Annotated in this window: 53 protein-coding genes, 1 pseudogene and 1 riboswitch (2 of these 55 cut by a window edge); of the genes and pseudogenes, 38 read left to right on the top strand and 16 right to left on the bottom strand. The window is 36.3% G+C overall.

Annotated elements, in window-relative coordinates; genetic code table 11:
- On the top strand, window positions 1-1,214 hold the 3' portion of the coding sequence (gene murA, locus AC2A1G_RS05280) for a UDP-N-acetylglucosamine 1-carboxyvinyltransferase (RefSeq protein ID WP_484045889.1). It extends 94 nt beyond the left edge of the window; only the last 1,214 of its 1,308 coding nucleotides appear in the window; its start codon lies beyond the left edge, outside the window; its stop codon occupies window positions 1,212-1,214.
- A gap of 127 nt (window positions 1,215-1,341) precedes the next feature.
- On the top strand, window positions 1,342-2,145 hold the full coding sequence (gene proC, locus AC2A1G_RS05275; protein ID WP_484045888.1) for a pyrroline-5-carboxylate reductase: 804 nt from the start codon (window positions 1,342-1,344) through the stop codon (window positions 2,143-2,145).
- On the opposite strand, the gene AC2A1G_RS05270 is transcribed toward proC, so the two are convergent.
- The gene (locus AC2A1G_RS05270) at window positions 2,126-2,548 is read right to left on the bottom strand and encodes a VanZ family protein (protein ID WP_484045887.1); all 423 of its coding nucleotides are present in this window, start codon (window positions 2,546-2,548) and stop codon (window positions 2,126-2,128) included. The genes proC and AC2A1G_RS05270 overlap by 20 nt on opposite strands.
- Before the next feature lie 55 nt (window positions 2,549-2,603).
- Between AC2A1G_RS05270 and lnt the strand changes: the two genes are divergently transcribed.
- From lnt to AC2A1G_RS05240, 6 genes are all read left to right on the top strand, one after another.
- A complete protein-coding gene (lnt, locus tag AC2A1G_RS05265; protein ID WP_484045886.1) occupies window positions 2,604-4,244 on the top strand; it encodes an apolipoprotein N-acyltransferase in 1,641 nt (546 codons plus the stop codon).
- A 122-nt stretch (window positions 4,245-4,366) separates the two neighbouring features.
- Window positions 4,367-4,609 carry a 50S ribosomal protein L28 gene (gene rpmB, locus AC2A1G_RS05260; RefSeq protein WP_034760742.1) on the top strand — a complete coding sequence of 81 codons (243 nt, stop codon included), beginning with the start codon at window positions 4,367-4,369 and terminating at the stop codon, window positions 4,607-4,609.
- A gap of 3 nt (window positions 4,610-4,612) precedes the next feature.
- Complete coding sequence (gene rpmG, locus AC2A1G_RS05255) at window positions 4,613-4,795, top strand: 50S ribosomal protein L33 (protein ID WP_027373683.1); 183 nt, start codon at window positions 4,613-4,615, stop codon at window positions 4,793-4,795.
- Between the two features lie 19 nt (window positions 4,796-4,814).
- Window positions 4,815-4,967, top strand: coding sequence for a DUF4295 domain-containing protein (locus tag AC2A1G_RS05250; RefSeq protein ID WP_002976755.1), 153 nt, complete (start codon window positions 4,815-4,817; stop codon window positions 4,965-4,967).
- Between the two features lie 162 nt (window positions 4,968-5,129).
- A complete protein-coding gene (gene ftsY / locus AC2A1G_RS05245; protein WP_484045885.1) occupies window positions 5,130-6,083 on the top strand; it encodes a signal recognition particle-docking protein FtsY in 954 nt (317 codons plus the stop codon).
- A gap of 51 nt (window positions 6,084-6,134) precedes the next feature.
- Window positions 6,135-6,395, top strand: coding sequence for a GlsB/YeaQ/YmgE family stress response membrane protein (locus AC2A1G_RS05240; protein WP_484045884.1), 261 nt, complete (start codon window positions 6,135-6,137; stop codon window positions 6,393-6,395).
- Window positions 6,396-6,460: 65 nt separating this feature from the next.
- Here AC2A1G_RS05240 and sppA read toward each other — a convergent pair whose 3' ends face one another.
- Window positions 6,461-8,215, bottom strand: a complete 1,755-nt coding sequence (gene sppA, locus AC2A1G_RS05235) for a signal peptide peptidase SppA (RefSeq protein WP_484045883.1) — start codon at window positions 8,213-8,215, stop codon at window positions 6,461-6,463.
- A 20-nt stretch (window positions 8,216-8,235) separates the two neighbouring features.
- Between sppA and folK the strand changes: the two genes are divergently transcribed.
- From folK to fmt, 5 genes are all read left to right on the top strand, one after another.
- Complete coding sequence (gene folK / locus AC2A1G_RS05230) at window positions 8,236-8,664, top strand: 2-amino-4-hydroxy-6-hydroxymethyldihydropteridine diphosphokinase (RefSeq protein ID WP_484045882.1); 429 nt, start codon at window positions 8,236-8,238, stop codon at window positions 8,662-8,664.
- Window positions 8,665-8,674: 10 nt separating this feature from the next.
- Window positions 8,675-9,772, top strand: a complete 1,098-nt coding sequence (locus tag AC2A1G_RS05225; RefSeq protein WP_484045881.1) for an OmpA family protein — start codon at window positions 8,675-8,677, stop codon at window positions 9,770-9,772.
- 67 nt (window positions 9,773-9,839) lie between these two features.
- Entirely contained in the window at window positions 9,840-11,300 is a 1,461-nt protein-coding gene (locus AC2A1G_RS05220) for an OmpA family protein (RefSeq protein WP_484045880.1), read from the top strand.
- Window positions 11,301-11,376: 76 nt separating this feature from the next.
- Window positions 11,377-13,278, top strand: coding sequence for a RecQ family ATP-dependent DNA helicase (locus tag AC2A1G_RS05215; protein ID WP_484045879.1), 1,902 nt, complete (start codon window positions 11,377-11,379; stop codon window positions 13,276-13,278).
- A gap of 130 nt (window positions 13,279-13,408) precedes the next feature.
- Window positions 13,409-14,356, top strand: coding sequence for a methionyl-tRNA formyltransferase (fmt, locus tag AC2A1G_RS05210; protein ID WP_484045878.1), 948 nt, complete (start codon window positions 13,409-13,411; stop codon window positions 14,354-14,356).
- Between the two features lie 120 nt (window positions 14,357-14,476).
- On the opposite strand, the gene ribB is transcribed toward fmt, so the two are convergent.
- Both ribB and AC2A1G_RS05200 read right to left on the bottom strand, forming a co-directional pair.
- Window positions 14,477-15,598 (bottom strand): 3,4-dihydroxy-2-butanone-4-phosphate synthase, encoded by a 1,122-nt coding sequence (gene ribB, locus AC2A1G_RS05205; protein ID WP_484045877.1) that lies wholly within the window; start codon window positions 15,596-15,598, stop codon window positions 14,477-14,479.
- Window positions 15,599-15,941: 343 nt separating this feature from the next.
- Entirely contained in the window at window positions 15,942-16,943 is a 1,002-nt protein-coding gene (locus AC2A1G_RS05200) for an LLM class flavin-dependent oxidoreductase (protein WP_484045876.1), read from the bottom strand.
- A 338-nt stretch (window positions 16,944-17,281) separates the two neighbouring features.
- Here AC2A1G_RS05200 and AC2A1G_RS05195 point away from each other — a divergent pair, with 338 nt between their 5' ends.
- The 8 genes from AC2A1G_RS05195 (at window position 17,282) to AC2A1G_RS05160 (ending at window position 26,955) form a co-directional block, all read left to right on the top strand.
- Window positions 17,282-17,833, top strand: a complete 552-nt coding sequence (locus tag AC2A1G_RS05195) for a YMGG-like glycine zipper-containing protein (protein WP_484045875.1) — start codon at window positions 17,282-17,284, stop codon at window positions 17,831-17,833.
- Between the two features lie 70 nt (window positions 17,834-17,903).
- Entirely contained in the window at window positions 17,904-19,547 is a 1,644-nt protein-coding gene (locus AC2A1G_RS05190) for an LIC_10190 family membrane protein (protein WP_484045874.1), read from the top strand.
- 43 nt (window positions 19,548-19,590) lie between these two features.
- Window positions 19,591-20,661, top strand: coding sequence for a chorismate synthase (gene aroC / locus AC2A1G_RS05185; RefSeq protein ID WP_484045873.1), 1,071 nt, complete (start codon window positions 19,591-19,593; stop codon window positions 20,659-20,661).
- A gap of 12 nt (window positions 20,662-20,673) precedes the next feature.
- Window positions 20,674-21,237, top strand: a complete 564-nt coding sequence (locus AC2A1G_RS05180; RefSeq protein ID WP_484045872.1) for a thioredoxin family protein — start codon at window positions 20,674-20,676, stop codon at window positions 21,235-21,237.
- 124 nt (window positions 21,238-21,361) lie between these two features.
- Window positions 21,362-21,901 carry a TlpA family protein disulfide reductase gene (locus tag AC2A1G_RS05175; RefSeq protein WP_484045871.1) on the top strand — a complete coding sequence of 180 codons (540 nt, stop codon included), beginning with the start codon at window positions 21,362-21,364 and terminating at the stop codon, window positions 21,899-21,901.
- A gap of 144 nt (window positions 21,902-22,045) precedes the next feature.
- On the top strand, window positions 22,046-22,387 hold the full coding sequence (locus tag AC2A1G_RS05170; RefSeq protein WP_262149038.1) for a YkvA family protein: 342 nt from the start codon (window positions 22,046-22,048) through the stop codon (window positions 22,385-22,387).
- Between the two features lie 131 nt (window positions 22,388-22,518).
- Entirely contained in the window at window positions 22,519-23,877 is a 1,359-nt protein-coding gene (pyrF, locus tag AC2A1G_RS05165; RefSeq protein ID WP_484045870.1) for an orotidine-5'-phosphate decarboxylase, read from the top strand.
- Window positions 23,878-24,135: 258 nt separating this feature from the next.
- On the top strand, window positions 24,136-26,955 hold the full coding sequence (locus tag AC2A1G_RS05160; protein ID WP_484045869.1) for an aminopeptidase: 2,820 nt from the start codon (window positions 24,136-24,138) through the stop codon (window positions 26,953-26,955).
- A gap of 322 nt (window positions 26,956-27,277) precedes the next feature.
- On the opposite strand, the gene AC2A1G_RS05155 is transcribed toward AC2A1G_RS05160, so the two are convergent.
- Window positions 27,278-28,030 carry a T9SS type A sorting domain-containing protein gene (locus AC2A1G_RS05155; RefSeq protein ID WP_484045868.1) on the bottom strand — a complete coding sequence of 251 codons (753 nt, stop codon included), beginning with the start codon at window positions 28,028-28,030 and terminating at the stop codon, window positions 27,278-27,280.
- A 214-nt stretch (window positions 28,031-28,244) separates the two neighbouring features.
- Window positions 28,245-29,102, bottom strand: a complete 858-nt coding sequence (locus tag AC2A1G_RS05150) for a lamin tail domain-containing protein (RefSeq protein WP_484045867.1) — start codon at window positions 29,100-29,102, stop codon at window positions 28,245-28,247.
- 197 nt (window positions 29,103-29,299) lie between these two features.
- On the opposite strand from AC2A1G_RS05150, the gene AC2A1G_RS05145 reads away from it, so the two are divergent.
- The 6 genes from AC2A1G_RS05145 to dusB all read left to right on the top strand — a co-directional run bounded on the left by AC2A1G_RS05145 (window position 29,300) and on the right by dusB (window position 36,991).
- Complete coding sequence (locus tag AC2A1G_RS05145; RefSeq protein WP_484045866.1) at window positions 29,300-32,521, top strand: hypothetical protein; 3,222 nt, start codon at window positions 29,300-29,302, stop codon at window positions 32,519-32,521.
- 587 nt (window positions 32,522-33,108) lie between these two features.
- A riboswitch (TPP riboswitch) is annotated at window positions 33,109-33,197 on the top strand.
- A 69-nt stretch (window positions 33,198-33,266) separates the two neighbouring features.
- Window positions 33,267-33,989 (top strand): class I SAM-dependent methyltransferase, encoded by a 723-nt coding sequence (locus AC2A1G_RS05140; RefSeq protein ID WP_484045865.1) that lies wholly within the window; start codon window positions 33,267-33,269, stop codon window positions 33,987-33,989.
- Complete coding sequence (locus AC2A1G_RS05135) at window positions 33,986-35,035, top strand: AIR synthase family protein (protein ID WP_484045864.1); 1,050 nt, start codon at window positions 33,986-33,988, stop codon at window positions 35,033-35,035. The genes AC2A1G_RS05140 and AC2A1G_RS05135 overlap by 4 nt, the downstream gene beginning before the upstream one ends.
- The gene (locus AC2A1G_RS05130) at window positions 35,035-35,664 is read left to right on the top strand and encodes a thiamine phosphate synthase (protein WP_484045863.1); all 630 of its coding nucleotides are present in this window, start codon (window positions 35,035-35,037) and stop codon (window positions 35,662-35,664) included. The genes AC2A1G_RS05135 and AC2A1G_RS05130 overlap by 1 nt, the downstream gene beginning before the upstream one ends.
- 4 nt (window positions 35,665-35,668) lie before the next feature.
- Window positions 35,669-35,935 (top strand): Trm112 family protein, encoded by a 267-nt coding sequence (locus AC2A1G_RS05125; RefSeq protein WP_484045862.1) that lies wholly within the window; start codon window positions 35,669-35,671, stop codon window positions 35,933-35,935.
- A gap of 60 nt (window positions 35,936-35,995) precedes the next feature.
- Window positions 35,996-36,991 (top strand): tRNA dihydrouridine synthase DusB, encoded by a 996-nt coding sequence (dusB, locus tag AC2A1G_RS05120; RefSeq protein ID WP_484045861.1) that lies wholly within the window; start codon window positions 35,996-35,998, stop codon window positions 36,989-36,991.
- 215 nt (window positions 36,992-37,206) lie between these two features.
- Here dusB and AC2A1G_RS05115 read toward each other — a convergent pair whose 3' ends face one another.
- Together AC2A1G_RS05115 and AC2A1G_RS05110 are read right to left on the bottom strand one after the other, a co-directional pair.
- Window positions 37,207-37,521: a hypothetical protein gene (locus tag AC2A1G_RS05115; protein WP_484045860.1), complete on the bottom strand. Its 315-nt coding sequence runs from the start codon at window positions 37,519-37,521 to the stop codon at window positions 37,207-37,209.
- A gap of 71 nt (window positions 37,522-37,592) precedes the next feature.
- Window positions 37,593-38,480 carry a mechanosensitive ion channel family protein gene (locus AC2A1G_RS05110; protein WP_484045859.1) on the bottom strand — a complete coding sequence of 296 codons (888 nt, stop codon included), beginning with the start codon at window positions 38,478-38,480 and terminating at the stop codon, window positions 37,593-37,595.
- Between the two features lie 98 nt (window positions 38,481-38,578).
- On the opposite strand from AC2A1G_RS05110, the gene AC2A1G_RS05105 reads away from it, so the two are divergent.
- Entirely contained in the window at window positions 38,579-39,214 is a 636-nt protein-coding gene (locus tag AC2A1G_RS05105; protein WP_484045858.1) for a peroxiredoxin, read from the top strand.
- Window positions 39,215-39,310: 96 nt separating this feature from the next.
- Here the strand turns inward: AC2A1G_RS05105 and AC2A1G_RS05100 are convergent, their stop codons facing one another.
- The 3 genes from AC2A1G_RS05100 to AC2A1G_RS05090 form a co-directional block, all read right to left on the bottom strand.
- The gene (locus AC2A1G_RS05100) at window positions 39,311-39,904 is read right to left on the bottom strand and encodes a hypothetical protein (RefSeq protein ID WP_484045857.1); all 594 of its coding nucleotides are present in this window, start codon (window positions 39,902-39,904) and stop codon (window positions 39,311-39,313) included.
- A gap of 77 nt (window positions 39,905-39,981) precedes the next feature.
- Entirely contained in the window at window positions 39,982-40,497 is a 516-nt protein-coding gene (locus AC2A1G_RS05095) for a hypothetical protein (RefSeq protein WP_484045856.1), read from the bottom strand.
- 90 nt (window positions 40,498-40,587) lie between these two features.
- Entirely contained in the window at window positions 40,588-42,951 is a 2,364-nt protein-coding gene (locus AC2A1G_RS05090; RefSeq protein WP_484045855.1) for a TonB-dependent siderophore receptor, read from the bottom strand.
- A 177-nt stretch (window positions 42,952-43,128) separates the two neighbouring features.
- Between AC2A1G_RS05090 and AC2A1G_RS05085 the strand changes: the two genes are divergently transcribed.
- Window positions 43,129-44,190 (top strand): Gfo/Idh/MocA family oxidoreductase, encoded by a 1,062-nt coding sequence (locus tag AC2A1G_RS05085; RefSeq protein WP_484045854.1) that lies wholly within the window; start codon window positions 43,129-43,131, stop codon window positions 44,188-44,190.
- Window positions 44,191-44,208: 18 nt separating this feature from the next.
- Window positions 44,209-44,367: a hypothetical protein gene (locus AC2A1G_RS05080; protein ID WP_157844476.1), complete on the top strand. Its 159-nt coding sequence runs from the start codon at window positions 44,209-44,211 to the stop codon at window positions 44,365-44,367.
- Between the two features lie 71 nt (window positions 44,368-44,438).
- Here the strand turns inward: AC2A1G_RS05080 and AC2A1G_RS05075 are convergent, their stop codons facing one another.
- Window positions 44,439-46,358: an ABC-F family ATP-binding cassette domain-containing protein gene (locus tag AC2A1G_RS05075; RefSeq protein ID WP_484045853.1), complete on the bottom strand. Its 1,920-nt coding sequence runs from the start codon at window positions 46,356-46,358 to the stop codon at window positions 44,439-44,441.
- A gap of 129 nt (window positions 46,359-46,487) precedes the next feature.
- Between AC2A1G_RS05075 and AC2A1G_RS05070 the strand changes: the two genes are divergently transcribed.
- The 3 genes from AC2A1G_RS05070 (at window position 46,488) to AC2A1G_RS05060 (ending at window position 49,951) form a co-directional block, all read left to right on the top strand.
- Window positions 46,488-47,006 carry a DUF1761 domain-containing protein gene (locus AC2A1G_RS05070; RefSeq protein WP_484045852.1) on the top strand — a complete coding sequence of 173 codons (519 nt, stop codon included), beginning with the start codon at window positions 46,488-46,490 and terminating at the stop codon, window positions 47,004-47,006.
- A 40-nt stretch (window positions 47,007-47,046) separates the two neighbouring features.
- A complete protein-coding gene (locus AC2A1G_RS05065; protein ID WP_484045851.1) occupies window positions 47,047-48,177 on the top strand; it encodes an 8-amino-7-oxononanoate synthase in 1,131 nt (376 codons plus the stop codon).
- Window positions 48,178-48,304: 127 nt separating this feature from the next.
- Complete coding sequence (locus tag AC2A1G_RS05060) at window positions 48,305-49,951, top strand: alpha/beta fold hydrolase (RefSeq protein ID WP_484045850.1); 1,647 nt, start codon at window positions 48,305-48,307, stop codon at window positions 49,949-49,951.
- A gap of 1 nt (window position 49,952) precedes the next feature.
- On the opposite strand, the gene AC2A1G_RS05055 is transcribed toward AC2A1G_RS05060, so the two are convergent.
- The 3 genes and pseudogenes from AC2A1G_RS05055 to AC2A1G_RS05045 form a co-directional block, all read right to left on the bottom strand.
- The gene (locus AC2A1G_RS05055) at window positions 49,953-50,816 is read right to left on the bottom strand and encodes a glycoside hydrolase family 25 protein (protein ID WP_484045849.1); all 864 of its coding nucleotides are present in this window, start codon (window positions 50,814-50,816) and stop codon (window positions 49,953-49,955) included.
- A gap of 78 nt (window positions 50,817-50,894) precedes the next feature.
- Window positions 50,895-51,103: pseudogene (locus tag AC2A1G_RS05050) on the bottom strand (IS1 family transposase); the annotation flags it as partial.
- Window positions 51,104-51,267: 164 nt separating this feature from the next.
- Entirely contained in the window at window positions 51,268-51,555 is a 288-nt protein-coding gene (locus tag AC2A1G_RS05045; protein WP_484045848.1) for a hypothetical protein, read from the bottom strand.
- A gap of 343 nt (window positions 51,556-51,898) precedes the next feature.
- Between AC2A1G_RS05045 and AC2A1G_RS05040 the strand changes: the two genes are divergently transcribed.
- The 5 genes from AC2A1G_RS05040 to deoC all read left to right on the top strand — a co-directional run bounded on the left by AC2A1G_RS05040 (window position 51,899) and on the right by deoC (window position 56,244).
- Complete coding sequence (locus AC2A1G_RS05040) at window positions 51,899-53,161, top strand: NAD(P)/FAD-dependent oxidoreductase (protein ID WP_484045847.1); 1,263 nt, start codon at window positions 51,899-51,901, stop codon at window positions 53,159-53,161.
- Window positions 53,158-53,829: a tRNA (guanosine(37)-N1)-methyltransferase TrmD gene (trmD, locus tag AC2A1G_RS05035; protein WP_484045846.1), complete on the top strand. Its 672-nt coding sequence runs from the start codon at window positions 53,158-53,160 to the stop codon at window positions 53,827-53,829. The genes AC2A1G_RS05040 and trmD overlap by 4 nt, the downstream gene beginning before the upstream one ends.
- A 220-nt stretch (window positions 53,830-54,049) precedes the next feature.
- On the top strand, window positions 54,050-54,991 hold the full coding sequence (locus AC2A1G_RS05030; protein ID WP_484045845.1) for an endonuclease/exonuclease/phosphatase family protein: 942 nt from the start codon (window positions 54,050-54,052) through the stop codon (window positions 54,989-54,991).
- Between the two features lie 35 nt (window positions 54,992-55,026).
- Window positions 55,027-55,497 carry an Lrp/AsnC ligand binding domain-containing protein gene (locus AC2A1G_RS05025; RefSeq protein WP_484045844.1) on the top strand — a complete coding sequence of 157 codons (471 nt, stop codon included), beginning with the start codon at window positions 55,027-55,029 and terminating at the stop codon, window positions 55,495-55,497.
- A 3-nt stretch (window positions 55,498-55,500) separates the two neighbouring features.
- Window positions 55,501-56,244 (top strand): deoxyribose-phosphate aldolase, encoded by a 744-nt coding sequence (gene deoC, locus AC2A1G_RS05020; protein ID WP_484045843.1) that lies wholly within the window; start codon window positions 55,501-55,503, stop codon window positions 56,242-56,244.
- Window positions 56,245-56,314: 70 nt separating this feature from the next.
- On the opposite strand, the gene AC2A1G_RS05015 is transcribed toward deoC, so the two are convergent.
- Window positions 56,315-57,671, bottom strand: the 3' portion of a protein-coding gene (locus AC2A1G_RS05015; protein WP_484045842.1) for a reprolysin-like metallopeptidase. Its footprint extends 848 nt past the window's final position; 1,357 of the gene's 2,205 nt are visible here — the last part of the coding sequence; its start codon lies beyond the right edge, outside the window — the gene reads right to left on this strand; its stop codon occupies window positions 56,315-56,317.

Raw genomic sequence — 57,671 nt, 5'->3', positions numbered from 1 at the left:
CAGTTTTATTAACAGATGAAGAGGTAAGAATAAACAACATTCCCGACATTCATGATGTAAACAGACTGATTGAAATCTTAGGCGATTTTGGTGTAAAAATAACTAAAAACGCTCACGGAGATTATACTTTCAAGGCAGATAATGTCAATTTTGATTACATAAAATCAAACGAATTTAAAAAAGACGGTGCCAAACTAAGAGGTTCTATTATGTTGTTGGGGCCGATGCTTGCCCGTTACGGAGAAGCGTATATGCCAACTCCGGGTGGAGATAAAATCGGAAGAAGAAGATTAGACACACACTTTCAGGGCTTAGTTGAATTGGGTGCAGAATTTCATTATGATGAGGAAGAATATTTCTATTCATTAAAAGCAAAAGAACTGAATGGAAAATTCATTCTTTTGGAAGAAGCTTCCGTTACAGGAACTGCCAATATTGTGATGGCGGCGGTTTTAGCTAAAGGCAAAACAAGAATTTACAACGCAGCCTGCGAGCCTTACCTTCAGCAACTTTGCAAAATGCTGAACAGAATGGGTGCCAACATCTCGGGAATCGGTTCGAATTTACTGACGATTGAAGGGGTAACTCAATTGAACGGAACCGAGCACACGATGCTTCCGGATATGGTGGAAATCGGTTCGTGGATTGGCCTTGCAGCCATGACGAAATCTGAAATTACTATCAAAAACGTCAACTGGAATCAGTTGGGCGTAATTCCAAATACGTTCAGAAAACTCGGAATTCAGTTGGAGCAGAGTGGCGATGACATTTACATTCCGTCTCAGGAACATTATAAAATTCAGAAATTTATTGACGGATCTATCCTTACCGTTTCAGATGCGCCATGGCCGGGCTTTACTCCGGATTTGCTTTCCATCATTTTGGTGGTGGCAACTCAGGCAAAAGGAAGTCTTTTGGTTCATCAGAAAATGTTTGAATCGAGACTCTTTTTCGTGGATAAACTGATCGATATGGGAGCTCAGATCATCTTATGTGATCCACACAGAGCAACGGTTATCGGTTTAAATCAGGAATCTCCGCTTCGTGGAACTACGATGGTTTCTCCCGACATCAGAGCCGGAAACGCACTGTTGATTGCAGCATTATCTGCGGAAGGAAAATCGATCATTCACAACATCGAGCAAATCGACAGAGGTTACGAAAACATCGACGGCAGACTGAAGGCCATTGGTGCTGACATTGAAAGAATTTAATGGAGTTAGAAGGGGAAGATGGAAGTTTAAAAACAAAATTTCACATTACTCATTGCCAATTACTCATTAATTATAAAAAACGCTTAGCCTGTCTGGGCGTTTTTTCATTTAAACAAAACACACAACTATGAAAATCGCTATCATCGGAGCCGGAAATATGGGCTTGTCTTTTTCAAAATCATTTCTGAAGTATGAACTGATCAAACCTGAAAACCTTCATTTGATTACCAGAAATGAAAATAAAATCACTAAAATAAAAGAAGAATTTCCAAAATCTGAAATTTCAATTTTTGAAAATGTATCTGAATTGGATGCAGATTTAATTATTATTGCCGTAAAACCACAGGATTTCAGGCACGCAGCGGAAAATTTTAAATTTAAATTAAAAGAAAACCAAATGGTACTGTCGATTATGGCAGGAATTAAAATTGAGAAAATTCAAACTCTGCTCAATCATAAAATGGTCGTAAGAGCGATGCCCAACTCACCTACCCTTTTGGGAATGGGAATCACGGGTTATACTGCTGCAGATGGCATTTCGTTCAGTCAATTGATTAATATTGAAAGGTTACTCAATTCTACCGGAAGATCTGTTTATCTGGAAAACGAAGAACTCTTGGATGGCGTTACAGCCCTTTCAGGAAGCGGTCCGGCCTACTTTTATTACATTGTTGACGCCATGATCAAAGCAGGAACTGAGATGGGAATTGATGAAGATTTAGCTAAACTTTTCGTGAAACAAACCATGCTCGGAGCATATCATTTAATTAATAATTCCGATAAAAACCTTGAAGAGCTCATTAAAGATGTTGCATCAAAAGGAGGCACTACTGAAGCTGCACTGAAAACATTCGACGAAAAAGATTTAAAAGGAAGTCTGAAAGAAGGAATTCTGAACGCTGAAAAACGCGCTAAAGAACTAAACGGCTAAATTTCTTTTCGATAAGCCTTCGAATCTGATATCCAATAAAAACACCGAGACTGTTTAAAAGAATATCATCAATCTCGAAAATTCCGAGGCGGGTAAAATACTGCATTCCCTCGACGATCACGATGGATGAGATAAAGGTGTACATTAAACTTTTCAAATCGTTCAGTTTCGAAAATACCCAACCTAAAAAACCGAAAGGAATAAACATCAAAACATTCCCCAAAACAATTCTCACAATATCCCACCACCGAATGGTATTTTCAATAAATTTCACCGTCGAAAAAACAGGTTCGATTCTGATGATGTTTTCATCAAACTGAAATCTCCCCATGCCCAAAAACATAAGATAAAGCAGAAATAAAGTGTAAGGGAAAATCGTAATTTGGTAAAACTTCTTTAACATCGATAGCAAAGATATTCATTTCAAAAAGACTAAATTTGCGTATTAAAGATTTTTAATGAAACATTTACTTCTCACGCTTATTGCGGCGATGCTGCTCTCGGTTTCATGGCCTACTTACGGCGTTCCTTTTTTCATATTTATTGCGCTTGTTCCGCTTTTGGTAATGGAACATGATATTTCAAAATTTTCAAAATACAGCAGAAAAAGCTGGGTGGTTTTCGGGCTTTCCTATCTCTGTTTTGTCATTTGGAATGCAGTAACTACAGGCTGGCTTTACGGCTCAAAAAATCCCGACGGAAGTCACTCGATGATGGCTGTTTTATTTCCGGTTTTGATCAATTCTTTATTGTATTCACTCATTTTCCAATGCTATCACTGGTACAAAAATGCACAGGGAACGTACTGGGGACTGGCTTTTTTCGTAAGCATCTGGATGTGTTTTGAGAAATTCCATCTGAATTGGGAACTCACATGGCCATGGCTGAATCTTGGAAATTCATTCTCAGAATACCCAAAATTAATTCAGTGGTACGATACAATTGGAGCCACCGGAGGAAGTTTCTGGATTTTAATTATCAACGTTTTCATTTTCTACACCATCAGAATCTGGCAGGCAGCTAGAAAAAGAAAGAGTTTAATCATTAATTCTTCTGTAATTGCTTTACTGATCGGTATTCCCATAATTATTTCCATTGCGAAATACAATAATTTTAATGAAAAACCAATCGGTGAAGTGAATGTTTTGATGCTTCAGCCTGAATTGGATCCTTACAACGAAAAATATCAGAAAGACAGCATTACAATTCAGAATGAACTTTTAAGTCTTGCTGAGGAACATTCAACCACAAAAATCGATTATTATATTGCACCGGAAACGGCAATTCCAGGAAGAGGTTCTATTTCTGAAACCGCTTTTGAAAAGAGCGAACTTTTAAATAATGTAAAATCATTTTTAACGAAACACCCGCAATCAGTTTTTGCATCAGGAATTTCTTCTCACAAATATTATCTTCACTCAGAAAATCTTCCGAAAGAAGCCTACCAGACAAGTTCAGGAGTCTGGGTTGAAAGCTATAATTCAGCCGTGCAAATTATTCCCAATCAGAAAGTAGAGGTCTATCATAAAGGAAAACTCGTTCCAGGGGTTGAAATTTTCCCGTATATAACTTATCTGAAACCCATTTTAGGCGATGCTATGATTAATCTTGGAGGAACAGTTGCTTCCCTCGGAATTGATAAAGAACGTGTAGCTTTTTCAAATCCTTACAACAAAGGAAAAATGGCTCCTATCATTTGCTACGAAAGTATTTACGGAGAATTTGTAACAGATTATGTAAAGAAAGGTGCCAACTTCTTCGCTATTATGACCAACGATTCGTGGTGGGGCGTAACGGAAGGTCACAGACAGCTTCTTTCTTACGCAAGAATGCGTTCCATCGAAACCAGAAGAGAAATTGCGAGAGCTGCCAATAGTGGAATTTCGGCACACATCAATGCTTTAGGAGAAATTGAGGAAGACACTTTGTACGGCGACAAAACGGCTTTGTTTGCTAAAATTAAATTGTATGAAGGTGAAACATTTTACACCAGAACCGGAGATTTTATTTCAAGAATCTGCCTTTTTGCATTTGGATTTTTATTGTTTTATTTAATTTTCAATTGGATTAAAACGAAAATCGATTCTAAAAAGGCTTAGGCTAAGATTTAAAGAAAGTTGCGTGAAAAAATTAATAAATAATTTTACAAAATATTTGTCTGTCTAAAAATTTATTCGTTATTTTGCAACCTCAAATATTATACAAATAAGAACATCGAGATATGTCAAGAATTTGCCAGATAACAGGAAAGCGTGCAATGGTTGGTAACAACGTTTCCCACGCTAATAACAAAACGAAGCGTCGTTTTGAAATTAACTTATTGGAAAAGAAATTTTACCTTCCAGAGCAAGACAAGCACGTTACGCTGAAAGTTTCAGCTCATGGATTGAGAATCATTAACAAGATTGGAATTGAAGAGGCTATCGAAAGAGGCATCAGAGAAGGATTGATTAAAAAGAACTAAATCATGGCAAAAAAAGGAAACAGAGTTCAAGTAATTCTTGAATGCACAGAGCACAAAGAAAGCGGTATGCCAGGAATGTCAAGATACATTTCTACAAAAAACAAAAAGAACACTACAGAAAGATTGGAATTGAAAAAATACAATCCGGTTCTTAAGAGATCTACCCTTCACAAAGAAATCAAGTAATTTATAAATATAATTTACCATGGCAAAGAAAGTAGTAGCAACCCTACAAAGCGGACAGTCTAAAAAAATGACTAAAGTGGTGAAAATGGTGAAGTCTTCTAAATCAGGAGCTTACGTTTTCGAAGAGAAAGTAATGAACGCAGACGAAGTAGACGGTTATTTGAAAAAATAATTACTTCGTTCTATCGAAATACAAAAACTATCCGGTTTTCGGGTAGTTTTTTTGTTATATTTGCGTGTTGTTGCCGGATGTACGATGCGGAATGATGTATGCTTTCCTTCTTTAAACATCCAACATCCTGCACCCAACATCCCGCATTAAAAATTCATAAAAATGAGTTGGTTTAAAAATATTTTTAAAAAAGAAGAAAAAGAAACTTTAGACAAAGGTTTGGAAAAATCCAATCAAGGTTTCTTTGAAAAAATGACGAAAGCCGTCGTAGGTAAAAGCAAAGTAGATGATGAAGTTCTTGATGATCTTGAAGAAATACTTATTGCATCCGATGTCGGGGCTTCCACGACCATCAAAATCATACAGAGAATTGAAGAACGTGTTGCACGAGACAAATATGTTGGCGTAAACGAACTGGATAAAATCTTACGTGAAGAAATCTCAGGTCTTCTTTTGGAAAACCCTCACGCCACCACCGGAAATGTAGACAGTTCAAAAAAACCTTACGTCATCATGGTTGTTGGTGTAAACGGTGTAGGAAAAACCACTACAATTGGAAAACTCGCACACCAGTTTAAATCTGAAGGTAAAAAAGTAGTTCTTGGAGCAGCTGATACGTTCAGAGCCGCTGCGGTTGATCAACTGGTCATCTGGAGCGAAAGAGTGGGCGTACCGATCGTAAAACAGGAAATGGGATCTGATCCTGCATCCGTTGCTTTCGATACTGTACAAAGTGCGGTTGCACAGGATGCCGACGTTGTAATCATCGATACTGCGGGAAGACTTCACAACAAAATTAATCTGATGAATGAGCTTTCCAAAATCAAAAGAGTGATGCAGAAGGTAATTCCTGATGCTCCACATGAGATTTTATTGGTTTTGGATGGTTCTACCGGGCAGAATGCTTTTGAACAGGCAAAACAGTTTACTGCGGCCACAGAAGTCAACGCTTTGGCAGTTACCAAATTAGACGGAACTGCAAAAGGTGGCGTTGTCATCGGTATTTCAGATCAGTTTCAGATTCCGGTAAAATATATTGGTGTCGGCGAAAAGATGCACGACCTTCAGCTTTTTAATGGTACAGAGTTTGTAGATTCATTTTTCAGGAAGAGATAATTGTTATCTTTTTTAAACAAACACTATTAATAACTTTAAAAAAATTATTCTATGGGATTCATTACCTGGATTATCTTCGGGCTTTTAGCCGGAGCAATCGCTAAACTAATCATGCCTGGCAAACAGGGTGGCGGATGGCTAATTACCATTATTTTAGGTATCGTTGGTGCTTTCGTTGGAGGGCTTATAGGTGTTTACGTATTACACTGGGGTGACATCGGAACTTTTTGGGATTTCAGAAGCTGGGCATTGGCTATTGGTGGTGCCATTTTGGTTATCTGGATCTATGAAATGGTAACTAAAAAGAGATAACAACAATTTAAAATCCGGCAGCTGAAATTCAGCTGCCGGATTTTTTATGAAACAATATAATTTAATTAGTCCATCTTTACCTGAAAAGGCATTTCCATTTTCACTTCAGATTTAAGCTTTTTATCTGTTAACTGCATCAAAATCTCATAGTTTGATTTTCCAATCTTATTTTTCAGAACTCTTGCAGAGATATCGTCTTCATTCATACCTTCGAAGATTTGCTCGAAAGCAGTCTTCTCTTCAGGATAAGATTTCACTTTATAATCTTTAAGATTAGCTTTTCCAGCTGCAAATTTCACGGCATCATTTAAAGATCCCAATTCATCCACAAGTCCAATTTCTTTAGCTCTTGTTCCGCTCCAGACTCTTCCACCTCCAACGGCATCAATCTGCTCAAAAGATTTTTTTCTGTTTTGAGTTACGAAATGCACGAATCTTTTATAAGTACCCTCAACACTTTTGGTAATCATCGCCACACCGTGCGGACTTAAACCATTTAATGATGAATAATACGCAGAATTGGCATTGGTAGCAACAACATCTGAGCGCACCCCGTTTTTATTGGCTAATTCTTTAAAATAAGGAAGAACTCCAAAAACACCGATTGAACCTGTTAAAGTATTCGGTTGGGAATAAATTTTGTCTGCTGCCATTGCAATGTAATAGCCACCCGAAGCCGCATAATCACCGAACGAAACAATAAGTGGTTTTTTCTTTTTCAACTGCTGCAACTCAAATAAAATTTCATCAGAAGCATTAGCGCTTCCTCCGGGAGAATTTATTCTTAAAACAACCGCTTTTACTTTTTTATCTTCCTGAAGATCTTTGATGTATTTTAAATATTTCTCAGAATAAATCTCATTGTACTCATCACCACTGTTAATAGATCCTGATGCGTAAAGCACCGCTACCCTGTCACCTGATTTTTCATCATCTTTAAATGAATCTACATATTTACCGAGAGAAATTTTTGAAAGCTTATCTTTTTCTTTAAGGTTTAATTTTGACCTTAACATCTGATCATATTCTGTTTTCTGAATAAGTTTATCAGCCAGTTTAAATTTCACACTTTCTTCAGGAATCATTCCGTAAAGGCTGTCAACAACAGTTTTGAACTGTGGAAGTTCGATCTTTCTTGAAACTGCAATTTTTGAAGAAGTGCTGTTCCAGATATCATTTAACAGGGTACTGAGTTGCTCTTTATTTTCAGGCGAAATTTCATTAGAAATAAATGGTTCAACAGCAGATTTAAATTTACCGTGACGGATTACTTCAATTCCGATACCGTACTTTTCTGCAAATTCTTTAAAGAAAGTAACTTCGGTGGACAAACCTTTCAATTCAATACCACCAGACGGATTTAGAAAATACTGATCTGCGACCGAACCTAAATAGTATGAAGACTGCGAAACATTATTTCCATAGGAATAAACAAATTTTCCGCTCTTTTTAAAATCTGCAATTGCTGCCCGAAGATCATCAATCTGTGTGATACCAGCACTTAAATCATCAGCTTCAATGCTGATTCCCTTAATATTTTTATCATCCTTCGCTTTTTTAATTGCTTCTACAGCATCGTAAATAAGAATCTCTTTATTTTTACTGCTGAAAGCAAAAACGTCTTTCTGTACTTCTGTCGGACTGTCTATAATTTTAGTTTTAAGATTGATTGTAAGTAAAGAATTTTTCTTTACCTCCACAGACGAACTGTCACTGGCAGAGCCAACGGCAATCATTACAATAAAAAAGACAAAAAATAAGCAACATAAAATAGCTACAGCCACTATATTTGCCAGAACATTTTTAAAGAAACTCTTCATAAATAATAACTTTTCCAAATATGTCGTATCATAATGCCATTTTGTTACTGGGAAGTAACATTGGAGATCAAAAAAAAAATCTAGAATTTGCTTTTGAAAGAATTACAGATAAAAACATCCTAATATTATCTAAAAGTAAATTTTTGTATTCTGAACCCGTGGAATTTGTCAGTTCCAATAATTTTTGTAATATTGCACTACGTATTGAAACAGATTTATCACCAATTCAGCTTCTTAACGGTTTAAAAGAAATCGAAAAAAGCATGGGAAGGTCGGTAGATTCGGGCAATACCCGAAACTATTCAGACAGGTTGATAGATATTGATATTGTAAGTTATGATAATTTAGTTTTCATTTGTAACAGATTAGAGATCCCTCACCACAAACATCTTTACGAAAGAGAATTTTCCAGATTATTATTAGATAGTTTATTTTTAAACAGAACATAAAACATATTGTATGAAATTAGGTTTATTATTGTTGGCTGCACTTCCTATAGCTACTTACGCACAGGACAGTATTGCAATTAGTCATTCACACGAATATCCTAACACCTTTTCTTCGGGCTCTGCCAACGTGCAGACTTTTACCAATGCTAATCGTAAGTTTAACGATTGGTCTGTTTCAATTGGTGGAGGTCCTGCATTCATGACTTTTGCAGATGTAACGTCATTCTACGGAGATAAAGTAAATTGGGGATGGAATGCTTATGCAAGTATTGATAAGCAAATTAATCACACCTTTGGAATTGATTTACAGTACCAAATGGGAGAAACAAAGCAACAGGCAGAATTGGCGACAAATCCAGCTGCCGGTCTCGCTAATGCATGGACGAAGTACAAACAAATCTCATTATTAGGAGATATTAACTTTTCAAATCTATTGAGAAGAGTTGATAACAAATCACCTTACAGATGGGCACTTCATGGATATTTAGGAGGAGGTATCATGGCTTTCAAAACAGAGCTTATTGATAACGATGCTTCAAGATGGAGCACCAATCCGCCAAGAATTCCAATCAGGAACGACCAGAAACTTGAAATTTCATCATTCTTCTGGCAGGCAGCGGTAGGTTTGAAATATAATGTATCAAAACTTGTAGATCTTGAAGCAAGAGTAATCTATATCAACAGTATGGATGAAGAATTTGATGGTGGTGGAGAAGGTAGATCTTTAGATACACCAACAGGGGACAGAATCAACTACAACCTTATTAATGACAGTTATTCAGACGGAGCGATGAGTTTCACTTTAGGTCTTTCATTTAAATTAGGTAAGCACAATACACATCTTGCATGGCATGATCCTTTACAGGAGGTTTATGGCCGTATGTATGATCTTGAAAACACATCAACAGAATTAGTTGTGTGTGAAAAAGGAGATATGGATAATGATGGTGTATGTGACGACTGGGACAGACAGCTTGATACTCCTGCCGGTGCAAGAGTTGATGGTGCTGGTGTAGCATTAGATATGGATCTTGACGGAGTCATTGATCTTTATGATAAATGTGTAACTGTAGCAGGACCACAAGAAAACAACGGTTGTCCTAAATAAAAACATCATTTAGTTAATTTAACAACTGAAATGATCAAATCAAGTAATAACAAATAAAAAATACACTATGAAATTAAGTTTAGCAATTGTTGCATTTGCTTTAGCGATCCCGACACTAAACTTTGCACAGGACTCTACAGCTGTAAGTTCTGCACAGCAATATCCAAATACATTTTCGTCCGGTTCTGCAAATGTTTCAAAATTTACTCAGGAATCTAAAAGATTCAATGATTGGTCTATTTCTGCAGGAGTAGGTGTTCCCTTAGTACAGTCTGCTGACCTTACCTCTATTAAGAATGGTAACGGTAAAAACCTTTTTGGTTACTCAATGTATGTGAGTGTAAATAAAGCAATTACACACGCATTCGGTATAAATTTACAGTACGACAGAGGTGAAACCAGACAAGGTTGGTTCAACACAAAAGATGCTGCTCCTTCTGATGCGTCTGTATACCAAAGAGTAGGTGCAAGAACTCAATACAACATGATCTCAATTTTGGGAGATGTTAATATCTCAAATCTTCTTAGAAGAGTTGATAACAAATCTCCTTACAGATGGGCATTACATGGCTATGCTGGTGTAGGAACTTTTGGTTACAAGGCTTTTCAAAAAGATGAAAAAGGTCAGAGATTAGCTACTGAAGTTAAACCTTTCAATCTTACCAATCTATTTGCGCAAGCGGGTGCTGGTTTGAAATACAAAATAAACAGAAGACTGGATCTTGAAGGAAGATTAATGTATGTATACACAGGAGATGATGAGTTCGATGGTGGAGGTGCACAATACAGTGACATCAACAAGAGAGAAGATCAAATCTCTGATAATTTCTTCAATGCAACACTTGGTTTAACTCTAAAACTTGGTAAGCATGAATCTCACTTAATGTGGCATGACCCATTGCAGGAAATCTATTGGAAGCTTGATGTTTTGGCTGAGAAAAACCAAGAAGTTGAAGTTTGTAAAAAAGGTGACTTAGACAATGATGGTGTTTGTGACGATTGGGACAGAGAATTGAACACTCCTGCTGGTGCAAGAGTTGACGGTGCAGGTGTTGCTTTAGATACAGACCTTGACGGTGTAATCGACCTTTATGATCAGTGTGTAACTGTTCCTGGTCCTGTTGAAAACAACGGTTGTCCTACAACACCAGCTGTAGTTCCAGGTACTGTAATTGAAAATGAAACAAAACTTGAAGGAATTGAATTTGATTTAAATTCAGATAGAATTTTACCTTCTAACACTCCGATTCTTAATAATGCAGTAAGCTATATCAACTCTTCTACAGGTACTTATACTGTAATCGGAGCAACTGATACAAGAGCTTCTGATGCTTACAACCAGAAACTTTCTGAAAGAAGAGCAAACAGTGTAAAGAATTATCTAATCAAAAACGGTGTTGATGCTTCTAAGCTTAATTCTGTTGGTAGAGGAGAAAAAGATCTTAAATACCCTGAATGTGACCCAGCTGAAAAATGCCCTGAATGGAAAAACAGAGCAAACAGAAGAGTTTACTTCGACGCTAAATAATAAAAATTTAATTATAAATTTAAAGTCACGCATTGCGTGACTTTTTTTGTTTCAATACTTTCCTTACATTTACTTTATGATTTCTTCACAGGATTTTAATCAGCTTAAAAGTCAGACCCTAAAACATTTTTGGGGTCACGATCATTTCAGAGATGCTCAGGAACAGATCATTGATTCTGTAATCAATAGAAAAGACACATTAGTTTTACTTCCTACAGGAGCCGGAAAATCACTATGCTACCAACTTCCATCTTTGTTGCAGGAAGGAACGTGTCTTGTAATTTCACCTTTACTGGCGTTGATGAAGGATCAGGTCAATCAATTAAAATTCAGAGGAATTGAAGCAGAATATCTAAGTTCTGAGCTTGATGAATTTGATGCAGAAGTTATTTACAACAGATGCAAAGACGGTTTAACAAAATTATTATACGTTTCTCCTGAAAGACTGACCAACAAACTCTTCGTTCAGCAGATGGAAGAAATTCAATTATCGTTTATAGCTGTAGATGAAGCACACTGTATTTCAGAGTGGGGACAGGATTTCAGACCGAGCTATCAGAATATTAAAGAGTTCAGAAAAAACAATCCCGAAATTCCTTGCTTGGCTTTGACAGCAACTGCAACTCCTAAAGTTTTAGAGGAAATTAAAACTAAACTGGAACTTAAAAATCCTCAGGTATTTCAGAAAAGTTTTAGGAGAGAAAATATTAAAATTTTCAGCGAAGAAATTTCAGATAAATATTCAAAAGTTTTTAATATTCTTAAATACGCGAAAGAATCTGGAATTATATATGTACGAACGAGAAAAGATGCTGAGCTTTTAACCGAATATCTTCACAGACACAACCTTCAAAATGTTGATTATTTCCACGCAGGATTGACGACCAAAGAGAAGAATGAAAGACAGAATTTTTGGAACAGTAGTGACCAAAATGTTTTAATCTCTACGAATGCTTTCGGAATGGGAATTGACAAAGATAATGTGCGTTTTGTCATCCACTTCTCCCCCTCTCAGTCGATTGAAAATTATTATCAGGAAATTGGCCGTGCCGGAAGAGATGGAAAAAAAAGCTATGCTTTTATGCTTTGGAATCAGCAGGAAATTTCAAACTTTGATCAAATATTACGAAATCAAATCCCAAATAAGGCAGAGTTTTTAAAAATTATAAGTTTTTTATATTCTAAATTTCAGGTAGCAGAATTTGAACTGCCGGAAAAAGTTTTTCAATTGAATATCTCCGGAATTCAGAATTTCACCAAGCTTTCAACGGCAAAAATCAAAAATGTACTGAATTTCCTTCACACACAGGAAATCATTTACCATAACAGCAATAAAAGTTTATCATCACTCGAATTGTTGATTAAACCTGATGAAATAGATCAGCTTCCGGCAAAAGATGCCTATTTTATTGAATTAATGCTCAGAAGTATTTCAGGAATTACAACGCACAAAGTGATGTTCAGCGAGCAAAAGGTCAGCGATAAAATCAGCGTGAGCATTCATCTCATCAAAGAAAGACTTAAAGAACTTCAACAGAAAAATTATCTGGAATACATCGATGGTGCTCTAGCTTCAGTAAAATTCTTAAAACCTAGAGATGAAAGATCTAATGCAGGAATTTACTGGAAACTTTTTGAACATATTCAGAAAAATAAAATCCAGAAATGGGAAGAAATGAAATTCTTTATTGAAGACAATCAATACTGCAAAATGAAATTGATTCTCTCCTATTTTGGCGAAAAAAATACTAAAAACTGTGGACAATGCACGGTTTGTGAGAAAAACAAACAATCTATTTTCGGAAAAGATGTCTCATCAGAAATCCTAAAGGTTTTAAGTAAAAAACCTGCAACGATTGAAGAAATTTCGGTTCAGTTACAATATCAGACCAAAGAAAACATTCTGGAAAACCTGATTTTCTTATTAGATTCAGGTAAAGTAAAAATGCTTAATTTCCGAACGTACGCTTTGACATAAATAATGTGCAATGAGTAATGAGCAGTCATGATTGATGAATAGTGAATAATTTATTACAAACAATATGGTTGTTATAAAATTCAGGTCTTTCAATTTCTCAATTTTGACTTCATAGTTTTATCTTTGCACAATGAAATCATTGAAAGTCGTTTTTTTAGGTACTCCCGAGTTTGCAAAGACCTCATTGGAAGCCATCCATCAGTCTCATCATGAAGTTGTAGGCGTTGTAACCGTTGCCGATAAAGCCAGCGGTCGCGGACAAAAAATAAATCAATCTCCCGTAAAAGTTTTTGCTGCGGAAAAGAATATCCCTATTTTTCAACCTGAAAAATTAAGAAATTCTGAATTTTTAGAGGAATTGCGAAAATTAGATGCTGATGTTTTCGTAGTCGTTGCTTTCAGAATGATGCCTAAAGTTTTGTTTGCAATGCCTAAAATGGGAACTTTCAACCTTCATGCTTCCCTTCTACCCGATTACAGAGGCGCTGCTCCAATCAACTATGCGGTGATTAACGGAGAAGAAAAAACAGGTGCAACCACATTTTTCATCAATGAAAAAATTGATGAAGGAAATATTTTACTGCAGGAAGAAATTCCGGTTTTGGAAGATGAAAATGCAGGACATCTGCACGACAGACTGATGGAAATGGGCTCAAAATTAGTCGTAAAAACACTGGACGGATTAGCCACAAACTCAATCGTTGAAAGACCTCAGCCTGAAGTTGAACATCCGAAAAACGCTTATAAAATCTTTAAAGAAGATACCAGAATCGACTGGACAAAAACCTCCAAAGAAGTTCATCAGTTTATCTTAGGAATGTCTCCTTATCCAGCTGCCTTCACGACTTTAAAAATTGGAGAAGAAGAAAAAGGATTAAAAATTTATGCTGGAAAATTTGAAGTTTCACAACACGGAAAACCTTTTGGAAGCTTAGAAATTTCAAAAAATGATTTTAAAATCTTTACAAAAGATGGAATCTATTATCCGTCAGAGCTTCAGTTAGAAGGAAAGAAAAGAATGAATGTCAAAGATTTTCTAAATGGATTTAAGAATTTCGACGAAATAAGAATGGCTTGAGTAAATCAAGCCATTTTTATTTCGTCGAAGTCAATTGTCAAATGTGAATTAGCTACGCTGTCAATTTAATCATTTAGAAAAATTCACTTGCGAAGCAAATTGACAATTCACAATTCACAATCAAAGCTGAACCATCTCTGTTACCTCAACATCATAACCTCCAACTTGTGGCTTAACGTCAGGATTTTGAGTGATTACTCTGAATTTATTAATCCCTAAATTCTTTAAAATCTGAGTTCCGATACCGTAATCTCTGTAATTGAATGCAGCCGTCGGATGTTTTTGTTGGCCGTCCTGATAATTGAGGAACTGCTGTAATTTTCTTAAAGTATTCTCAGAATTTGAAACATTATTGATGAAAATAATCGCTCCTTTTCCGGCTTCGTTAATCATCGAAGTTACCTTTTCCAACTGAGGTTTTTCACCGTTATTCAGTCTCGTCAAAACGTCAAAATAAGAATCAGAAGACTGAACTCGTACCAAAACAGGCTCATCAACTGTCCACGTTCCTTTTGTTAAAGCAAAGTGAATCTGATCATTAGAAGTTTCTCTGAAAGCGCAGAAATGGAAGTCTCCATACGCAGTTTTCACTTCTCTTTCTTCAATTCTTTCAATTAAATTTCCTTTTTTAAGCTGATAATGAATCAAATCTTCGATGGAAACGATTTTCATATCATGCTTTTGGGCAAAAACCTGTAAATCAGGCAAACGGGACATAGAACCGTCTTCATTCATAATTTCGCAGATTACTCCACCTTCTTTTAAACCTGCCAGACAAGTTAAGTCGATTGCAGCCTCAGTATGACCCGCTCTTTTCAAAACACCACCTTTTCTTGCACGAAGCGGGAAAATGTGACCCGGACGCATGAAATCTGTTGGTTTAGATTTCTCATCCATTAAAGCTAAAATCGTTTTTGCTCTGTCTCCTGCAGAAATTCCTGTAGAAGTTCCATCGCCTAAAAGGTCTACAGAAACGGTAAAAGCGGTTTCTTTAGGATCACTGCTGCGGCTTACCATCACATCCAATCCTAATTCATCACATCTTTTTTCAGGAAGGGGCATACAGATCAAACCTCTTCCGTGAACTGCCATAAAGTTGATCAACGCAGGTGTTGTAAGCTCGGCAGCACAAAGAAAGTCACCTTCATTTTCTCTATCCTCATCGTCTACTACTATGATTATTTTACCATTTTTAAGGTCTTCGATCGCCTCTGGAATAGTATTTAGTTTAATATCTGACATTTTTACTTTGAATTTTCGCAAAGATACTCAATAAAATAAGCATCAACAATTATTAACGGCGGTTTATAATTTCTTTAATCTACAGTATTGTTTTGACACGTGAGTCACATTAGTTTTAGCTGTAAATATTGAAAACATTTTAGAGTACATAAGATTTGAAAATCCAAGATTTTCAATAATGACATAAGAAACATGATGGTCCTTTAATTTTAAAGGAGGAATTATTTTAATTTTATAATCCCACAAACCGACTTTAAACACTCCCACCCAAAAATCTTTGATTTTTTCTCTAATATGCTCTAAAATATTTTCAAAGCTGAAAAAACTCTCTGTGACTTATGTGTCATCCAACCAAAGAGTCTTTCGCTTTTCTAATGATTTCGTACGACTCCAGTCTTTTCTGGTGGTCGTAAATGTGAGAATTAATCATCAGTTCATCCACCTGATATTTTTCCTGAAAGTTTTTGATCTGCTCAGCAATCTCTTCTTGATTTCCAATAAAACTGAATTTTAATTTCTGTAAAACCATAGACTTTTCCATAGCAGACCAAATCGCATCCATATCTTCAACCGGCGCCGGAAAAGGCTTTCTGTCATTTCTAATGATGTTGATGAATGCCTGAAACAATGTCGTGGAAAGAAAATGAGCTTCCTTAGAAGTTTCTGCGGCAACACCGTTTACACAAGCCAAAACATACGGTTTATCTAAATATTTCGAAGGCTCGAAGTGTTCTCTGTAGATTTTAAACGCCATTTCCATTTGTTCGGGAGCAAAATGTCCGGCAAAAGCATACGGCAATCCCAGTTCAGCTGCCAGCCAGGCGCTGTCGGTACTTGAACCGAGAATATACATCGGAATATCCAGACCTTCACCCGGAATCGCACGAACCAAAGCATTTGAATTTTCTTTGGAAAAATATTTCTGTAATTCCAGAACCTGTCTCGGAAACTGTTCGTTAATGATGGCAGGATTTCGCCCCAATGCCTGAGCAGTCAGACCGTCTGTTCCGGGAGCTCTTCCCAAACCCAAATCAATTCTTCCGGGGAAAAGTGATTCTAAAGTTCCGAACTGTTCGGCTATAACGAGCGAACTGTGATTAGGAAGCATAATTCCACCTGAACCGACTCTTATTTTTTTTGTTCCGTTGGCGATAAAACCAATCAGAACTGATGTTGCGGAACTGGCTATGCTTTCCATATTGTGATGTTCAGCAAGCCAGAATCTTTTATAATTTAAATTTTCAGCGAAGTTAGCCAGAGACAAACTGTCCTGAAAAGTATCGTGAATTGTTTTGCCCTGTTTTACGGGAGCTAAGTCAAGCACTGATATTTCGAAATTTTTCATGTTTAAATATTTACTCTTTAAAGGTGAATTCATTCTCCTTTAAAAATTGATTATTTTGAATTTAAGTTTAACTTACGCAAATTTAAAGCTAATAAAATTCATTAGTTACTTTTTGTAATTGAAGAAATTGATTGCTGTGTTGTGGAAAAAGCTATTAAAAATAAATTTTAAGTAGAAAACTGAAATATTTCAAAAATAAATTCTCTTGCAATGCAGTTGATAAACACGTGTTTAAGGTACCATATTTTATTTTAACATTCTTTAACTTTATTTTGGCTTCATAATTGAAATTAAGCAGGTATAAACATTCAAATGATTTTGAATATAAAATTTGCGTTATGAAAAAGATTATAGTATCAGGTTTGTTATCAGTTTTCTTGTTCACAGCCTGTAAAAAAGACGATAAAATTGCCGAGCAAACTCTTGAACAGCAAAAACTTGAATTTCAGTCGAGACAACTTGAGATTGAAAAACAGAAATTAGCTATCGAAAAAGAGAGAATGGCTTACGAGGCTCAAAAGAGATCAGACAGCCTTGCTGAAATTGAAAAACAGGAAGCAGCTGTGGCAGCTGTAGCGGCTGCAAAACCTCAGGTAATCCGTGAAACACGAACAATTTATAGAAACAGTCCTTCATCAGGTTCTTCTTCTGGAGCGGTGGCCAGCAATGGTTCCGGTACATCATCACAGGGTACAACTCAGAAAAAAGGGATGAGTAAAGCTGCCAAAGGTACAATCATTGGTACCGTAGGTGGAGCCGCAGCGGGTGCCATCATCAGTAAGAAAAACAGAGGTCTCGGTGCAGTAATCGGCGGTGTAGTCGGTGGTGCAACAGGTTATACCATTGGTAGATCTGGCGATAGAAAAGATGGTCGTGTACAACCGAGATAATTCAACCTACCAAACCACTTTTATATATTTTTTTAACTAAAGATTGCTTAATTTTAAGCAATCTTTTTTTATGCTTTTACTCATTTTATCCCTCATTCTACTTTTACCCACGTTGATTGGATGGGGTTTGATTGCCGAAAAAACATTTCATTTTAATCTGATTGAAGGCATTTCAGGGAAAATATTATCCGGCATAACACTATTAAGTTTACTTTTAACTGTAACTGCATTTTTTTTCGCCGTCAATGTTTACATTGAAGCAATCATCTTGTGTATCGGACTGTCATATTTCGTTAAAGAAAAATTTTATCAGAAACTATTTACTTTTTTTAAAAATGCAGGTTGGGCTTTTTATGCATCAGTAATCATCTGTGTTGCCTGCGCAAGCTTCTACCCTTTCATTCTGGATCATTTTGGATATTACATTCCTACGATCAGGTGGCTTTCTGAATTTGGTTTGATTAAGGGAATTTCAAATTTAGATCTTACACTCGGTCAAATGTCTGCGTGGCATATTTTCCAGACGGCATTTTCACATTTTTCCGATCCTTTTCTGAGAATCAATTTATTGGTTGCAGTTACCTATCTTATCTACATTTTTGAAAATAAAAACTGGATTCATCTGGCATTTTTCCCGATATTTCTATTCTTCCTTCAATCTCCAAGTCCGGATTTGCCTGCTTATGTTTTTTCGTTGATTGTTGTTCATGAGATATTGACTAAAATACAGATTAATTCCGGATTTCTTGCATTCAGCATTTTTATTTTCACAATTAAACCGACAATGATTTGGCTTCCGGTTTTTGTATTTCTAAATATGATTCTGAGAAGAGAAATGTCTTTAAAAATAATACTTTCAGGCACATTTGTTTTAAGTCTTTTCATTATTAAAAACATCTGGATTTTCGGATACCCTGTTTTCCCAATCACTGCTTTCAATTTAAATTTTCCATGGAAACCCAATCCTGAAATGATGAGACAAAGCTCTGAATACGCGGTTTTAAAAACATACGACGCTCAATATTCTTTAGAACAAATCAAAAACTTCAGTTTAAAGGAAAAAATTGTAAACTGGCTTTTTATTTCGGGAGTTAAATCAATATTTAATATCGGATTCCTTGCTTCTTTATTATTTTATGGAGTTTTTACATTTATTAAAAAAGAGAAAACGCATTATATCTTGTTTGGTTCATTGCTTTTAAAGTCAATTATAATTCTTTCATTTTCTGCGCAGTACCGATTTTATTTGGAAGTATACCCTGTAGTATTTATTGCGGTTTTTTATGCCCTCAACATCAAAAAGTTTTCAATTCTAATGTTCTCTACAGGTAGTTTGGCAACATTAAGTTTTCTGATCAACCCTGAAATTTTGAAATACCTTGTCCCAAGTTTTAGATTAGGAAACACAATGGGAAAGTTTCAAATTGCTCAACTGTACAAGCCAGCAGAATATTTCCACAATAGTTACAACAGTTTTAAGGTTGGAAATTTAAATTTAAACGTTTCAAAAAAATATCCTTTTAATTACGAAACGCCTGCGCCGGCAATCTCAGAGGGTTTTATGTTTGATTATCAAAAACTTGGAATATTTCCTCAATTGAAAAATACTAAAAACATTAAAGACGGATTTATTTGGAAAAAATTGGATCAAAAAGAAAAAAAGGAATTGGATAACGCTATAAAAGTCATTAAAAACAACTATCAGCAACCCTGATCTGCTTTTTTCTCATCTGAATAAATTTCGGTAATTTTGTACTATGTTTAACAGCTTAGGAAATCTTCTCAGCCTTACTTCCTTCGGGGAAAGTCATGGCACAGCTTATGGTGGAATTATCAATAATTTTCCGGCAGGCGTAGAGATCAGTTTAGAAAAAATTCAGGCAGAACTTGACCGCAGAAAGCCTGGCCAGTCGGCAATTGTAACGCAACGTAAAGAAAGTGATACCGTACAGTTTCTATCAGGAATTTTTGAAGGAAAATCTACAGGAACGCCTATCGGTTTCACCATCGAAAATGAAAATCAGAAATCGAAAGATTACGATCACATTGCCAGTTCTTACCGCCCAAGCCATGCGGATTTTACCTATGACCAAAAATTTGGAATTAGAGATTACCGTGGTGGAGGGAAATCTTCTGCTCGTGAAACCATCAACTGGGTTGTAGCAGGAGCTTTAGCAAAACAGCTTTTACCAGAATTTGAAATCAACGCTTATGTTTCTTCAGTAGGAGAAATTTTCTGCGAAAAGCCTTATCAGGCTTTGGATTTTTCTAAAACTGAAAGCAATGAAGTCCGTTGTCCGGATGCTGAAACTGCAGAAAAAATGATTTCAAAAATTAAAGAAATCAAAAAAGAAGGCAATACTATCGGGGGAACAATCACCTGTGTTATCAAAAATGTACCTGCAGGAATTGGCGAGCCCGTTTTCTCAAAACTACAGGCTGAACTGGCAAAAGCAATGCTTAACATCAATGCCTGTAAAGGTTTTGAATACGGAAGCGGTTTCTGTGGTGCAAAAATGACAGGCAAAGAGCACAACGATCTTTTTAACGAAGATTTTTCAACTAAATCCAATCTTTCAGGAGGAATTCAGGGTGGAATTTCCAATGGAATGGATATTTATTTCAGAGTCGCTTTTAAACCTGTTGCCACAATTTTACAGCCCCAGGAAAGTGTGAATAGAAGTGGCGAAAAGGTAACCGTGGAAGGAAAAGGGAGACATGATGCCTGCGTTCTGCCGCGAGCAGTTCCCGTGGTGGAAGCCCTTGCAGCTTTCGTACTTGCCGACCTTTACCTGATTAACAAAACAAGAAACATCAACAATTTTTAATATAAATTAGTAATGAAAAATTACTGGGACAACGCCATTTCTTTCGAAGAATATGTGCAAATCGGAAGACAAAGACTTGAAAATCCTGCAAATGAACAGGAAAAAGAATATAAACAATACTACGAACTCGGGCTTCAACGCATCGACAGAACGTGGAAAAAATATACACCGGATGAAGAGCAGCTTCAAACCTTGGAGTCAAAAAATTTTAAAGGAAAGATTTTAATTATCTCTGAAGCTTGGTGCGGTGACGCAAGCGCGACAGTTCCGGCGTTGGTGAAGTTTTTTGAAGGAAAAAATGAAGTAAAAATATTCCTTAGAGACAGCGATAAAAGCCTGATCAATCAGTTTCTGACAAACGGCACAGAATCGATTCCTAAAGTTCTAATTTTAAATGAAGACTTTAGTGTGAAAAATTCGTGGGGACCGCGTCCAAAATTCGGGCACGAACTTTTACTTAAGTTTAAGGCTGATCCCGAAGCGTATCCGAGGGAGACTTTCTACAATGATCTTCAACTTTACTATGCAAAAAACAGAGGTAAAGATGCTGTTGCAGAAATCCTTGAATTACTGTAAATTACAGAAAAATTAAATATGAAATCGCCTACTTTACAAAACAACCATCTCATTAAAGACAAAGCGATTGCATTACTTGTCCCGACTCTTCGGGATGACCTTTAAAAACAATAAATAAGTACATATGAAAAAAAACATTATTTATATCGTCATTCTGGTTATTCTGGGTTGCATCTTTTTTATTCCCGGTCTTCAGCTTAAACTGAAAGAAGCTTTTTTTCCGGTGGCTGCAATTGAAAAAGCGGTACACATCGCTCCTGAAGATTATGATGTAGAACTGAAAGGCATCAACGTGGCAAGTACCAATCTTAAAAACTTTAAAGACAAACCGATATTTCTGAATTTTTGGGGAACGTGGTGTCCGCCATGTCGTAAAGAGTGGCCATCCATCCAGAAACTGTATGACGGCAGAAAAGGTCATGTAGATTTTGTTTTGATTGCCATGAACGATCAGGAAGACGCTGTAAGAAAATATTTAAAAGAAAATAATTATACCGTTCCTGTTTATATTGCACAGAGTCCGATTTCAGAAAAACTGCTTCCAAAGGCTTTTCCCACAACATTTTTGCTGGACAAAACGGGGAGAATTATTATTAAAGAAGATGCTGCAACCAACTGGGATGCCGAAACCATTCATCAGTTCATTGATAATATCATTAAATAATTCTGATAAATTTTTTACTGAAAAAAGTTTTTTAATATCTAATAATGTGTATTTTAGACACCGAAAATTATCTTAACACTTTTTATTATTTGCTGGTACAGAATTTGTGAATTATAAAAATGTTAAATTAAAAACAAACACAAAATGAAATATTCTAAACTTCATCTTGCTAAAGAAGCAATTCGCCACAAAGGCTTTATCAAAAAAATTCCGGATATTTTCCGAATGGTGAAATTCTGGAGAAAGGGAATGTATCCCATGAGATCAATTGATGTGATTTTACCCATGTTGGGTTTACTTTACGTCATTTCTCCGATAGATTTAATTCCTGATTTTATCTTTCCCGTGGTGGGAGTAATGGATGATTTGGCGATTTTGTCGCTCGCAATTCCTAAACTCATTCGGGAAGTAGATAAATTTCTTCTTTGGGAAGCCGAAAGGAGATTGGGCGAAACCAAAATTATCGACGCTGAGATCGTAAAATAATAGCTCAGAAAAGTCATTTTCTTAAAAGGGAAATGACTTTTTTAATTTTAAAATAAATGACCGTGAAACGTCTAAGCGAGTCGTCATTTAAAATTCAAATCCTTAAATTTGCAGAATCTAATAAAAAATTAATGGAAAGTAAGAAAGAATTCTTTTTAGAATGCTACAAGCTGGGAATCATCAAATTTGGAAGATTTACTTTGAAAAGCGGTATCGAAAGTCCGTTTTATGTAGATTTAAGACCATTGGCATCAGACCCGAAAATCCTTAAAAACCTTGCCAATTATCTTTTGGAAATGCTTCCGCTGGATAATTTTGATTTGATTTGTGGTGTTCCTTACGCTGCACTTCCGATGGCTACGGCGATGTCTCTTGAAAGTTATATTCCATTAATTATTAAAAGAAAAGAGGCAAAAAATTACGGAACCAAAAAACTGATCGAAGGAATTTATCAAAAAGGACAAAACTGTCTTTTGGTGGAAGACGTAATCACATCCGGAAAATCTTTAATCGAAACCATTGCCGAAGTAGAAAATGAAGATCTGAAGGTTGCGGACATTATTGTGGTTTTAGACCGTGAACAGGGCGGAAAACAGCTTTTGGAAAGCAAAGGATTTAAAGTTCATACCCTTTTCAATATCTCGGAAGTCTGCACTATTCTTCAGAAAGAAGGCGAACTTTCAGACGATGAAGTGAAAAGAATTCAGGACTTTTTGAAAGGAAATCACATTCAGTTTGATGAGAAAAAAAGACTTTCTTATCAGGAAAAATTTGAAAATGCCCAGCATTCAGTTTCTAAAAAATTGTTGGAAACAGCTTTGGCAAAAGAATCAAATCTTATCGCATCAGCTGATGTGACAACGACTGACGAACTTTTGGCTTTGGCTGAAAAAGTGGGACCACACGTTATCGCTTTAAAAACACACATCGACATCATTTCAGATTTCGATTATGAAAAAACCATTGTTCCATTAAAAGCTTTGGCTCAAAAACATCGATTCTTATTAATGGAAGACCGCAAATTTGCTGACATCGGAAACACTCAGGAGCTTCAGTTTACCAGCGGCGTTTTCAAAATTACGGATTGGGCAGATTTTGTCACCTCTCAGGTCATCGGCGGGTATGAATCTCTGGATTGCTTTAAAAATGTAGGAGTTGTTGCGATTGTCGGAATGTCTTCGAAAGGAACTTTGACCACAAGCGCATACCGTGAAGAAGCTTTAAAAGTGGCGGCTTCGCATCCCAATGTGATTGGTGGCGTTTCTCAAAATCAGTTGCCGGACGAAATGTTGCTCTTTACTCCCGGAGTGAATTTAGCAGATTCAGGAGACGGAAAAGGACAGCAGTACAACACTCCGGAGCACGTATTTAAGACACTTCACACAGATTTCATCATCGTAGGAAGAGGAATTTACAAATCTGAAAACCCTGAAGAAGCAGCGCTTACGTATAAAAACGAAGGGTGGAAAGCATATCAGGATTCTTTGTAGAAATACATTGCATATCATAAGCTCCGCAGGAGCGAAATCAACAGCACAGGGTAATGCCCTGTGTTTTTCGTATCATTCAGTTAGAAAAAGCCATGAAAGGGCGAAATCAAAATCTCATTTTTAAAAAGATAAAACTTTTCGACCTGAAAAAACAGACTTTTGTGGATAAATAACCGTTCTTTTCAGACTAAAAATTAATTTAAAATATGATTAAATTTAAATCTAAAATACGTTATATTTGATGCTTTATCAGCCATTTTGAAAAAGTTCAGCATCGTTATTATTTCGTTTTTAGGGTTTGTACAGATTTCTGCACAGAAAGACAGTATTTTTATCAGTGCTAAACTTTCTCAAGACCGAAAAACACTTGACGTTGAACAGAGAATTGTGTACCACAACCACTCTGATAAAGATCTGGACAGCCTGAAACTTCTCAACTGGATTGCCGCTTACAACAACCGCAAAACCGCTTTGGTGTACAGAAAACTGGAAGACCGGAACAACAAACTTCATTTTGCAAAACAGGACGAACTCGGAAAATTACTTGAACTGAGCATTACCAGAGATGATCAGAACTTTTTAATTGAAAAGAAAAATACTGAAAACCTTTATTTACCGCTTCAAAATCCTCTAAAAGCCGGAGAAGAAATTGTTTTAAATTTAAAATATAAACTTCAGCTTCCCGATAAAAAATTTACGGGTTACGGGACTTCCGATATCAATACTTCGCTGAAATATTTCTTCATCGTTCCCGATCATTTTGATAGAGAAAATAATCTGAGCCGGAATTATCTCGATATTGAAGAATCTGTGAATTTCAATACCTTTTGGAAGATTGATTTGAATCTGCCTGCAGAATTTCAGGCTCAGGGAAATCTTGATCAGACCACCGACAATTCATTTGAAGGTTATCTTGATTCTGATCCGGAATTTATTATTTCGAAAGACAAATTTCCTGTTTTAAATATCGGTTCAGATAGTTTTAAAACAGAAATCAAACTCGGCTACAACATCAGTGAGCAGGAAAAACAGAATCTTGAATTTTTCCTTCCGCTGCAACTTAAATTTATAGAAGACAGAATCGGGACAATCCCCGAAAGGCTTTTTATTTCTGAAAAATTCAGGGCTAAAGAAGACTTCTTTGGAAACAATGATATCAAATTCTGGATATTTAATTTTAAACTTTTCACAGATGCTGAAAAAGCAGATCAGGACTATTTTGGAATCGTTTCTAAAAAAGTTTTAGATGAAAAAATTATCGCTGATAAACAAGATCATCACTGGTTCAAAAACGGACTGAAATCTTATCTTGAAATTCAATATTTAAAGAAATTTTACCGTGATGCGAAACTTCTGGGAAATCTCACCGAGACAAAGATTTTAGGAATTAAACCTGTAAAATTCTTCCATGCTTCAGAAGTAAAACTGCTTGATCGATATGGTTTGGCATATCAATATATCATGACTCAGAATCTCGATCAAAAAATTGGTGAAAGATTTTCGGAGCTGAGCAACTTCAACGATATGGCGATTTCCAACTTTGAGACAGGAAGTCTGTTCAGCTACACTGCCGATAAAATGGGGGAAAATCAGTTTAATGATTTGGTTAAAAATTACATATCAGAAAATACAGACACACAAATCAATCCCGAAGATTTCCTGAAAGATCTGGCTGAAAAAGAGAAATCTTCAGCTTATTTCAGTGATTTTTTAAAACAGAAAAACCGTGATAATTTCAGACTGAAAAATTTCAGAGCTAAAAAAGACGAAGCTCTGGAAGTTCGGATTGTAAAAAATACTGACCAAGCAATTCCTGTAAAACTTGAAACAGAAAATCGTGACGGTTCCAGAAAATCTTATTGGGTGGAAACGGAGAAAGGTGAAAGGCTTAAAACCTTCGAAATTCCGGCAGATAATCTTTATAAAATTACGCTGAACAACGGCTACATATTTCCTGAGCCCAATTACAGAGACAATTATCTTTACACAAAAGGTATATTCTCCAATTCAAAAAAGATCAAATTTAAACTCATCAAAGATATTCCGAATCCTGAGTTTAATGAAATATATTTAAATCCGAGAGTGCGTTTCAGCAATGCTTATGACAAATTTCTGCTTGGGATGAACTTTAGAAACGAATCTCTTTTCGATCAGAAATTTGCCTATTCCGTAACACCTTATTACAGCACAGGAACCGGAAAAATGGTAGGTTCGGGAGGTGTCTCCTACTCTTTTCTGCCGGCTGAAAGTTTTATCAGAGCTTTGACTTTCGGAGTTTCTGCGGCTCAGTTTCATTATGATTACAAACTGGCATATTCCAGAGCTTCAGCATCTGCGGGAATCAGTTTTCAGAAACCTCCGAGAAGTACTGTGAGTCGGGGAATAGCTGTTTCATACAACTATTATCAGCGGGATCTGAGTGCAAGAATGATAGCTAACCGCGATTATTCCAAGTACAATTTGTGGAGCGTGGGTTACGGATATACCGATAACCAAATGATTCATGAGAAAAGTGTAAGCATCAGCACTCAAGGGATGGAAGATTACAATAAAATCACAGCTGAAGCCTTTTACCGTTGGGAATTTGCCCCAAGACAGAAACTGAGCTTAAGACTTTTTGCAGGATATTTTGCAAGAAACGAAACCAGAAACAACACTTTCAATTACGGAATATCAAGAGTTTCAGATTATTCATTTTCGTACAATCTCTTAGGTCAAAGTGCTACGGAAGGACTGCTTTCCCAACAATATGTTTTGGCAGACGGAGGTTTTAAATCATTCATTCCAGGCTCCGTTAATCAATGGATTACTTCTTTTAATCTAGATACGAGTGTATGGAAAATGATACACGTTTACGCTGATGCAGGAGTTTATAAAAACAAAAACTTCGATCCAAAATTCATCTGGGATTCGGGTCTGAAAGTACGTGTGATCCCTGATTTTCTTGAAGTGTATCTTCCGGTACAGTCGAGTTTAGGATTTGAGCCTGGCTTTAAAGATTATGGCAAAAGAATCCGTTATACTTTGATTTTAAATCTTGGAACAATTATTAATGCTGCGAGGAGAGGTTGGTACTAAACCATTTTTGAAAATAAAAAATTCACCTTCACTACTTACTCAGTAAATTATTGTACAAATCTCACGAAAACACCTAACAAGTCTAAAAATTAGAAAACACCCTAACAGAAAGCTTCCCGCACCCCTGCAACAGCTTTGCCGGAAACCTTACAAGCCCGTCGCACCCCTGCAACACATTTGCCGGAACACGGGAAAGTTCAATGCGGCCGTGCAATAAACTTTCTCATAAAAGATTTAAATTTTCTAAGAGTGCAATGTATAAGCAGAAAAAAAAACAGCTGCATTTTCTACAGCTGTTCCTTATTTATATCTTAACTAAGAATTAGTCTTTTAAGATTTTCTGAGACACCGGCTGGTTGTTTACGATACCTGTAACGATATAGTTTCCTTTAGCCAGTTCAGCAACATTTAAAGTAGATCCGTTTTTCACATCACCTGTTTTAACGATAGCTCCTGATAAAGTATACACTTTAAAATCTTTTACATCAGAACCGAAAATGATTTCGTTGTTTTTAACCAAAGTGTTTTTGATAAAGTTTGGACTTACTTTTTTGAAATCTGCAACTGAAAGCCCATCTGCGGCTGTCCATGCAAAATTATCAATAGAAACCTGAGCACCTGTAGCAGCAACCCTTACTGTAACCGGATTTGCTGAATTGATAAGATAAGAGTAGTTGTAGACCGTAGTCTGTGCACCGTTACCTGTTCCGAAATCAGCAGTTTCATTCACCATGGTTCCGTTCACGTACAGCTGAATTGTTCTTGTTGCACCACCTGTAAAAGCTTTTTTATATTGAAAACTTAAGGTTCCAATTCCGTTCGGAAAAGAAATAGTTTGCCCTCCCGATCCCTCTCTGATAAGTGCAGTCATATCAGAAATTGTCACGTTATTGGTATTGGATTCTACGATACGGCCGTCGCTTAAATCCCATGTTGTACTATTGGCACCACTAAAACTGGCGGTCGTGTAGCTTGTTCCGGCTGTAGCTGTTCTTGTATCAAAATTTTCAGTTCCCTGTGCATGTACTGTCGCAGCAAACAAAACTCCTGCAACGATAGAATAAATCTTTTTCATAACTTTTAATTTTATTTTTTAGTTAATTAATAATTTACAGGGCAAAATTAGGGCTATAATTACGAAAAATTTAAAAATTACAATTACATAATTATTAATATTACTCAAACTAAAAGTGAATAAATAAAAGAGTTACTGTTTGATTTTATTTAAACTAACACCAAAAAAAACAGCTGCATTTCTGCAGCTGTCTGATATTTATATGACTTAAAAATTAGTCTTTTAAGATTTTCTGAGAAACCGGCTCTTTGTTTACAATACCTGTTACGATATAGTTTCCTTTAGCCAATTCAGCAACGTTTAACGTAGATCCGTTTTTCACATCACCCGTTTTAACGATAGCTCCAGATAAAGTGTAGATTTTAATATCTTTCACATCTGAACCGAAAATGATTTCGTTGTTTTTTACCAAAGTGTTTTTAATGAAGTTACCAGTTACTTTTTTAACATCTGAAACTGCAAGATTGCCTGTAGTTGAGTTTTGAGGTGTAGGAGTTCCTATTGTAAAATCAACACCATTATTATTTGTATCAACACCGTTTGTTCTTGAAGCTGACGTAGAATTAGACATAGCTCCAGCTACCGTTCCTTCAAATTGATTTGCAGTTCCTGTTCCTACGAAATCAATAACATGACTATCAGTTGGCGTTACAACTTGTACAACACCCTGAGCTAATGCAACTTTAACATTTGACCCCTGCATTGCAAAACCTGTGTTTCCTACTTGTCCGTTTGCAAAATTAACAGTGCTTGCAGGAATAAAATCAGGCGTTGGCAATGCTGCACCATTACCATTTCCTTCAGCTTCCTGAACTAAATATGTTTGTCCAGGTGCTAATGTAATAGTAGGTAGCTCCTGATAAACGTTAAAAGTACCTGCAGCAGAAGCATATTGTAGAGTTGCACCTGTAAGAGTTACAGGTGCTGTACCTCTGTTAATTAATTCAATAAAATCATGAGTGTGAGTAGCACCACCGTTACCACCACCGCCATATACTTCGTTAATTACGATTTGCGCATTTGCAAGAGATGCAATTGCAACAATACCTAAAACTGTAAAGATCTTTTTCATAACTTAATTTTTTATAAAATTTTAATAATTAATAATTTACGAAGCAAAATTAATGCTAAAATTCCTGATTACGCAATAAATAGATTAAATATTTGTTAATAATGCTAAAAATCATTTGTACCGTTTTTTTAGTTATTTTTACAACTTATTTCTGAGAGGGGTTGCGCAACTATTATATCACTTTTGTGTTGGTTATTATGGGATTATTTACGGGTAATGCTCAGATATTCACGTGGAAAAACCCCAACCTCCCCAAAGATTCCATAAAATCTGACAGTGCATTGGCCGCAAAAACAGACAGCGTTATTTTCACAAGACTCAGCCGCGATCTTTTTACCAAAGACACGATGGATTTTGTGAAAACCAAAAACAGAATTATCATCGATGAAGCTGTTTTGGCAAAGAATGATAAGTCAAGATTTTTGGGAGAATTGAATTCCAAAGGTTCCATTATTCGAGGGATCACTTTCGGGAATAATCAGGGGCAATCTGTGCAGAGTTCTATGGATCTTCAGATTTCCGGAAAGCTTTCTAAAGATGTTACCATTCTGGCGAGTATTTCAGATCACAATCTTCCCATACAGGCCGACGGTTACACTCAAACGCTTGAAGAATTCGACAAAATCTACATGCAGCTTAATATAAAGGATAAATCTATCCTTAGAGCGGGACATTTGGATTTGGTAGACAACAAAAACTATTTTGCAAAATACCAGCGGCGAAGCATGGGACTTCAGTTTCAGACTGAGTTCGGGAAAGAAAATAAAACATTTACCGACATCTCAATGGGTGTGGCCCGAAGTGAATTTCACCGTATCCGTTTTCAGGGTGTGGAAGGAAATCAGGGACCATACCGTCTTACCGGAAAAAACGGTGAACAGTTTATTACTTTAATTTCCGGTTCCGAGCAGGTTTTCATTGACGGAATTTTAATGAAGAGAGGTGAAAATCAGGATTACGTTATTAATTATAATACCGGCGAGGTCACGTTTACCAGTTTCAGACCAATCTTCCAGCAGAATTTTATTACCATTTCCTATAATTATACCAACAGAAATTATTCCCGATACCTTTTCACCGGAAAAGTAGAACACAAAAGGGAAAAGATGAGAATTGGCCTTAACTGGTTCATGGAAAATGACAATAAAAATGCTCCTTTAGCTTTAAACTTATCCAAAGAAGACGAGAAAATTCTTGCTGAAGCAGGGAACGATCCTAACCTGATGTATGCACCGTCAGCTGTGCAGACAGAATATGATGTCAACAAGATTCTCTATCGTCTGGTACAGGATCCGAATGGAAATTACTATCAGTTTTCTACCGATGCCACACAAGCTTTGTTTACACTTTCGTTTACGTTCTTCGGAGCCAATCTTGGTGATTATAAAGTGGCTCAAACCACCAACAACGGAAGGGTTTTCGAATACGTTGGTCCGAATATGGGAGATTACCGTGCCGTGAGAAAACTTCCTGCTCCGGAAAAATCTCAGGTTTATACCATGAATTCTGAATTTCTCTTAAAAGACGGAAAGATCGGTGCTGACTTTTCTTTAAGCAATTATGATATCAATCTTTTTTCATCGAAAGATTCCGATAAAAATCTGGGTTACGCAGGAAGAATTTTCGGGAATAAAACATTCGGCAAAAAGAACTGGAAAGGAACTCCGAGCTTCGAATATCAGTACATCGACAGGCAGTTCAGAATTTTAGATCGAATCAATGATGTAGAATTCTCCAGAGATTTCAACCTTGCTCAGGAATTCAGCAACAGAACGCAAAACCGTTTTATCTTCAGCTTTTTAAATAAATGGAATAACAAATCTGTTTTAAACTACAGACTCAATTACCTCGACGAAAGAGATTCTTACAAAGGAATCAAAAATGACCTTGATTTCGGATGGATTAAAAATAAATTCTTCACCAAAGGAAATTTATCTTACCTGAACACAAGTGCAACGTTGCAGGACACGAAATTTATCCGTGGAGGCGCTTCTTCTGAATACACCGGCAAAAAAGGCAGCTGGACGGTTGGCGGAAGCATGGAGCACAACGAAAAATACTACAATAACACTCAATTGATGGACGTTACGAGTTTTAGTTGGAGAGAAGTTTTTGTGCAGAAAAAAATTGGCGACAGTGCGAGAACCAGACTTTTGACCAAAGCTTATTTAAGAGATAACGATTCCGTGCGTGATAACAGCCTTCAGAATATCAACAGCATTTTAGGATTCATGGCGGAAAGTCAGTTGATTAAAAATGAAAAAACAACTTTAACTGCTTTGGTTCATTACAGAAAGTTTTTCAATTCTGCTGACCTTGCAGACCTAAGCAGAAACAATGATTTTGTAGTTGGAAACATACTTTATAATCAGCAACTTTTCAGAAACGGTGCAAGATTGCAGGCTTTCTATGAATTGGGGAATGGGCAGGAAGCGCAGCGGGAATTTCAATATATCAAAGTGACAGACGGACAGGGAGTTTACAAATGGACCGATTACAACGGCGACGGCGTGCAGCAACTTGATGAATTTGAGATTGCTGAATACTCAGATTTGGCACAGTACATAAGGGTTTACACCAATTCCGTGAGGTATTTGCCTTCCAATAAAAACAAACTTCAGCTGGCATTATTCGTTAATCCATCAATTGTTTTTGATTCTGAAAATAAGTTTCTGAAGCGCTGGAATTTCAATGTTTCCTTAAATTCCCAAAACTCCTATTTCAAGAGAGAGAAAGTTTTGGTCTTAAATCCTTTCGAGAAAAGTGATGACCAGATTTTAAAGAATCAGAATATTTTAACCTCAGTACAGTTTAATCCTACCGAAAAATCCGGCTGGAACGGAAATTATCGTTTTATCTCCAACAACAATCTCATCAATGCCAATTTCAGCAATGAAGAAAGAAAGCAAAAATCCCATTTTGTGAATCTTGGGTATTGGTTTAATAAAGAATTCAGAATCGACTGGGAAAACTCTGTGCATGAACTTAAAAACTCTTCCCAGCTTTTTTCAACCAGAGATTATATTTTAAATAATTTTGAAACGAAACCTAAGGCAACCTATAAATTTACCGATGCTGTTCAGGCAGAATTCTCATCCGCGTACCGTGAAAAGCAGCGTACAGACGGCGAAGAACTTTTGAAAGCTTTCGACATCACAGGAACCGTACAATGGGAGCGCAAGAAAACTTCCATCAGAGCCAATTTCTCATTCATCAACAATGATTTTACAGGAAACAGTTTCAGCATTGTTGGAAACCAAATGCTGGACGGTTTGAAACCAGGCAAAAACCAGGTTTGGAGTGTATTTATTCAGCAGTCTTTAAATTCATTTCTTCAGTTAAATTTAAATTACGAAGGGAGAAATTCCGGCGAGCGTACGATTCATATTGGAAGCATGCAGGTGAAGGCGAGTTTTTGAGTTGGAGGGTTTGAGAGTTTGAGCAGATTGTGCTTTCCCAGGTGTTTTGGAGTTTTCTGTTATGTCAGCAAATCTTTTATTAAACATTTTTGAAATGATTTGTGAGGAATTTAAAAGCGATTTCCGATGAGTTTTGAAATGCTTACTGATGAGTTTTAAATTGCAGGTGTGCTTTTTCGAAATGCAGGCGTGCTTTTTTGAAATGCTGGCGAGGATTTGCTCAAGTGTACGGCAGCATTTACTATAAAGGTTTCGTAGATTATTTTTTTTCTGAATTTTAAACCTTGTTCTTCTCCATGTTTTTCACCCACGTCTACTGATATTGAACCACTTCGTGGTTCGCAAAACTTTGATATTCTATTACCCTTATCTTTAAAATTGGGTCATTTCCCTTTTACCTTGGTTCTTCCCCATGGGTTTCACCCACGGCTAATGATATTGAACCACTTCGTGGTTCGCAAAACTTTAATACCTACTTACCCTTATCTTTAATCTTGGCTCTTTTTCCTTTTACCTTGGCTCTTTTCACATGGTTCTTTCTACTTTTTACTTGGCTCTTACACCACCTTTCCTTATCTTTGTTCACTAATAAATACACGGGGTGCCGCAAGGCTGAGATCATACCCGATGACCTGATTTGGATAATGCCAACGTAGGGATGTCTGCTTAAAATATTTTCATTTTATGCTTTATTCGTTCGCATGCTTATCCGTGGTCTGAACTGAATAAATCAACATAAAATAAAATGGAAGTAACAAAGTATTCCGGAGAACTTATCCCCCAACAAGACAAAAACTGGCAAGGAAGACCCGAGTGGTTTTTCAACCGAGAACATACCGACACTTACGAATTGTGGTATGAAGGCCGATACAAACGTGCCGAAATCTGGCAGAAAAAAGTAATGGAACAGCTCGTTTCCAAAGATCAGCGGGTGAAAACACTTTTAGAATTTGGTTGTGGCACTACCCGATTTACCCGCTGGTGGAAAAACATCGGGATTGAAGCGACGGGCGGAGACATTTCGCCTTTAATGTTATCACAAGCCGTTCATCTTTTTGAAGGCGATCTCGTGATGGCAGATTCTCATTTTATGCCTTTCAAAGATCATACTTTCGATTCCTTGGCATTTATCACAACATTTGAATATTACAAAGATCCTGTGAAAGTCATTCGGGAAGCTGCCCGTGTTGCGAAGTACGGAATCGCCATGGGAATGATGAACAGGAATTCTCCGAAGGTTGCACGAAGAAGAGTTCAGCAGCTGTTTGGAAAGAATCCTTTCTACGTGACGGCAACTTTCTATACTCCAAAAATGCTGACTGAAATTATCGATGAAGCTTTGGCCGGAAGAAAATATACGATCGAATGGACTTGTACCGGACTACCAAAATGGTTCCCCGTTCAGCAGTGGAATGTTCCCGTGGGCGATTTTTTTGGACTTTACATTCAGTTAAATGATGTGGAATGAGCGAGACATTAGGTAAAATAAATCATTCTCAATTTGAAGATTTTCTAAAGCAACGATGCGGAAAAAGGCGTGATGAAGTGCTCGTAGGTCCCGATTTTGGCGTCGATGTTTCGGTTGTAGATCTGCATGACGGAAAAGCGATGGCTATGACGAGCGATCCGCTTTCTCTGATTCCGTCTTTGGGATTGGAAGAATCGGCATGGCTGTCGGTGCATCTGATGGCAAATGATATGGCGACGACGGGCTTTGCTCCGATGTTTGGGCAGTTTGTTTTAAACCTTCCTGCTACTCTTTCTAAAAATGATTTCGAAATGTACTGGAATTATATTCATCAGTTCTGTAAAGATATCGGTGTAAGCATCACAGGCGGACATACCGGATTTATTGAAGGACAGAATTCTACCATGGCTGGTGGCGGAACTTTGATTACCGTTGCACCAAAAGATAAAATTTTAGTTTCAAAATATGCAAACGCAGGAGACTCAATTTTAGTAACCAAAACCAGTGCACTTTCATCGGCAGCCATTTTAGCGATGAGTTTTCCTGAGACCGTTAAAAATAAAATCGGAAAAGAATTTTACTATTCTGCATCTGCTTCCTTTTATGAAACCTCATCTTTAAAAGACGCTTTGACTGCCACGCAAGATGAAAATTCCGGAGTGACGGCAATGCACGATGTGACGGAAGGCGGCGTTTTGGGAGCTATTTACGAATTGGCAATCGCATCAGGAAACGGTGCTGAGATTTTTAATGAAAAACTTCCGATTGGAGAAGTACAATCGGCGGTTTGTGAACTGTTTTCTCTGAATCCAAGATATTGCATCGGCGCAGGTTCGATGATTATTACCTGTAAAAAAGAGAAGGTTTCCGAGATTATTTCAAGATTAGAATTAAATCAAATTCCCTGTGTAGAAGTGGGAAGAATTACAGATAAATCAAAAGGAATTAAATTAATTGAGCGAGAAATAGAAAGTGATTTAATTTATTTCGATGAAGATCCTTACTGGAAAGCATTTTTCAACGCTTATAAAAACGGATGGAAATAATGAGAAATTTAAAAATAGATTCCGGAATTTATGTCATCATAGATCCATCGATGGACGAGGAAATTCTTTTATCTAAATTGGATTTAATCGTAAAAGAAAAAATAGCAGCCATTCAGATCTGGGAAAATTTCAAAGACAATCAGAATATTGAAGAACTGCTTTTAAAAATTAATGAAAAAACTTCTCTACAGAACATTCCTTTAATCATTAATAATAGATGGGAATATTTAAAAAACATTCCGCTGGATGGAATTCATTTCGATGAAATCCCTGAAAACTTTAATGAAATAAAAAAAGAAATCAAGCGTGATTTTATTGCTGGAATTACCTGCAACAATGATCTTTCAACTATTAAATATGCTGAAAATCATCATTTTGATTACATTTCTTTCTGCTCGATGTTTCCATCCCAAACAGCAAACAGCTGTGAACTGGTGGATTTTGAAACTGTTCAAAAAGCGAAAAGTATTTTTAGCGGAAAAATTTTTCTTGCCGGAGGAATTGATTTAAATAATATTAAAAATTTCGATGAACTTATTTACGACGGAATCGCTGTTGTTTCAGGAATAATGAGTGCAGAAAATCCGTCTGAAACAATAAAAAATTATCATCAAAAAATTAAAAAGTAAAAAAATGAGAATAAAAACCATAGAAAAATTATGCTGTCCGTTTGACAAATCAGATTTAAAATTAACCGTGATCTCGCAGGATGAAACTGAAAATATTATCGAAGGTTTACTCATCTGCGACAACTGCAAAAGAGTCTACCCGATCATCAGTGGAATTCCGATTATGTCGCCTGACGAGTATCGTGAATTTAAACTTGAACAACCCATTTTAGAACGTTGGGAAAAACATTTGGAAGGTAAAAAAGTGGAAAATTTCAAGTTGATTTCATAGCGATAACAGCAATAGATAATTTCAAAATGCTGAAAGTTTAGAATTTCGTAAATTTGCAATATGATAAAAATAGGCAACATAGAACTGCCACAATTTCCGCTTTTGCTTGCTCCGATGGAGGATGTGAGCGATCCGCCATACAGAAGACTTTGCAAATTGCACGGTGCAGATATGATGTATTCGGAATTTATCTCTTCTGAAGGCTTGATTCGTGACGCGATGAAAAGCAGAAAGAAGCTGGATATTTTCGATTATGAAAGACCTGTAGGAATCCAGATTTTTGGTGGCGATGAGGAAGCGATGGCGATGTCTGCAAGAATTGTGGAAACGGTAAACCCCGATTTGGTGGACATCAATTTTGGTTGTCCGGTAAAAAAAGTGGTTTGCAAAGGTGCCGGTGCCGGAGTTTTGAAGGATGTTGATATGATGGTTCGTTTAACAAAGGCCGTTGTGAGTTCTACAAGCCTTCCTGTGACCGTGAAAACCCGTTTGGGATGGGACAGCAATTCAATCAATATCGATGAAGTGGCTGAACGTCTTCAGGAAACTGGAATCAAAGCATTGACGATTCACGCAAGAACCCGCGGACAGATGTACAAAGGGGAAGCCGACTGGGAACACATCTCAAGAATCAAGCAAAATCCTAATATTGAAATTCCTATTTTTGGAAACGGCGATATCGATTCTCCTGAAAAAGCTTTAGAATATAAAAATAAATACGCTTGTGATGGAATCATGATTGGCCGTGCCGCAATCGGCTATCCGTGGATTTTTAATGAAATCAAACATTTCTTTGCCACCGGAGAACATTTGGATGCACCAACGATTTCAGACCGACTTTTAGCGGTTCGCCAGCACGCAGAATGGAGTGCAGAATGGAAAGGCGAGAAACTGGGACTGATCGAAATGAGACAGCATTACAGCAATTATTTCAGAGGAATTCCTCATTTCAAAGATTTCAGAAGGAAGTTTCTTGAGGTTTATTCTTTGGTTGAAATGGATGAGGTGATTAAAGAGACTCAGGCGTTTTACGAGGAGTTTCAGGTTAAGGCTTAGGATAAGGTTGAGGTTTAGATCAAATTGAATCAATAAGTTTGAGAATAAATTGAGTTTCGCTTCAAAAAAATATCTGAACTGAAATCTATTTATTTGTCTTTATAAGATTTAAACAACCCTGCCAGCGTTTTGAACGCTGGCAGGGTTAGAGGATAAAAAACAAACCCATCAAGATTTTGATGGGTTTGTGCTTTTCCAAGTTGTTTTCAGGAAAATTATTTCTTGATATCAGTTTTTACATCCTGATAGGTTTTTTCTACAGCTTTTGCACCTTTTTTAGCAGTTTTTTCTGTCCAGTTTGCACCTTGCTTCACGCCTTTTTTAGTTGCAGAGGCTCCTTTCTTTGCCGTTTTCTCTGTCCATTTTGCACCTTGCTGTACACCTTTTTTAGTTGCGTTGGCGCCTTTTTTAGCAGTGTTACCCACCGCTTGAGCGTCTTTTTTCACCGCTTCTTTTACAGTTTGCTTTTCCTGTGCACTGGCAGAGAATGTGATCATTAAAACTGCCAGAATTGAAATTAAATTTTTCATCGATTTAAAATTTTTAAATTTTACTGAAGGAAACACAGCATTTTTTAAGCCAAATTTAAAAATCAACAATCCTACGATTCGCCGGATAATGAAGTAATATCGGTATTTGGATTGGAAATCTGAATGCTGGTGGGCGTTACAAGATGTACCCCATCTGCATCAAAACGGTCTTTTATTTTTGTTAAAACTTCATTTTTCACTAAAAGCATATTTGATCCAACCTTCATCCAGAATCTTACCTGCAGATTGAAAACGCCCTGTTTTAAATCTGTGTAGACCACATCTACATTTTCAGGACGGTCGAGTTCTTCGATGTTCTGTACGATTTCTAAAATTCCCTGTTTGGCTTTGTTAATGTCTTCATCTGCCGGAATTTCAAAATTCAAAATAATTCTCCGCTGTGGTGAAGAAGTAATATTATAAAAGGGAGCATTAAAAATAACCTGATTCGGAATAAAAACTTTTTTTCCGTCGTCAGTCGTCATTTTTGTAGTAAGAAGTCCGATGTCGAGAACTGTTCCGGAATGGTTTCCGATGGTAATGTAATCTCCGACTTTGAAGGCTTTGTCAATACCAATCAGCATTCCCGAGAATATACTTGAAACCAAATCCTTCAAGGCCACCCCGGCGATAACCCCCGCAACTCCTAAACTTCCGATAAATTTCCACAAGAAACTGCTGAATCCCATGATTTCGAGTGTAATGAAAATTCCGATGACCAAAATTAAAAATCTGAAAACAGCAACGGTGGTAGTAACAGAAGCTTCCGCTGTGCTTTTTGGGAAAAATTTATGAAAAAGTTTTACTGCGATTTTACTTAAATATTTACTCGTCAAAAGAAAAAATGAAAATACAATTGCGCCGACAATCAATTTTGGAGTAAGTCTTGCAAACGCAACATACCAGTTTTCAAGGACTTTAGTAATTGTATCGATGTACCCGTGAGGATTAAATTCCATAAGAATATTTTAATTTAAATTTAAACATATTTTTTCAACAAAAATTTTGCCAGTTCATAAAAGTCTATTAAATTTGTAGACTAATAAAACAAAATATTATGTCAATAAAACTGGGAGACACCGCGCCGGATTTTAAAGCAGATTCTTCATTAGGAGAAATTAATTTTTACGAATTCCTTGGAGAATCGTGGGGAATATTGTTTTCACATCCAGCAGATTTCACTCCGGTTTGTACGACAGAATTAGGTTTTACATCAAAACTGAAATCAGAATTTGAGAAGAGAGATACAAAAGTAATCGCTTTAAGTGTTGACAATGTGGAAGATCATAAAAAATGGATTTCAGATATTAATGAAACTCAAAATACAGATGTACAATTTCCGATTATTGCAGATCACGATAAAAGAGTTTCAGAACTCTATGATTTCATCCACCCAAATGCTTCTGCTACGGCCACTGTAAGATCTTTACTGATTATTGATCCAGCAAAAAAAGTAAGATTAATTATCACTTATCCTGCTTCTACCGGAAGAAATTTTGATGAAGTTTTAAGAGTTTTAGACTCACTTCAACTCGTAGACAACTATAAAGTGACAACACCAGCCAATTGGAAAAACGGAGATGAAGTTATTGTACCTCCAGCAATTTCCACGGAAGACGCTAAAGAATTGTACCCTAAAGGCGTGAGAGAAGTGAAACCTTACCTGCGTTTTACACCTCAACCCAATATTTAATTTTGGATTTTTTATTTATTTATATAGTTTAGTTTAATTGCAAAAGCGGTCTGAAAAATTTTCAGACCGCTTTTTTATTTCGTTAAACTTGTATAATTAGTTTTTAACGTCATTCATTACTTCTCTTCCTTTTGAAGTGGGTAAGAAAATACTGAAACCTACATTGAATGTAATGTTTGAAGTAAGACCTTCGTTACCAAATCCTGTAATACCTGCGTATTTCACTAAACCTTCAACACCAATGTTTGGAGTGATAAAGTAAGAATATCCAGGACCTACTCCGAAGTCTAAACCTGTAGTATTGGTACCACCTTTAGTATTTTGTCCTCCGATACCAACGTTACCTTCGAAAAACCATCTGCCGTGATTTAGTAAGTTATCAACTCCCTGCTCTCCCGGAGAAAGATAATAACGACCCAAAGCTCCAACGCCATAAGTAAATTTAGTACCTGAATCTTTTGTAACTTTTGCTGTTCCCAATGTTACATAACCCCCAACTGCTACGTTGTCTTTTACAAAGTATGCTGCTCTTGGCTGAATCGAGATATCATAACCTGCGTTAGTATTCAAACCGAATCTGCTTGAAAGTAAGCTACTACCTACCATCCAGTTTCCTTCCTGTATTTGCGCATTGGCATTTGATGTAAGACCTGCAACTGCCAACAGTCCTGTAAAGATCAGCTTTTTCATAATGTATATTTTAATAGTTAATATGTGATTTATAAATTAGCTATTTCAATAAATATGCCATCAAGCCAATACCTGTATTATATCAGCATCAGAATAATTGCAACAACCAGCCCTGCAACTGCAAATTTCACTCCTTTTTTGAATGCTTTTGTTTTGGGGTTAAACATCCAGAAACTGGATATTACAAAAAAGAAAAGGCAAAGCCCGAAAAATGCATTGAGTGGCGACAAAGTGTCTGCAGATTTGGCTTTGTGAAGTTTTGCCATTTTATCTAAAACCAGAGGAAGTTCCATTTTAGAATATTTTGCTTCTCCCGTTGTGGCATCATACGTTCCTTCTTTAAAGTGAGTTATAGCTCCTACTTTTTTGGTAACCTCAAAATTTTTCAGTTTTAATTCTTTGCCTAAAGCTTTTTCGTCAAGATTTTTGGCTAAAGTTTTCTCAAATTTCTTTTCCTGTTTCAGAAAGTCGGTATCGCGATAAATGAGAAGCATTCCGCTTACGGCGTAAACCGCCATTATTCCCGCCATAAAATAACCTAAATAACGGTGAACGATTCTCATGAAACTGCGTGTGTCTTTAATTTTATCCATTTTTCAGTATTGGTTTAAAAGATTAAAAGTGGAGGCTGCAAAAATGCAACTTCCACTTTAGAATATAAAATTATTGTTGATACAAAATTGTTAAAGTTTGTACGTCAATGTAAAGTAATAATTTCTTGGTGTAATCGGGTTTACAGAGTAGTTTTCGTGGACGTTGTAATTTACTACATCAAACAGGTTTCCTACTCTTCCCTGAAGTGAGAATTTTTCCCATTCGTATCCTAAAGAAACTGTTACAGTGGTGTAATCTTTAAGTTCAAACATTCTGCTCACGCCATTTCTTGAGATATTGGTAGATTTAGAATCATTCCATCCTGCAATTCTGTCGCCTATAAAATAGGCACCAAGACCCACCTTCAGCCCTTTTGCATAATTTGTAAATTTATAGAAAACCGATGCATTTGCTGTCGTAGCCGGAGTTCTTACAAGTCTTTGTTTTTCCACATACCCTTTTTCCGGTGTGTCAATATAAACTGCGTTGTTGTAAGAAAAACCTCCAATGATTGAAATGTTGTCGGTAGGATTTCCTGTGATGTCAAGCTCTACACCACGGCTTCTCATTTTTCCTGCAAATTCTTTCAGGTTGGAATCCGGAGTTTGGATGATTGTGGTCCCCGGTTTAGTGGTAGTATCTACATAAAAATAATTTTGATAAAAATTATGATAAAGGATTTGATAAACAGTTAAGTTTACAGCCAAAGCATTGTTCCAGATGTTTTTCTTTGCTCCGATCTCGTATTGATCAACCGTTGTTGGTTTGATAGACTGTTGCTGTAAATTAGAAACCCTTGCTTTCACCTGTTCAGCGGTGCCGCTTGTATCAAAATTTGCCAGTAAGTCTGAAGTATATCCTGCATTTGTTGCAAAAGAATTGGTATAAGTCGCAAAAACAGATAAATTATCATTTGGCATATACACCAAACCAATTTTTGGAGAAAGCGCCTGATCCGATGTTGCAGAATTGTTTACAAAACTTTTATTTGCTGTAGAATTTAAATCAACCTTATTATTTACCACCTTTTTAAAATCGGTACGGATTGTCGGCATATTTTCGATGTAAGACCATCTCAAACCTGCGATTACCTTAAATTGCTTAGTAAGGCTTATAAAATCCTGTGCATAGACTCCTATTCTCCTTGTATTGATTCTTGTTTTTACTAATTTTTCAGAATTTGGCATTGAACCGGTTGCCCAGGTTGAAGGATCATCTAAATAAAGCGTTCCTCCGGTAGCCAAACCATTAGTTCCGTAAAAATAGCTTGTACCATATAAATCTCTGTTGTCTGGATTGTAGTAAGTATAAGAATCTGAAGCTCCATAATCTGCATCACTTCCTATTAATACTTTGTGATTGATTTTCCCAGTGTTGAATTCTCCGTTTAAATTGACCTGAGCAGATGTGTAATTTTGCTCATTGTAGGTTCGGTTTAAAGGTCGGTTCCAGCTCAATCTCGTTGCTGCAGCATTGCTGTAACCCCACTGAACTCTTTCGGTAGAAAAATAATCTTTAACGTAATTTTGGTAAGAAGCAGTAGCATTTAATGACCATTTATCATTAATCTGATGATTGAATGTAGCATTGGCAGAAGTCTGCTCTACATTTTGATATTGCCAGTCGGTTCCTACAAAAGCATTTCTTGAAAGTTGATCATTTAGGGAAAAGGTTTGATCTTTATTAATAATCGCTCCGATACCGAAATCCGGAATAATATCATTTTTAAGATAATCGGCTTCAATAATTAACTGTGATTTCGGAGAAATATTAATCAAAAATGAAGGATTAAAATAATATTTTTTAGAATTTACAACATCTCTGAAGCTTTCAGCATACTCATAAGTTCCATTGATTCTGAATGCAACATTTTTAGATAAAGGACCATAAACATCTACCATTGGTTTGTAAGAATTCCAGCTTCCGGCATTCATTCCTACGCTTCCTCCAAAATTGAATTTTGGTTTTTTAGTTACAAGGTTAATAATTCCTCCTGCCGCAGCATTTCCGTAAAGCATTGCTGTTGCGCCTTTCAAAACTTCCACCCTTTCAAGACCTGTCACTTCCGGGAAAACACCGCTGTTTATTCTTGATCCATTTTTGTAAAGATTATCATTTCCGAAAATAAAACCTCTACCTCCAAAACTGTCCTGCGAACCTCCTCTGGAAGAAGTAAGATAAACACCATTGGCATTTTGAAGTACATCACTCAGCTGTTTTGCTTGTTGCTGTTCAATAATTTCGTGAGTAATAATGGAGATTGCCTGCGGATTTTCCATTATTGTAAGATTTGATTTTGTTGTAGCAGGTTTAGCTTTGTTGATGTTACCTGTTTTATGGAGGTTTACGTCTTCAATCGTTCTTACATTTGCAGAGTCTGTTTTCGGGTCAGATTGTGCGTGTAAAGACACAATGGTACATAATAACGCAGAAGTTATTAGTTTCTTTTTCATAAATAGTATACTTAGTTTGAGTAATTTATTTGATGCGCAAATGTATATTATTATTTAGAATTAATAAAAATTAGAAAATGATTTTTATCATTATTTGAAATATTATCTTTTATCTAAATGAATTTGAAAATTTCTTATCCTGATTATATTAGATATATTTGTTGTAAAATATAATCTATGCAATTAATCAAAGTAGGTCTTTGCGCCTTCGGAATGAGCGGAAAAGTATTTCATGCACCTTTTCTAAAACAACATCCCGGTTTTTTTCTCTCGGCAATTGTAGAAAGATCCAAAGAAGAGTCTAAAGAGAAATATTCTGATGCTGTAATCTATCGCTCAGTAGAAGAAATGCTGCAGAATGCAGAAATTGATTTGGTAGTAGTCAATACGCCGGTGCAAACTCATTTTGAATATGCAAAAATGGCTTTGGAGACAGGTAAAAATGTAATTGTAGAAAAACCTTTTACTGTAAATGCCACAGAAGCTGAAGACCTTGCAAAACTGGCAGCTGAAAAAAATCTTTTTGTTAGTGTCTATCAAAACAGGAGATTCGACAGAGATTATCTTCAGGTACAGAAGATTTTGAATGAAAAAGTTTTAGGAAATATAAAAGAAGTTGAAATTCGTTTTGACAGATTCAGAACTGAAGCGAGTGCGAAACTTCATAAGGAAGATCCCAATCTTTCAGGTTCAGGCTCGGTACACGATCTTGGTGCCCACCTCATCGATCAGGCGGTTCAGCTTTTTGGTCAGCCTGAAAAAGTTTTTGCCGATGTATTTTCGATGAAAGGAAATGATTTTGCCAATGATTATTTTGAAATTCTTTTCTACTACGAAAATGAATTACGACTTCGTTTGAAATCTTCAGTTTTCACAAAAGAAGATCATTACGCCTACAAAATTTTCGGGGACAAAGGTTGTTTTCTTCAGCAAAGATCAGATGATCAGGAAAATCAACTCGTTGCAGGAGCAGTTCCTGAATACGGAAAAGAATGGACTGCCCCACTCGGTTCTGCAGACGGAATTTTAAATATTTTCAATGAAAATTCAGAAACAGAAAGGGTTTTGACTTCAAGTGAGGCCGGAAATTATATGAACTATTATCAAAATATTTACGAACATATCGTTTTCGGATATTATCTTCCATCACCAGCAGAAGAAGTTGTAATCAACATGAAAATCATTGACGCAGCTATGGAAAGCTCAGAGCAGGGAAAAATTATCGATTTAAATTTTTAATGATATAAAAACTGAAATATGCAAAAAAGAAGTTCAAGTTTCACAGTGCTCGGTTTACTGTTTGTCATCATCGGAATTACACTGATGGAGGATAATATATATTTAAAATATGGATTTTTAGTTCTTGGAATTGCATTTCTTTCATACAGCATTTTTACGATGGTTAAAAAGAAATAATTAAAACTAAAAACGAGCTGTCCAATTCTGAACAGCTCGTTTTTTTTATTTTAAATTGAAATAAATTCTGATTATTCTTCCTGCAGCTCAAGCCATCTCATTTCATGATTTTCCAGTTTTTGAGAAACATGTTCTAGATTGGCTGAAAGTTTTGAAATCTTATCGTAGTCAGATTCGTTGCTCAGCTCATCCAGAATGGCCGCTCTCTTAGATTCCAGTTCAGGAATTTCTTTTTCGATCGTTTCCAGTTCGCGTTGCTCTTTAAAAGAAAGTTTCTTTTTAGCGGGAATTGGGGTGTTGGAAGTTGGAAGAATCGTCTCAACTTTTTTAGCGGCTTCCTGCTTTTTAACAGCAGCTTCCACCTTCCCTCTTCCGTCTTCCATCTTCTTACTTCCCTCTTCCATCTTCTTATTTTCTCTGTATTCTGAAAAGTTTCCGATGAAATCTTTGATTTTCCCTTCTCCTTCAAATGCCAGAACATGGTCAACAATTCTGTCCATAAAATACCTGTCGTGAGAAACGATAATTAAACTTCCCTGAAAATTTAAAAGGAAATTCTCCAAAACCGTCAATGTTGGAAGGTCAAGGTCATTCGTAGGCTCATCAAAAATCAAAAAGTTAGGATTTTGATATAAAACATACATCAAATGCAGCCTTCTTTTTTCTCCACCCGAAAGCTTGGAAATCGGCGAATACTGAGTCTGATCATCAAATAAGAATAATCTCAAAAACTGAGATGCCGTAATCGTTCTGCCGTTTGCCAAAGGGAAATTCTCTGAAATATCTTTAATAAAATCAATAACTCTTTCTTCCTCTTTATATTTTAAACCTTTCTGTGAAAAATATCCAAATTTAATCGTTTCACCGGTTTCAATCTCTCCGCAATCTTTCGGTTCAAAACCCTGAATGATATTTAATAAAGTAGATTTTCCCGCTCCGTTTTTCCCCACAATCCCTACTTTTTCTCCTCTCTGGAATGAATAACTGAAGTCTTTCAGCAGCAATTTATCTCCATAACTTTTAGAAATATCTTTCAGTTCAAGAATTTTATTGCCTAATCGTTTCATTTCAAAATCAAGCTCCAATTTTTCTTTTCGGGTATCGGTTTTAGCAACCTTTTCGGTTTCATAGAAATCGTCCTGTCTGGATTTTGATTTTGTAGTTCTTGCTTTCGGCTGTCTTCTCATCCACTCCAACTCTTTTCTGTAAAGATTTTGAGCTTTGTCAATCGTGGAATTCATGTTATCCTCACGAATCATTTTATTCTCCAGATAAGTCGCATAAGCACCTTGATGAACGTAGAGATTCTGATCTTCCATTTCCCAGATAATTCCACAGACTGCATCAAGGAAATAACGGTCGTGCGTTACGAGAAGAAGAGTAATTTTTGCTTTATTTAAATAACTTTCAAGCCATTCTACCATTTCCACATCGAGGTGGTTGGTAGGCTCATCCATGATCAAAAGCGTGTGACGGTGCTCGGCTCTGGTTTCTGTTAAAAGTTTAGCCAAAGCAACACGTTTGATCTGTCCACCCGAAAGCATTCCCATTTTTGCGGTCAAATCTGTGATTTTAAGCTGAGAAAGAATCTGGCTCATTTCATTTTCAAGATCCCACGCTTTGTGAATTTCCATTTCAGCCAATGCCGTTTCCATTTCATCCGGATCTCCCGAAAGCAAGGCGTGATGGTATTTTTTTAAAGCTAAAATAGGCGCAGAATCTAAAGTCATCATGAATTCCTCAATCGAGAGATCAGATTCAAAATCGATTTCCTGATCAAACAAAACCACCTGAATATCTTTATTGATGACCACATTACCACTGTCGGCAATCTCTTTTCCCATCAAAATCTTGAGAAGGGTAGATTTTCCACTGCCGTTTTTGGCAACGATGGCTATTTTGTCACCTTCATTGATGTTGAAATTAATGTCTTTAAAAAGAGTTTTTATCCCGTAAGACTTGGTAAGATTTTCTGCAGAAACGTAATTCATTATGATAAATGATATGTAATATTGATAATTGACTGCGAAAATACAAATTCAAAAGTATTTGTAGGCATTTGTGGGCTTGTATTATTTTTTAATGTAGATTTATGCGACAGATTTTTAAAACACAAAACTATGCTACAAACTAATTTTTTCGCAATTCTTGCCGCATCACTTATTCCTCTTATCACGGGCTTTATCTGGTATCATCCGAAAGTTTTCGGAACGGTTTGGATGCGTGTCGCTGGTATCAGTGAAGATAAAATGAAGAAATCGAATATGGGCTTGATCTTTATTCTGTCCATATTTCTGTCAATCCTCATCGGAATGTTTCTGCAGTTTGTAACCATTCATCAGTTTGGAGCTTTGGGCATGATCGGTGGTGATGAAACTCTTGCCAAAACTTCTTACACTACATTTATGAATGAGTACAGAATGGCCTTCAGATCATTTGGTCATGGTGCTTTGCATTCTTTTATGACAGGAATTTTCTTCGTTTTTCCGCTTTTCGGAATCAATGCTGCATTTGAAAGAAAATCATGGAAATATGTTTTGTTGAATGCCGGTTACTGGACGATCACAATTACAATCATGGGCGGAATTATCTGCGGCTGGTACGCTGTTGACGGATTTAACCTTACCTCTCCGAAATAATTTACAATTAAAATAAAAGGTTACTTTGTAGCCTTTTTTTATGGATTACACTTTTAAAATCTATCAGTCAGCAAAAGAGCTTCCCCTGGATTGGGAAAATACTATTGCTCAACACAATACACTTCTTTCAAGACCTTATTTTGAAGTGCTTGAAGATGCAAAACCGGAAAATATGGAGTGTTTTTTCGCTGCATTTTTTTCCGGTGAAATTCTGATTGGTGGAGCGTTATTCCAATATTTAAGTTTTACGCATCACCAGACTTTTCAAAAAGGCGAAATCTATTGTGATATAAAAAATTATTTAGCCAAAAAATTCAGCAAAGACGTTTTATTCGTAGGAAATAATATGCTTACCGGACAAAATGGTTTTTATTTTGACAGCGAAAAAATCACTACAAAACAGGCATCTGTTTTACTGGGCGAAGCGACAGAATATATGCAGAACACTTACAGAAAATCGTCTTTGATCATATATAAAGATTTCCAGAGCAAGTTTATTGAACTTTTTCAGAGTAAAAATCACGACAAATATTTCAGGTTTTCTGTACAGCCAAATATGATGTTGAAAATTAATGATTCATGGGAGAATTTTGATGACTATTTAAACGATTTTTCCACCAAATACCGTAGCAGAGCCAATACGGCGAGAAAAAAATCAAAGGAAATAGAAAAGAGAGAATTAGATTTAAATGATATTAAAAAATACAGTGAAAGAATCAATTTTCTTTATCAAAATGTCGCTGACAACGCACCTTTCAACACCTTTTTTCTGCCTGAAAATCATTTCTACAGACTCAAAGAATCTATGCAGGACAATTTCAGAGTTTTTGGATATTTTCTTCATGATGAAATGATTGGTTTTTATACTTTGATTCTAAACAATGATGATGTGGATACCTATTTTTTAGGCTACGACAAAAACCTTCAGAAAGAAAAGCAAATCTACCTGAATATGCTTTTGGATATGGTAAAATTCGGAATCGATGAGAAATTTTCAAGAATTATTTTCGGCAGAACAGCATTAGAAATAAAATCAACCATCGGCGCCGAACCCTTTGAAATTTTCGGATTGATAAAACACAATAATTTCATGATCAATCCTTTCATGGAAAGAATTTTCCCATCAATTTCTCCAAAAACAGAATGGGTTCAGAGAAAACCGTTTAAGTAAATCTAAATACACGCGCTCACTTTGATGTGATTTTTTAAACTTTATTTAACGAAAACTCCTTTAAATTTAATAACGTTTTAAGAGCGTTTACAAACTGAAATATTGATTTTTGCATCAAACTTTTATTATGAAGAAACTCAATATTTTAATTCTGCTGTTGTCTGCGTTTTGGCTACAGGCTCAGATCGTTTCCGGAACTGTTTTGTCTAAAGAAGAAAACACTCCGATCCCTTACGTAAAAGTAGGTGTTGAAAAAGAAAACATTGGAATCATCAGTGATGAGAAAGGTCGGTTTTCTATTGATTTTTCAAAGGTAAACCCTTCTGCCAAAGTAAGAATTGATGTTGCAGGTTACGAAACTTATACAGAAAGTGTTGAGAATTTTCTAAAGCAAAACGACCGAAAAATTTTCCTTAATGAAAAAATCAAAAATATTCAGGAAGTAAAGATTACACCTAAAAAATTCGTTGATAAAAACTGGGGCGTGAATACGAAAACGAAGAGTGTCATGTATTCTGTAAATCCAGAGTTAAGCAAAGATAATTTTTTAGGTGAAACCGCTTTGGAATTTAAGGCAAGCAAGAAATCTAAGATTAAAAACATCCATCTGAATATCGCAAGCATCACAGCAGACCGTCCCATCATCATGCGCTACACTATTTATAATGAAAAGAATGGCATGCCGGGAGAAAGTATTTTAGATGAAGAAATAACTGTCGAACTGACGAAAGATAAAATTATAGATGCTACCTTTACTTTGGATGTCAATGACCAAAATATTTGGGTTCAGGGTAAATTTTTTGTCGGAATTCAGTTTTTAAAAGAATTTGAGGGAAGACTGAACATCAGTGCGGCACTTTTCAGAACCGGTTATCTCAGAAAATTTTATGGCGACTGGATAAAAATGACCATGGCTGCCCCTGCGATTAACATTGATGTAAAAGTAGACAAAAACGGAAAAAATGAAATGCAGGAATCTGATGAAAATGATAGCCATCTTTCAAATCTTATTCCTGATGTAAGCAAATATCACATGGAAGCAGAACAGTCAATTTACGGGAAAAATACATCTTCAGGTAAAGTTTTGAAACTGAAAGATGCAGATTTGTACTACGAAACTTACGGTGAAGGCGAGCCTCTGCTTTTGCTCCACGGAAACTCAGGAAGCATCAGGGATTTTTATCAGCAGATTCCGGAACTGTCGAAGTATTTTAAAGTGATAGCCGTTGACACCCGAGCGCAGGGAAAAAGTATTGATAAAACTAAAAAAGATTTTTCGTATAAAATTTTCGCTGATGATATGAAAGCTTTGGTGGATGATTTAGGATTAAAAAAAGTAAACATTGCAGGCTGGAGCGATGGTGGAACTACAGGGCTTGAGTTTGCGTTGAAATATCCTGAAAATCTGAATAAACTGATCACCATCGGAGCCAACGCCACCGTTGATGGAATCGATGATGAACTGATCACAACATTCAAATTGAATCTCAAAGCAATGCAGTTTGAAAACAATCCGAAGAAATTCAATGAACTGAGATTGCTTAAACTGATGTTGAAAGAGCCGAATATTTCGACTAAAGATTTAAATAAAATCCAATCTGAAGTTCTGGTGATTGCCGGAGAAAGAGATGTAATCAAGCCTGCCCATTCTGATCTGATTTCAAATGAAATTCCTAATGCAAAACTGAAAATCTATAAAGATACCACGCACATGATTCCATTTGAAAATGCCAATCAGCTAAATCAGGATATCATTGAATTTCTGAAGAAATAATTCAATCCAAAGTCAAACTTTTCAGCGACCACAGGCTTCCGTTATACAAATCAAGATCAACTTTGGTATTGATGCCGTGCACGATTCCGTTTTCTGTAAACTGCCAGAAATCAAAATGATCATCGGGTGACGGTGTAGGAACATCGTTGTAATTGGCAAGCCATAGTGGATAATCATCAAATTCACCTTTCAGAAAATCTTTGTAATAATGATAATAAGTGTAGATAATCGGTTTTTTACCATAAGTTTCCTCCACAATTTTGCACCAAACCTTTAAATCTTCAACCAATTTTTCTTTAGATTTTTTCCTCGGAATTTTTTCAATATCTAAAATTGGAGGGAGATCGCCCGATTCAAGTTTTACATTTTCGAGAAAGTTGTTCGCTTGTCTTACAGGATCTTCATCAGCGCGGTAAAAATGGTAAGCCCCACGAATCAGTTCATGCTTTTTAGCCTGCTCCCAAAAATCATTAAAATGTTTATCAGCATTGCGGTTTCCCATCGTAGCTCTCATCACAACAAATTCTAAGGGAATGGTTTTATTGCCAATACTTAAACTGTCCCATGTAATATCCTCTTTGTTTTGATAATGAGAAATATCAAGCCCATAAGTTTTATCTAAATTTTCACTGATGATTTTCTGAATTCTCGCTGCTTCCCGCTCAGAATTTTTAAGTTTTTTGTGTGAGGTTTTATTAAAATACAGAGCGTAATAATAAGAGATTTTCTGTTTCAGAAAAAAACCGGTTCCTAAAAGCGTCAACGCAAGTACAGCCAGCACAATAATCCTGCGGAGATTGGCTCTTTTGCGGGTGTTTTTATGGCGTTTTGCGGCAACTTTTCTGGTGTAGTTTTTTCTTTTCATCAGAGTACAAAACTAAGTTTTTTTGGCAATTTCTTTTTGTTTTGTTTAGTATTTTAGTGATAAAAATTCTATGCTTTTTTCTTTTATAAATTGAATTATTTTTATATCCGTATTTTTTCTATAAGCCTGATAAGTGTAAAACTGAAGAAATCTCTTGCCACAATTCTTACAGACATATTGTTGCTTTTTTGTTTTTGTAGTCCGGTTTTTAATAATATTTTTCGGTTAGCAGGTGCTACATTTTTTTCATCACTAACTCTGATACACGAGGAATAATCTTCAGTCATTTGCGTATGTTTTTTTCTGATAAAATAAACAAGAGTAAGGAAATACCTAATCTTGCTTTGATTGCTTGTTTTAAAATTCATTTAAAAATCAATGATTTACATTTTGAAAATTCTTCATCACTAACTTTGATACATTAGCCCGATTTTGCGCAACAGGGATTTAATCACCCTATTGTTTCTTGGACATAATCATCTGATTTATAAAAGTCACTCAGCTTTTGACCACAAAATGGACAGTGATTTATAATCATCCTCATAGTTTCTTCATCATTTACACTATTTTTATAGCCAGATGTAATAACAAAACCTTTATCATTCATATTGGAGTTTATTGCCAACATTCTAACTTTAAAATCTCCAACATATTTAACTATTCGAATATTGAGCGCCATATCACTTCCTTGTCTATTGAAGAAGCTGAATTTTTCACAGCAATATTTTTTATCTTTCATAACTATTAAAAATTAAGGATGTGGTTTAGCTTTTTCATTCACTGCCTTTACTAAATCCTTACCAATAAATTGATATTCTTGCGATATCACGTTAGATCCTTTATGAATACCTGGACCAACAGTTAACTCCCCCCCGCTACGCAAACTCTCCAGACTTTGAGCATTTCTGCTGCACTTGAAATATTTGTTTTGAAATATACGATTTCTATACATTTTATGAAAAGACAAATTATATAACTCTATTGAAAAGTTAGAATAAAACATAATAAAATTAATAATTTTTAAACCTAATTTAAACCAAAATCAAAGCCCAAAAAGCAATTAAATCAGTACATTTGTTAGTATGGAAACAAGGGAGAAAATCATCATCATTGGAGGAGGTTTTGCCGGATTGCAATTGGCCAAAACGCTGAACAACAAAAACAAAAAGGTCATCGTTCTCGACCGTGTAAATCATCACATGTTTCAGCCGCTCTTTTATCAGGTGGCGTGTGGGAGGATAGAACCTTCCAATATCTCGTTCCCTTTCCGTAAAATTTTTCAGCAGTCGAGAAATACACAGTTCAGGCTGACTGAAGTGAAAGAAATCATTCCTTTTCAAAATAAAGTCATTGCCGAAGGTGCAGAATTCAGTTATGATAAACTGATTATCGCTACAGGATGTAAAACCAATTTTTTCGGCAATAAAGAAATGGAATCCAGAGCTTTTGGGATGAAAAATACGCAGGAAGCTATCAGCATCAGAAATCATGTTTTGATGACTTTCGAAAGATTAATCCTTGAAAAAAGCAGAAGCGACGACGGCAACTGGAACATCGTCATTGTAGGAAGCGGCCCCACCGGAGTTGAACTCGCCGGAGCTTTCTCTGAAATGAAAAAAGAAATTCTTCCAAGGGATTATCCTTACATGAATTTCGACCATCTTAAAATCATTCTTGTAAGTTCGACTGAAAAACCTTTAGCGGTAATGAGCGAAGAAGCTCAGACCCAATCTGAAAAATACCTGAAAGATCTCGGCGTAGATTTCCTGAGTGGCGAATACGTTACCGATTACGATGGCGACAGAGTTTATATGAAAAGCGGAAAAGAGATTGCCTCCAACAACGTCATCTGGGCAGCAGGAGTTACCGGAAATATCATCGATGGATTTGAGCAGGAAAAAATCAACCGAAACAGATACATTACCGACAGATTCAACAAAATCAAAGGCTTTAATAATATCTACGCCATTGGCGACATTTCTTATATGGAAACGCCGAAATATCCTCAGGGGCATCCTCAAGTGGCGAATGTGGCAATCAATCAGGCAAAAAATTTAGGTAAAAACCTTTTGAAGAAAAATGAATCAGAATGGATTGAGTATGAATACGATGACAAAGGTTCTCTCGCAACCATCGGGAAGCATAGGGCTGTTGTAGATCTTCCTTTTATTAAATTTCAGGGTTTTCTTGCATGGTATTTTTGGATGTTCCTTCACTTAATGCTAATTTTGAGCGTTAGAAATAAGCTTGCCGTCTTTTTTAACTGGATGTGGAGTTATTTTAATAAAGATTCATCTTTAAGATTAATCATCCTATCCAACAAGAAAAACGGAACATTACAATGAGAATTGATATTATAAGCGTACTTCCAGAACTCATGGAAAGTCCATTTCAAACATCTATCCTTAAAAGAGCGATGGATAAAGGTCTTGCCGAAGTCCATTTTCATCAACTCAGAGACTGGTCAATCAACAAACACCGACAAATTGACGACGAACCTTACGGCGGCGGTGCAGGAATGGTGATGATGATTGAGCCCATTGATAAGTGCATTTCTGAACTTAAAGCACAACGTGATTATGATGAAGTAATTTATCTTACTCCGGATGGCGTTACTTTAAATCAAAAAATTGCGAATACGCTTTCTATTAAAGACAATCTAATCTTTCTCTGCGGTCATTACAAAGGGATTGACCAGCGTGTAAGAGAACTTCACATTACCAAAGAAATCTCCATTGGAGACTATGTTTTGACAGGTGGCGAGCTTGCTGCCTGTGTTTTGGCCGACTCTGTGATCAGATTACTTCCCGGAGTTTTGAACGACGAACAAAGTGCTTTGACAGACAGCTTTCAAGACAACTTACTTTCACCACCCATCTACACCAGACCCGAAGTTTACAAAGGTCTAGAAGTACCGAAAGTACTCCTTAGCGGTAACTCTAAAATGATCGAAGACTGGCGCTACGACGAGGCTGTACGCATTACAACAGAAAAAAGACCTGACTTACTGTAGATTGCAAAATTCAGAATTTTACCATCCATTTAATATGAATTTAATTCGACATTTATTTTAACCGCTAATTTTTTGTAAATCAATGAAATATCATTATGTTTACATTAGTTAACGTTAAAATATCAATTGAAATGACAATTCATCAAAAAACTATTTGTATTTTTAACCACACAAATTTTTGAAAGGCTAGATAGAATATTAATTTTTTGCAAACAAATCAATGGAGATTTTTGCATTCTATAACGTTGAAAATTTGTTTTTACCGGATTCTAAGCCCAGCCACAAGTCTGAGAAAACCCATAGTGGTCTTTTCAACTGGGATTTCAGGAAGTATCAGTATAAACTTAATAAAATTGCACATGCTTTTCGGCTTATCGAAGAGCAACATCAGCAATTGCCTTTTATGATTGGTCTCGCCGAAATTTCAGGAGACCGCGTTCTGAAAGATTTAATTCAGACAGAACCTCTGCGGGGATACGCTATTCTGCACTACAAATCTCTTGATGAAAGAAATGTAGATGTTGCCCTTTTGTACGATCATTCTAAAATCAAAATTTTAGATTCAGAACCCATCACTTTTTTCTTTGAAGAATCCGGACTTGACGAGAAGTATTATGACACCACACGTGATGTGCTTTACGCCAAAGTAAAATTTGAGGAAGAAATCATCAATGTTTTTGTGCTTCATCTTCCTTCTAAAAGAGAAAAAGACGTCAACAAACCAAAGAGATTATACATCCTTCAGGAATTAAAAAACAGAATCAACAAAATTCAGGAAAACTCTGACGAAAAAATCATTGTATGCGGAGATTTTAATGAAAATCCTGATGATGAAGTGCTGAAAATCCTTTCAGATAAGACCTTTCAGAAGAATGCATTAGAAAATCCTTTTTCAGACTTATTTTTAAGCAGAAAATATTCTACATTTCATTACAAAAGTGGTTTGTTATTTGATCAAATTCTACTATCAGGGAATTTTTTCAATCAGGAAAATCAGCTGCAGTTTGAAGTGGCAGAGGTCTTCAATCACCAGCAACTCACGCTAAAATCCAAGACCATGTCTGGAAGACCATTCAGAACCTTTGCCGGCACACGTTATCTGGGAGGTTACAGCGATCATTTCCCTGTTCTTATTCAACTAAAAACTAAACATATAAATTAACATCATTCTTTAAAAACATTAAACTAAATCAAAAAATGAAGAACGCTAACAATACAGACTACTACCTAGACGCCATCGATAAGCAAATCATTTACATGCTGATGGACAACTCCAAAACGTCGCTTGCTCACATCTCGTCGAGAGTCGGGATTTCCACTACCGCAGTTCACCAAAGAATAAAAAAACTGGAGCACGCAGGCGTAATAGAAAGTACTATTTCTTTTTTAAATCCTAAAAAAATTGGATTTAAAGTGGTTTCCTTTATTGGAATTTTTCTGGATCAGCCAAGCCATTACGCAGATGTAGTGAAAGCTCTGAAAGAAGTAAATGAAGTAGTAGAAGCACATTACACAACCGGAAATTATGCCGTTTTTCTGAAAGTTCTCTGCAAAGACAATGACCATTTAATGCAAATTCTTAGTAAATTGCAGAAATTCAAGGGGGTGACACGTACTGAAACTTTTATCTCTCTTGAGCAAAGTATTGCAAGACAGCTAAAAGTATAATTAATGAATATTGCAGATTTTTTAGATTCAACGTACCTTAAAACACCTCAACAATCTGGTCTTTCGGAAGCACAAACTCTGGAGAAAGTTTTCGAACTTGCAAAAGAGGCTGTGGATAACGGAATTTTTGCCGTAATGATAAGACCTGAATACGTTTCTGAAGTTAAAAAATTTCTTTCAGAAAGAGATTCGCATGTAAAGGTTGGAACCGTCATTGGTTTTCATGAAGGAACTTACACAATCGAAGAAAAACTTACGGAAGCTGAAAAAGCAATTGAAGATGGTGCTGATGAACTGGATTTTGTAATCAATTATTCCGAGTATCTGAACGGGAATATTGAATTGGTAAAAAATGAATTTTTAAAATGCACAAAACTCTGTTTAGACCATCACAAAATCTGTAAATGGATTATTGAAATTGCCGCTTTGACTGATGATCAGATTGCAGATTTAACCAAGAAAATTTCAAGCTGGGCAGAAGAAAATTTTAACGAAGAAGATCTTCAGAACATCTTCGTGAAATCATCAACCGGATTTTATGAAACTAAAGACGGCAAGCCTAATGGAGCAACTTTTGAAGGCATAAAAACAATGCTCGACAATGCAGGAAAACTTCCTGTAAAGGCGGCAGGTGGCGTGAGAACTCCCGAAGATGCTCAAAAAATGATTGATTTGGGTGTGAAAAGAATCGGAACTTCTTCAGCTGTGAGTTTACTGAAAGACGAGTCGTCAAAAGAAGAATATTAGATACTTTTTTAAATATAAAAGCTCCGAAGATTTGTTTCTTCGGAGCTTCTTTTTTAGGTAAATATTTTATCTATTTTTTAATGATAAATTTCTCTGAGAATTTCTCACCACCTTCTAAAACTAAGGTTAAAATGTAATTTCCATTGGTTAAAGTTCTTACATCAATTTTAGTTTCTCCGGCAAAGTTTCCTTTCAAAATTAATCTTCCGGATGCATCAAACATTTCGTAATCTGCTTTTTGTGATAGTCTTTTTAATGATACAGTAATAAAATCAGAAGCTGGATTTGGATAAATTGAATAATTTTTAATTGCAGTTTCAGATGTTGAAAGTGCTACCTGATTGACAGGGAAATTAGTAGAATTTACTGCAAAATAAATATTATTCAATGCCTTAACCATAATTCTTGCATTGGCAATATTTTCGTTAGGAATCGTCACATTAGCAGAACCATTGTTCGGAACGCTTGCTGCCAAAACAGTATTGAAGTTGGCTCCACCATCTTTAGAAAGTAAAATCGTGACATTCGCAGTATTGATGGTTCCTCCATTCGTTCCTGCAACATCCCAGTTTACAGGAATGGTAGAATTTCCGTCAATCGCTGCATTTGATGTTTGAGATGTCACTGCAAACGGACCGTCATCAGTAACTGTAACAACCATCACGTCTCTTGCAGCCTGATTTCCTGTGGATTTATTATCATTTACGACAAGAGAAAAATTGAGCGTTCTTGCCACACTTGGAGTAACTTCCCATTTCGGAACCAAATTATTAGCTAAAACAGAGGTCATCACCGGAAAATATCTTGATGGAGAAACTGTAGGAGTTAAGGAACGGTAAACAGGACCTGCCGTTGCTGTAGAAACAGGTGGCTGCGTATTATTGGTGTTATCATATTGTTCCCATAAATAGGTCAGCGGATCATTGTTGGGATCTGTACCAACGCCTGTCAACACAAATGCTGTGCTTTTTGGAATGATGTAATCTGCGCCGGCATCTGCTGTAGGAACTCCATTACTGTTTGAAGTTTTCACAGAACAGTCGGTCGATCTTTGAACGACAGCATACATCTCCAGAATGCTGGCCGCATGGAAGTAAGCATCACTGTTATTCTGAACGTTGTTGTTGGTTCCACAAATTCCTGCGTAAGCCATAATTGTACTTCCGCTTCCAGGCTCGTAAGCTGTAGAATTGTTTGCATTTCCACTGCAGGAAGAAGTAGCTGCTCTGAATGTGTGATTAGCTCCAAACTGATGTCCCAATTCATGAGCAACATAGTCGATATCAAAAGGATCATTAATTGGAGCTCCCGAGCCGGTGACCCCTCTGGCTTTGTTCCCTGCCACACAAATAACACCTAACCCTGCCAGACCACCACTGTTTGTACCAAAAACGTGACCGATATCGTAGTTTGCAGTACCTATGACA

This window comes from Chryseobacterium sp. HNCC26DJ240 (assembly GCF_057180485.1).
Note: the sequence above shows the minus strand (reverse complement) of the source record. Positions and strands in the feature narration are given on the sequence as shown.

What these genes read in the sequence shown, in the direction of transcription:
- ribB (WP_484045877.1), bottom strand. Translation starts at nt 15,598, where the DNA reads ATGTCAGATATTAAACTAAATACTATTCCAGAGGCGATCGAAGACCTT.
- lnt (WP_484045886.1), top strand. Translation starts at nt 2,604, where the DNA reads ATGAAACATTTACTTCTCACGCTTATTGCGGCGATGCTGCTCTCGGTT.
- AC2A1G_RS05110 (WP_484045859.1), bottom strand. Translation starts at nt 38,480, where the DNA reads ATGGAATTTAATCCTCACGGGTACATCGATACAATTACTAAAGTCCTT.
- AC2A1G_RS05065 (WP_484045851.1), top strand. Translation starts at nt 47,047, where the DNA reads ATGGATTACACTTTTAAAATCTATCAGTCAGCAAAAGAGCTTCCCCTG.
- rpmB (WP_034760742.1), top strand. Translation starts at nt 4,367, where the DNA reads ATGTCAAGAATTTGCCAGATAACAGGAAAGCGTGCAATGGTTGGTAAC.
- AC2A1G_RS05025 (WP_484045844.1), top strand. Translation starts at nt 55,027, where the DNA reads ATGAAGAACGCTAACAATACAGACTACTACCTAGACGCCATCGATAAG.
- AC2A1G_RS05170 (WP_262149038.1), top strand. Translation starts at nt 22,046, where the DNA reads ATGAAATATTCTAAACTTCATCTTGCTAAAGAAGCAATTCGCCACAAA.
- AC2A1G_RS05040 (WP_484045847.1), top strand. Translation starts at nt 51,899, where the DNA reads ATGGAAACAAGGGAGAAAATCATCATCATTGGAGGAGGTTTTGCCGGA.
- AC2A1G_RS05135 (WP_484045864.1), top strand. Translation starts at nt 33,986, where the DNA reads ATGAGCGAGACATTAGGTAAAATAAATCATTCTCAATTTGAAGATTTT.
- AC2A1G_RS05125 (WP_484045862.1), top strand. Translation starts at nt 35,669, where the DNA reads ATGAGAATAAAAACCATAGAAAAATTATGCTGTCCGTTTGACAAATCA.
- AC2A1G_RS05105 (WP_484045858.1), top strand. Translation starts at nt 38,579, where the DNA reads ATGTCAATAAAACTGGGAGACACCGCGCCGGATTTTAAAGCAGATTCT.
- AC2A1G_RS05075 (WP_484045853.1), bottom strand. Translation starts at nt 46,358, where the DNA reads ATGAATTACGTTTCTGCAGAAAATCTTACCAAGTCTTACGGGATAAAA.
- AC2A1G_RS05200 (WP_484045876.1), bottom strand. Translation starts at nt 16,943, where the DNA reads ATGAAAAATTTCGAAATATCAGTGCTTGACTTAGCTCCCGTAAAACAG.
- rpmG (WP_027373683.1), top strand. Translation starts at nt 4,613, where the DNA reads ATGGCAAAAAAAGGAAACAGAGTTCAAGTAATTCTTGAATGCACAGAG.
- AC2A1G_RS05130 (WP_484045863.1), top strand. Translation starts at nt 35,035, where the DNA reads ATGAGAAATTTAAAAATAGATTCCGGAATTTATGTCATCATAGATCCA.
- AC2A1G_RS05145 (WP_484045866.1), top strand. Translation starts at nt 29,300, where the DNA reads ATGGGATTATTTACGGGTAATGCTCAGATATTCACGTGGAAAAACCCC.
- AC2A1G_RS05070 (WP_484045852.1), top strand. Translation starts at nt 46,488, where the DNA reads ATGCTACAAACTAATTTTTTCGCAATTCTTGCCGCATCACTTATTCCT.
- AC2A1G_RS05060 (WP_484045850.1), top strand. Translation starts at nt 48,305, where the DNA reads ATGAAGAAACTCAATATTTTAATTCTGCTGTTGTCTGCGTTTTGGCTA.
- AC2A1G_RS05030 (WP_484045845.1), top strand. Translation starts at nt 54,050, where the DNA reads ATGGAGATTTTTGCATTCTATAACGTTGAAAATTTGTTTTTACCGGAT.
- folK (WP_484045882.1), top strand. Translation starts at nt 8,236, where the DNA reads ATGTCGTATCATAATGCCATTTTGTTACTGGGAAGTAACATTGGAGAT.
- AC2A1G_RS05225 (WP_484045881.1), top strand. Translation starts at nt 8,675, where the DNA reads ATGAAATTAGGTTTATTATTGTTGGCTGCACTTCCTATAGCTACTTAC.
- pyrF (WP_484045870.1), top strand. Translation starts at nt 22,519, where the DNA reads ATGGAAAGTAAGAAAGAATTCTTTTTAGAATGCTACAAGCTGGGAATC.
- AC2A1G_RS05115 (WP_484045860.1), bottom strand. Translation starts at nt 37,521, where the DNA reads ATGAAAAATTTAATTTCAATTCTGGCAGTTTTAATGATCACATTCTCT.
- AC2A1G_RS05150 (WP_484045867.1), bottom strand. Translation starts at nt 29,102, where the DNA reads ATGAAAAAGATCTTTACAGTTTTAGGTATTGTTGCAATTGCATCTCTT.
- aroC (WP_484045873.1), top strand. Translation starts at nt 19,591, where the DNA reads ATGTTTAACAGCTTAGGAAATCTTCTCAGCCTTACTTCCTTCGGGGAA.
- AC2A1G_RS05100 (WP_484045857.1), bottom strand. Translation starts at nt 39,904, where the DNA reads ATGAAAAAGCTGATCTTTACAGGACTGTTGGCAGTTGCAGGTCTTACA.
- AC2A1G_RS05250 (WP_002976755.1), top strand. Translation starts at nt 4,815, where the DNA reads ATGGCAAAGAAAGTAGTAGCAACCCTACAAAGCGGACAGTCTAAAAAA.
- AC2A1G_RS05090 (WP_484045855.1), bottom strand. Translation starts at nt 42,951, where the DNA reads ATGAAAAAGAAACTAATAACTTCTGCGTTATTATGTACCATTGTGTCT.
- AC2A1G_RS05220 (WP_484045880.1), top strand. Translation starts at nt 9,840, where the DNA reads ATGAAATTAAGTTTAGCAATTGTTGCATTTGCTTTAGCGATCCCGACA.
- AC2A1G_RS05190 (WP_484045874.1), top strand. Translation starts at nt 17,904, where the DNA reads ATGCTTTTACTCATTTTATCCCTCATTCTACTTTTACCCACGTTGATT.
- AC2A1G_RS05180 (WP_484045872.1), top strand. Translation starts at nt 20,674, where the DNA reads ATGAAAAATTACTGGGACAACGCCATTTCTTTCGAAGAATATGTGCAA.
- AC2A1G_RS05175 (WP_484045871.1), top strand. Translation starts at nt 21,362, where the DNA reads ATGAAAAAAAACATTATTTATATCGTCATTCTGGTTATTCTGGGTTGC.
- AC2A1G_RS05085 (WP_484045854.1), top strand. Translation starts at nt 43,129, where the DNA reads ATGCAATTAATCAAAGTAGGTCTTTGCGCCTTCGGAATGAGCGGAAAA.
- ftsY (WP_484045885.1), top strand. Translation starts at nt 5,130, where the DNA reads ATGAGTTGGTTTAAAAATATTTTTAAAAAAGAAGAAAAAGAAACTTTA.
- dusB (WP_484045861.1), top strand. Translation starts at nt 35,996, where the DNA reads ATGATAAAAATAGGCAACATAGAACTGCCACAATTTCCGCTTTTGCTT.
- AC2A1G_RS05195 (WP_484045875.1), top strand. Translation starts at nt 17,282, where the DNA reads ATGAAAAAGATTATAGTATCAGGTTTGTTATCAGTTTTCTTGTTCACA.
- AC2A1G_RS05215 (WP_484045879.1), top strand. Translation starts at nt 11,377, where the DNA reads ATGATTTCTTCACAGGATTTTAATCAGCTTAAAAGTCAGACCCTAAAA.
- AC2A1G_RS05045 (WP_484045848.1), bottom strand. Translation starts at nt 51,555, where the DNA reads ATGAAAGATAAAAAATATTGCTGTGAAAAATTCAGCTTCTTCAATAGA.
- sppA (WP_484045883.1), bottom strand. Translation starts at nt 8,215, where the DNA reads ATGAAGAGTTTCTTTAAAAATGTTCTGGCAAATATAGTGGCTGTAGCT.
- trmD (WP_484045846.1), top strand. Translation starts at nt 53,158, where the DNA reads ATGAGAATTGATATTATAAGCGTACTTCCAGAACTCATGGAAAGTCCA.
- AC2A1G_RS05270 (WP_484045887.1), bottom strand. Translation starts at nt 2,548, where the DNA reads ATGTTAAAGAAGTTTTACCAAATTACGATTTTCCCTTACACTTTATTT.
- AC2A1G_RS05095 (WP_484045856.1), bottom strand. Translation starts at nt 40,497, where the DNA reads ATGGATAAAATTAAAGACACACGCAGTTTCATGAGAATCGTTCACCGT.
- AC2A1G_RS05240 (WP_484045884.1), top strand. Translation starts at nt 6,135, where the DNA reads ATGGGATTCATTACCTGGATTATCTTCGGGCTTTTAGCCGGAGCAATC.
- proC (WP_484045888.1), top strand. Translation starts at nt 1,342, where the DNA reads ATGAAAATCGCTATCATCGGAGCCGGAAATATGGGCTTGTCTTTTTCA.
- AC2A1G_RS05140 (WP_484045865.1), top strand. Translation starts at nt 33,267, where the DNA reads ATGGAAGTAACAAAGTATTCCGGAGAACTTATCCCCCAACAAGACAAA.
- AC2A1G_RS05055 (WP_484045849.1), bottom strand. Translation starts at nt 50,816, where the DNA reads ATGAAAAGAAAAAACTACACCAGAAAAGTTGCCGCAAAACGCCATAAA.
- AC2A1G_RS05155 (WP_484045868.1), bottom strand. Translation starts at nt 28,030, where the DNA reads ATGAAAAAGATTTATTCTATCGTTGCAGGAGTTTTGTTTGCTGCGACA.
- AC2A1G_RS05080 (WP_157844476.1), top strand. Translation starts at nt 44,209, where the DNA reads ATGCAAAAAAGAAGTTCAAGTTTCACAGTGCTCGGTTTACTGTTTGTC.
- fmt (WP_484045878.1), top strand. Translation starts at nt 13,409, where the DNA reads ATGAAATCATTGAAAGTCGTTTTTTTAGGTACTCCCGAGTTTGCAAAG.
- deoC (WP_484045843.1), top strand. Translation starts at nt 55,501, where the DNA reads ATGAATATTGCAGATTTTTTAGATTCAACGTACCTTAAAACACCTCAA.